This is a genomic window from Arthrobacter sp. Soil763, from assembly GCF_001428365.1.
Taxonomy (GTDB): Bacteria; Actinomycetota; Actinomycetes; order Actinomycetales; family Micrococcaceae; genus Arthrobacter.
The window spans coordinates 57447-104881 of record NZ_LMSH01000005.1 but is presented as its reverse complement, the minus strand read 5'-3'; the positions used below and the strand labels follow the sequence as shown (position 1 = coordinate 104881).

At 69.3% G+C, this 47435-nt stretch carries 42 protein-coding genes and 1 pseudogene; 8 read left to right on the top strand and 35 right to left on the bottom strand.

Annotated elements, in window-relative coordinates; genetic code table 11:
- The 3 genes and pseudogenes from ASG71_RS15570 to ASG71_RS15560 form a co-directional block, all read left to right on the top strand.
- Positions 1–483: pseudogene (locus ASG71_RS15570) on the top strand (lipoyl synthase); the annotation flags it as partial.
- 89 nt (positions 484–572) lie between these two features.
- Positions 573–1334 carry a DUF4191 domain-containing protein gene (locus tag ASG71_RS15565; protein ID WP_056740980.1) on the top strand — a complete coding sequence of 254 codons (762 nt, stop codon included), beginning with the start codon at positions 573–575 and terminating at the stop codon, positions 1332–1334.
- A 172-nt stretch (positions 1335–1506) separates the two neighbouring features.
- Positions 1507–1866, top strand: a complete 360-nt coding sequence (locus ASG71_RS15560; protein ID WP_056740979.1) for a DUF3817 domain-containing protein — start codon at positions 1507–1509, stop codon at positions 1864–1866.
- Positions 1867–1906: 40 nt separating this feature from the next.
- Here the strand turns inward: ASG71_RS15560 and ASG71_RS15555 are convergent, their stop codons facing one another.
- Entirely contained in the window at positions 1907–2344 is a 438-nt protein-coding gene (locus ASG71_RS15555; RefSeq protein ID WP_056740976.1) for an RDD family protein, read from the bottom strand.
- 293 nt (positions 2345–2637) lie between these two features.
- On the opposite strand from ASG71_RS15555, the gene glnA (ASG71_RS15550) reads away from it, so the two are divergent.
- Positions 2638–4062 carry a type I glutamate--ammonia ligase gene (gene glnA, locus ASG71_RS15550; RefSeq protein ID WP_056740975.1) on the top strand — a complete coding sequence of 475 codons (1425 nt, stop codon included), beginning with the start codon at positions 2638–2640 and terminating at the stop codon, positions 4060–4062.
- Positions 4063–4149: 87 nt separating this feature from the next.
- On the opposite strand, the gene ASG71_RS15545 is transcribed toward glnA (ASG71_RS15550), so the two are convergent.
- The 7 genes from ASG71_RS15545 to glnA (ASG71_RS15515) all read right to left on the bottom strand — a co-directional run bounded on the left by ASG71_RS15545 (position 4150) and on the right by glnA (ASG71_RS15515) (position 12800).
- The gene (locus tag ASG71_RS15545) at positions 4150–4770 is read right to left on the bottom strand and encodes an HNH endonuclease family protein (RefSeq protein WP_056740973.1); all 621 of its coding nucleotides are present in this window, start codon (positions 4768–4770) and stop codon (positions 4150–4152) included.
- A gap of 437 nt (positions 4771–5207) precedes the next feature.
- Complete coding sequence (locus ASG71_RS15540) at positions 5208–5432, bottom strand: hypothetical protein (protein WP_157366490.1); 225 nt, start codon at positions 5430–5432, stop codon at positions 5208–5210.
- Positions 5433–5484: 52 nt separating this feature from the next.
- Positions 5485–6000: a GNAT family N-acetyltransferase gene (locus ASG71_RS15535; protein ID WP_056740969.1), complete on the bottom strand. Its 516-nt coding sequence runs from the start codon at positions 5998–6000 to the stop codon at positions 5485–5487.
- Positions 6001–6068: 68 nt separating this feature from the next.
- Entirely contained in the window at positions 6069–6818 is a 750-nt protein-coding gene (locus ASG71_RS15530) for an amino acid ABC transporter ATP-binding protein (protein ID WP_056740967.1), read from the bottom strand.
- Positions 6815–8266: an amino acid ABC transporter substrate-binding protein/permease gene (locus ASG71_RS15525; protein WP_056741001.1), complete on the bottom strand. Its 1452-nt coding sequence runs from the start codon at positions 8264–8266 to the stop codon at positions 6815–6817. Before ASG71_RS15525 ends, ASG71_RS15530 begins: the two co-directional genes overlap by 4 nt.
- Positions 8267–8438: 172 nt before the next feature.
- Entirely contained in the window at positions 8439–11450 is a 3012-nt protein-coding gene (locus tag ASG71_RS15520) for a bifunctional [glutamine synthetase] adenylyltransferase/[glutamine synthetase]-adenylyl-L-tyrosine phosphorylase (RefSeq protein WP_056740965.1), read from the bottom strand.
- 9 nt (positions 11451–11459) lie between these two features.
- Positions 11460–12800, bottom strand: coding sequence for a type I glutamate--ammonia ligase (gene glnA / locus ASG71_RS15515; protein ID WP_056740963.1), 1341 nt, complete (start codon positions 12798–12800; stop codon positions 11460–11462).
- A gap of 252 nt (positions 12801–13052) precedes the next feature.
- On the opposite strand from glnA (ASG71_RS15515), the gene panB reads away from it, so the two are divergent.
- Positions 13053–13979: a 3-methyl-2-oxobutanoate hydroxymethyltransferase gene (gene panB / locus ASG71_RS15510; RefSeq protein WP_056740961.1), complete on the top strand. Its 927-nt coding sequence runs from the start codon at positions 13053–13055 to the stop codon at positions 13977–13979.
- Between the two features lie 82 nt (positions 13980–14061).
- On the opposite strand, the gene ASG71_RS16735 is transcribed toward panB, so the two are convergent.
- Entirely contained in the window at positions 14062–14229 is a 168-nt protein-coding gene (locus tag ASG71_RS16735; RefSeq protein WP_157366488.1) for an SPOR domain-containing protein, read from the bottom strand.
- A gap of 124 nt (positions 14230–14353) precedes the next feature.
- On the opposite strand from ASG71_RS16735, the gene map reads away from it, so the two are divergent.
- A complete protein-coding gene (map, locus tag ASG71_RS15505; protein ID WP_056740958.1) occupies positions 14354–15232 on the top strand; it encodes a type I methionyl aminopeptidase in 879 nt (292 codons plus the stop codon).
- Between the two features lie 64 nt (positions 15233–15296).
- A complete protein-coding gene (gene ppgK, locus ASG71_RS15500) occupies positions 15297–16100 on the top strand; it encodes a polyphosphate--glucose phosphotransferase (RefSeq protein WP_056740956.1) in 804 nt (267 codons plus the stop codon).
- A 113-nt stretch (positions 16101–16213) separates the two neighbouring features.
- On the opposite strand, the gene nrdR is transcribed toward ppgK, so the two are convergent.
- The 3 genes from nrdR to ASG71_RS15485 form a co-directional block, all read right to left on the bottom strand.
- Complete coding sequence (gene nrdR, locus ASG71_RS15495) at positions 16214–16705, bottom strand: transcriptional regulator NrdR (RefSeq protein WP_056740954.1); 492 nt, start codon at positions 16703–16705, stop codon at positions 16214–16216.
- A 128-nt stretch (positions 16706–16833) separates the two neighbouring features.
- Positions 16834–18237 (bottom strand): histidinol dehydrogenase, encoded by a 1404-nt coding sequence (hisD, locus tag ASG71_RS15490; protein ID WP_056740951.1) that lies wholly within the window; start codon positions 18235–18237, stop codon positions 16834–16836.
- A gap of 61 nt (positions 18238–18298) precedes the next feature.
- Positions 18299–18862 carry a hypothetical protein gene (locus tag ASG71_RS15485; RefSeq protein ID WP_056740998.1) on the bottom strand — a complete coding sequence of 188 codons (564 nt, stop codon included), beginning with the start codon at positions 18860–18862 and terminating at the stop codon, positions 18299–18301.
- A 240-nt stretch (positions 18863–19102) separates the two neighbouring features.
- Here ASG71_RS15485 and ASG71_RS15480 point away from each other — a divergent pair, with 240 nt between their 5' ends.
- Positions 19103–19561, top strand: coding sequence for a flavin reductase family protein (locus ASG71_RS15480; RefSeq protein ID WP_056740996.1), 459 nt, complete (start codon positions 19103–19105; stop codon positions 19559–19561).
- Here ASG71_RS15480 and dnaE read toward each other — a convergent pair.
- The 23 genes from dnaE to dinB all read right to left on the bottom strand — a co-directional run bounded on the left by dnaE (position 19558) and on the right by dinB (position 47324).
- Positions 19558–23115 carry a DNA polymerase III subunit alpha gene (gene dnaE / locus ASG71_RS15475; RefSeq protein ID WP_056740950.1) on the bottom strand — a complete coding sequence of 1186 codons (3558 nt, stop codon included), beginning with the start codon at positions 23113–23115 and terminating at the stop codon, positions 19558–19560. The two genes, ASG71_RS15480 and dnaE, sit on opposite strands and share 4 nt — an antisense overlap.
- Positions 23116–23171: 56 nt before the next feature.
- On the bottom strand, positions 23172–24119 hold the full coding sequence (locus ASG71_RS15470) for an RluA family pseudouridine synthase (protein ID WP_200948016.1): 948 nt from the start codon (positions 24117–24119) through the stop codon (positions 23172–23174).
- Positions 24112–24747 carry a signal peptidase II gene (lspA, locus tag ASG71_RS15465; protein ID WP_056740948.1) on the bottom strand — a complete coding sequence of 212 codons (636 nt, stop codon included), beginning with the start codon at positions 24745–24747 and terminating at the stop codon, positions 24112–24114. Before lspA ends, ASG71_RS15470 begins: the two co-directional genes overlap by 8 nt.
- 141 nt (positions 24748–24888) lie before the next feature.
- Positions 24889–25575 (bottom strand): DivIVA domain-containing protein, encoded by a 687-nt coding sequence (locus ASG71_RS15460; protein ID WP_056740946.1) that lies wholly within the window; start codon positions 25573–25575, stop codon positions 24889–24891.
- A gap of 150 nt (positions 25576–25725) precedes the next feature.
- On the bottom strand, positions 25726–26034 hold the full coding sequence (locus tag ASG71_RS15455; protein ID WP_056740944.1) for a YggT family protein: 309 nt from the start codon (positions 26032–26034) through the stop codon (positions 25726–25728).
- Between the two features lie 135 nt (positions 26035–26169).
- Positions 26170–26700, bottom strand: a complete 531-nt coding sequence (locus ASG71_RS15450) for a cell division protein SepF (protein ID WP_056740942.1) — start codon at positions 26698–26700, stop codon at positions 26170–26172.
- A gap of 84 nt (positions 26701–26784) precedes the next feature.
- Positions 26785–27540 (bottom strand): YggS family pyridoxal phosphate-dependent enzyme, encoded by a 756-nt coding sequence (locus tag ASG71_RS15445; RefSeq protein ID WP_056740991.1) that lies wholly within the window; start codon positions 27538–27540, stop codon positions 26785–26787.
- The gene (locus ASG71_RS15440; RefSeq protein WP_056740940.1) at positions 27537–28262 is read right to left on the bottom strand and encodes a polyphenol oxidase family protein; all 726 of its coding nucleotides are present in this window, start codon (positions 28260–28262) and stop codon (positions 27537–27539) included. Before ASG71_RS15440 ends, ASG71_RS15445 begins: the two co-directional genes overlap by 4 nt.
- 136 nt (positions 28263–28398) lie before the next feature.
- Positions 28399–29613, bottom strand: a complete 1215-nt coding sequence (ftsZ, locus tag ASG71_RS15435) for a cell division protein FtsZ (protein ID WP_056740938.1) — start codon at positions 29611–29613, stop codon at positions 28399–28401.
- Positions 29614–29821: 208 nt separating this feature from the next.
- Complete coding sequence (locus tag ASG71_RS15430; protein ID WP_056740936.1) at positions 29822–30712, bottom strand: cell division protein FtsQ/DivIB; 891 nt, start codon at positions 30710–30712, stop codon at positions 29822–29824.
- A complete protein-coding gene (murC, locus tag ASG71_RS15425; RefSeq protein ID WP_082575238.1) occupies positions 30705–32177 on the bottom strand; it encodes a UDP-N-acetylmuramate--L-alanine ligase in 1473 nt (490 codons plus the stop codon). The genes ASG71_RS15430 and murC overlap by 8 nt, the downstream gene beginning before the upstream one ends.
- 76 nt (positions 32178–32253) lie before the next feature.
- Positions 32254–33372: an undecaprenyldiphospho-muramoylpentapeptide beta-N-acetylglucosaminyltransferase gene (murG, locus tag ASG71_RS15420; protein WP_056740934.1), complete on the bottom strand. Its 1119-nt coding sequence runs from the start codon at positions 33370–33372 to the stop codon at positions 32254–32256.
- A 5-nt stretch (positions 33373–33377) separates the two neighbouring features.
- Positions 33378–34850 carry a putative lipid II flippase FtsW gene (gene ftsW, locus ASG71_RS15415; RefSeq protein ID WP_056740933.1) on the bottom strand — a complete coding sequence of 491 codons (1473 nt, stop codon included), beginning with the start codon at positions 34848–34850 and terminating at the stop codon, positions 33378–33380.
- A 2-nt stretch (positions 34851–34852) separates the two neighbouring features.
- Complete coding sequence (murD, locus tag ASG71_RS15410; protein WP_056740931.1) at positions 34853–36448, bottom strand: UDP-N-acetylmuramoyl-L-alanine--D-glutamate ligase; 1596 nt, start codon at positions 36446–36448, stop codon at positions 34853–34855.
- Entirely contained in the window at positions 36430–37539 is a 1110-nt protein-coding gene (mraY, locus tag ASG71_RS15405; protein WP_056740929.1) for a phospho-N-acetylmuramoyl-pentapeptide-transferase, read from the bottom strand. The genes murD and mraY overlap by 19 nt, the downstream gene beginning before the upstream one ends.
- Positions 37536–38990 (bottom strand): UDP-N-acetylmuramoyl-tripeptide--D-alanyl-D-alanine ligase, encoded by a 1455-nt coding sequence (locus ASG71_RS15400; protein WP_056740926.1) that lies wholly within the window; start codon positions 38988–38990, stop codon positions 37536–37538. The genes mraY and ASG71_RS15400 overlap by 4 nt, the downstream gene beginning before the upstream one ends.
- 6 nt (positions 38991–38996) lie before the next feature.
- Positions 38997–40628, bottom strand: a complete 1632-nt coding sequence (locus ASG71_RS15395) for a UDP-N-acetylmuramoyl-L-alanyl-D-glutamate--2,6-diaminopimelate ligase (protein ID WP_056740924.1) — start codon at positions 40626–40628, stop codon at positions 38997–38999.
- A 112-nt stretch (positions 40629–40740) separates the two neighbouring features.
- Positions 40741–42543, bottom strand: a complete 1803-nt coding sequence (locus ASG71_RS15390; protein WP_056740922.1) for a peptidoglycan D,D-transpeptidase FtsI family protein — start codon at positions 42541–42543, stop codon at positions 40741–40743.
- Between the two features lie 44 nt (positions 42544–42587).
- Positions 42588–43250, bottom strand: a complete 663-nt coding sequence (locus tag ASG71_RS15385; RefSeq protein ID WP_056740920.1) for a hypothetical protein — start codon at positions 43248–43250, stop codon at positions 42588–42590.
- A complete protein-coding gene (gene rsmH / locus ASG71_RS15380; protein WP_056740917.1) occupies positions 43247–44248 on the bottom strand; it encodes a 16S rRNA (cytosine(1402)-N(4))-methyltransferase RsmH in 1002 nt (333 codons plus the stop codon). The genes ASG71_RS15385 and rsmH overlap by 4 nt, the downstream gene beginning before the upstream one ends.
- A gap of 221 nt (positions 44249–44469) precedes the next feature.
- On the bottom strand, positions 44470–44898 hold the full coding sequence (gene mraZ, locus ASG71_RS15375) for a division/cell wall cluster transcriptional repressor MraZ (protein WP_056740915.1): 429 nt from the start codon (positions 44896–44898) through the stop codon (positions 44470–44472).
- 550 nt (positions 44899–45448) lie between these two features.
- Positions 45449–45820, bottom strand: a complete 372-nt coding sequence (locus ASG71_RS15370) for a DUF3040 domain-containing protein (protein WP_056740913.1) — start codon at positions 45818–45820, stop codon at positions 45449–45451.
- A 301-nt stretch (positions 45821–46121) separates the two neighbouring features.
- Complete coding sequence (gene dinB, locus ASG71_RS15365; protein ID WP_056740989.1) at positions 46122–47324, bottom strand: DNA polymerase IV; 1203 nt, start codon at positions 47322–47324, stop codon at positions 46122–46124.
- Positions 47325–47435: the final 111 nt, after the last annotated feature.

The window sequence follows — 47435 nt, the reverse complement described above, 5'->3', positions numbered from 1 at the left end:
GTCTTCGCCCACAACGTCGAGACCGTCCCCCGGATCTTCAAACGCATCCGCCCCGCGTTCCGCTACGAACGCTCCCTGGACGTCATCACCCAGGGCCGCAACCTCGGCATGGTCACCAAATCCAACCTCATCCTCGGCATGGGCGAAACCCGCGAAGAGATCTCCGAGGCCCTCCGCGACCTGCACGAAGCCGGCTGCGACCTGATCACCATCACCCAGTACCTGCGCCCCTCCGAACGCCACCTCCCCGTGGACCGCTGGGTCAAGCCGCAGGAATTCGTGGACCTCCAGCAGGAAGCGGACGAGATCGGCTTCCTCGGCGTCATGTCCGGGCCCCTCGTGCGTTCCTCGTACCGCGCCGGCCGGCTCTGGGCCACCGCCATGCGCAAAAAAGGCTGGGAAATCCCCGCCGAACTCGCCCACATCGAATCCTCCGGCAGCACCCGGCAGGAAGCCAGCTCACTGCTCGCCGCACACTCCTAAACCCCCACCACCAGCTTGCCGCCCAGGGCCGGCGCCGGAGCAATCCGGCGTCCGGCCCTGAGCCGTGCATCACGTAGAATTAAGGCACTATGGCGAATTTCCCTGACTCCAGCACGTCCACTCCTTCAGCCGGTGAGCCGAAGCGTGGCCTCTTCTCCCGCAAGCCCAAGGCTGCAAAGGTGAAGAAGCCGAGCCGGCTGAAGCAGATCAGGGAAGTCTTCGAGATGACCCGCCGCCACGATCCGATGGTTCCGTGGCTCATGCTGCTGGCCTTCCTCGGCGTCGTCGCCGTCAGCTTCGCGGTCGGCTTCCTGCTGGACAACTGGATCACCGGCCTGATCATCGGCATCCCGCTGGGCATCCTCGCCGCCACCCTGATCCTGTCCCGCCGCGCCGAACGTGCGGCCTTCGCCCAGATCGAGAACCAGCCGGGCGCCTCGGGTGCCGCGCTGGGCACGCTCCGCCGCGGCTGGATCACCGAGGACCAGCCGGTCGCCGTGAACCCGCGCACGCAGGACGCCGTCTTCCGCGCCGTCGGACGTCCGGGCGTCGTGCTGGTCAGCGAGGGCCCGAGCCACCGGGTCAAGCCGCTGATCGACGGCGAACGCAAGCGCCTCGCGCGCATCCTGCCGAACGTCACGATCCACGTGATCGAGAGCGGCCGCGGCGAGGGCCAGGTCCCGATCAGCCAGGTGGCACGCAAGATGGGCAAGATGAAGAACGAACTGACCAAGATCGAGGTCAGCACCGTTTCCAAGCGCATCTCCTCGCTCGGCAACCGCCTGCCGATCCCGAAGGGCGTCGACCCGTACAAGGCCCGCCCGGACCGCAAGGCGGCCCGCGGGCGCTGACCCGGACGTTTCGTTCCAGCCACGCTTTTGGATCCGCCCCGGATACCGGCACCCGCCGGCCGCCGGGGCGGTCCGTTTTTATCCCGCTGCTTCCCCGCGCCGCTTCACCACCCGGTCCGCGCCCGGCGCCCCGGCGCGGCCCTCACCCCGACACGATCCCGGAGACTGCCCCATGAGACTGCCCTCGAAGACCACCGTCATCCGGATTTTCCGGATCCTCGCCGTCGCCGAAGCCTTCAGCTGGGCGGCGCTGCTGGTGGGGATGTTCCTCAAGTGGGTGCTGCGGACCACCGAGGTGGGCGTTGAACTCGCCGGACCGGTCCACGGGGCTTTCTTCATCGGCTACGGGCTGGCAGCCCTCGCCGTGTGGCGGCTGCAGCGCTGGCCGTTCCGGGTCGCCCTGTTCGCCGGGCTCGCTGCGGTGCTGCCTTTTGCCACGGTGTGGTTCGAGCGCTGGGCCGGACGGCGCGGCTACCTTGCGGCCGCCACCGGCCCGGCCGCGGCGCGGGTCCAGGAGCCAGCGGAAGTCTAGGCTCCCTGCGGCCGCGCCCGACAGGCACGCGCCGCGTCGGCTACATCCGGACGAGGACGGTATTCATCGCCTTGTCGTGCAGGCCGCGGTGGTCCGGATCGAAAATAACGGCGGGGATCACCAGGCAAAGCAGCACGCTGCGGACCAGGCCGGCGAGCGGCCCTGCGGGGCCGCCGCCCAGCCGGATGACGTGGATGCCCATGATCCGGTGGCCGATGCTGTAGCCCAGCGTGCCGACCAGGAGGGCCTGCTCGATGGCGAAAACCGCCAGGGTGGCCCAGGAATCGCCGCCGAAGGCGAAGTTGCTGATCAACAGCGCGATGCCCCAGTCGATGCAGATCGCAAGGATCCGGCGTCCGGCGCGGGCGATGGAACCCCGGCCGGATTCGGGCAGGCCCAGCCGCTCCCCCGGGTACTTGGAAATGCCGGAGGTGTCCGGTCCGCTGAGCCAGGAGCCTATGTCTTTGCGATCAACCACCCTCCAAGCCTATCCGCTTCACGCCCACCCCGAACGTGTTCACGATCCGGACAATTACTAGCCACTGAGCGGACACGGATAGGCCACAGTGTGGACAGCGACTAGCGTTAACACGTCAGCGCATTCTGTAACCTGCCCGAAACAAAGCGGACACCGTCGGGAAATCCCGCGTCCCTAGGGTGGTAACAGTTGCCGGCAGCACCGTTGGCGGGGACGCACTGCGTTCCATCCGCCCGGCTGCGCTGGACCTCACGGCCTGACGGCCAGATCTTTCATATGCGTAAGGAGCATAGATGTTCAAGACTGCGGACGAAGTCCTCAAGTTCATCAAAGACGAAGACATCAAATTCGTTGATATCCGCTTCACCGACCTGCCCGGCGTCCAGCAGCACTTCAATGTTCCGGCCAAGAGCGTCGACGCTGACTTCTTCGTCAACGGCCAGCTCTTCGACGGCTCGTCGATCCGCGGCTTCCAGGGCATCGCCGAGTCGGACATGCAGCTCATCCCGGATGTCACGACCGCGTTCGTCGACACCTTCCGCATCGAGAAGACCCTCGCGCTGAACTTCTCCATCGTCAACCCGCGCACCGGCGACCCGTACCACCGCGACCCCCGCGGCGTGGCCGAGAAGGCCGAGGCCTACCTGGCCTCCACCGGCATCGCCGACACCGCGTTCTTCGCCCCCGAGGCCGAGTTCTTCGTCTTCGACAACATCCAGTACGAGTCCTCCCCGCAGGGCAGCTTTTACAAGATCGACTCCGAGGAAGCACACTGGAACACCGGCCGCAAGGAAGAGGGCGGCAACCTCGGCTACAAGACCCCCGTCAAGGGCGGCTACTTCCCGGTCGCGCCGACCGACAAGCAGGCCGACCTGCGCGACGCCATGTGCGTGGCCCTGGACGAGGCCGGCCTCGAGGTCGAGCGCAGCCACCACGAGGTCGGGTCCGCCGGCCAGGCCGAAATCAACTACAAGTTCACCACCCTGACCCACGCGGCCGATGACCTGCAGAAGTTCAAGTACGTCATCAAGAACACCGCCGACGCCTGGGGCAAGTCCGTCACCTTCATGCCGAAGCCGGTCTTCGGTGACAACGGTTCGGGCATGCACTGCCACCAGTCGCTGTGGAACGGCGGCGAGCCGCTGTTCTACGACGAAAAGGGCTACGCCGGCCTGTCCGACACCGCCCGCTGGTACATCGGCGGCCTGCTCAAGCACGCCTCCGCCGTCCTGGCCTTCACCAACCCGACGGTGAACTCCTACCGCCGCCTGGTGAAGGGCTTCGAAGCCCCGGTCAACATGGTCTACTCGCAGGGCAACCGCTCCGCCGGTATCCGTATCCCGATCACCGGTTCGAACCCGAAGGCCAAGCGCATCGAGTTCCGCGCACCGGACCCGTCCTCCAACCCGTACCTGGCGTTCGCTGCCCAGCTGATGGCCGGCATCGACGGCATCCGCAACCGCATCGAGCCCCCCGCGCCGATCGACAAGGACCTCTACGAGCTCCCCGCCGAGGAAGCCAAGGACATCCCCAAGGCGCCGGGCACCCTCGAGGAAGCCCTGGAAGCCCTGGCCGAGGACAACGAGTTCCTGCAGGCCGGCGGTGTCTTCACCCAGGACCTGATCGACACCTGGATCGAGTACAAGTACGAGAACGAGATCCGTCCGCTCTCGTTGCGCCCGAACCCCTACGAGTTCGAGCTCTACTACGGCGTCTAGCCGTCCGGGCCGCAAGGCCCCGGAGTAAAAAAGCCCGCCCGGGCCGCCAATCACGGCGGCCCGGGCGGGCTTTTTATATCCTGGGCGCTAGGCCCGGTTGACGCGAATGGTCACGTTCGGGCAGGAATTGGCGAGGCGCACCAGCGCCGCCTTTTCAACGGCGTCCACGCGCAGTCCCCAGCGGATCTTCACCGCCACCCATTGGCCGATATACGCGCAGCGGTTGGCGGGCGGCATCCAGGCCTCCGGTCCCTTGGCTTGCTTGGCGGAGTTGAGCGCGGAGGTCTGGGCGCTGAGCGTCCGCGGGTCGCTCAGGTCGTTGTAGTACGCCACCCGCCGGGCCTGCGACCAGTAGCGGGCTCCGGATCCCCAGGCCTCATGGACGGGTACCGTGTGGTCGATCTGCACGGTGGAGGCTGAGGTGTGGACCCGGTTGTCCCATGGGGTGACCCAGCGGCCCCTGCTGACCGTGCAGCCGCGGCTGGTGAAGGCCAGAGCGGCCCGGGCCTCCTGGATGAGGACCTCCTGCCGGGTGTTCTGGCAGTCGCGGTTGGCGTCCTTCCAGGTGCCGAAGTACCGGTCGCGGTCGTAGCCCGTGTTGACCTCCGGGGCGACGAGGAGCGCCCGCACGGCGGTGCGAAGGGGCGCCTGGTAGACCGTGGCGGCCTCGGCGGGAACGGCCAGTCCGGTCAGCAGCAGACCGAGCACGATCCCGGCTACCCCTGCTCGACTCCCGGCGCGGAGGCCCCGCGGAAGCAGCTTTGGCCGGGGCCGGGCCTGGGCTCGCGCAGGCAAGGGCGGTTGGACGTTCATGTTCCCCCAATAGTGACTCTCAGAAAGTGGCGCCGGTGCGTGGCGCGAAGGTCATTCTGGCACACCAAAAGGAGGACATCCGGCACCGGCCCGCCGCCCCACGTTCCTCGCGCCGCGCCGCTTTGCCGGTTCGAGGCTACGCTTGGTCCTAGGAACTTCCTTGAGGAGCGGTAATGTCCCGGTTCCGGACTTTTATCCAGCGGCATCTGGTGGCCGACGACCCGGCGCCGGGCTATTCGCGCCTGGACCGCCTCGGAGGCCTCGGGGAACCGCCGGCCGTGACGGCGGCCCCGGCAGCCAGTCCCACATCAGCTCCGGTAGCCACCGCACCGTCAGTCCCGGCGGCAGTCCCCCGCGCAGCCGCCGGGGACGCGGAGCTGGCCGCGGTCGAGGAAAGACTTCGGGCCGACGAGCAGGAGTTCGCCGGCGGGGTGGCCGACCGGTCCGCCCGGGACCGGCGCTACCTTCTGGCCCTGGTGGAGCAGCAGCGGGCCCGGCTGGAGCAGGTGGAGGAACTGGCGGAGCGCCTTGATGGCCATGACTCCCAGGGCAGGCACTATGCCCGGCTGATCCGCGCTGCCCTCAGGCCGCCCGTGGACGACCCGGGTTTCAGAACGCCCGGTACATGATCCGTTGCGGCCCGGCGTCGCCGCCCAGGTATTGGCCGCGGTCCTCGAAGCCGGCCTTCCGGTACGCCTTCTGCCCGCCCGGGTTGGCTTCGTTGACGGACAGCACAACGCCGCGCTGGGCCCCGCCCTGCCGGAGCGTCAGCCGGGCCGCCTCGCGAACCGCGGCGTCCGCCGCCGCGGTGCCGAACCCCCTGCCCTGGTGGCGCCGGTCGATCAGGAAGCCGCGGAGCAGCCAGGCCGATTCGTCGTCGGCCCAGCCGGCGGCGCGGGCGGCCCCGGCCTGCAGGGTGGCGACGCCGACGGCGCTGCCGCCGGCGTCCAGGACGTAGGGAAAGCGGCTGTCCTCTTCCAGGCCCAGGAGCATCATCCGCAGCGGATCGCCGACGAACCTTTGCTGTCCCTCGCCCAGTTCCAGCCCGGCGGCCTCGCCCAGCTTGATGGCGCGGGCGTCGCCGTCGAGGTCCCTGAGGCTGATCAGCCAGACGTGTGCAGACATACGGAAAAGCCTAACCGGGGCCCGGGCCGCTCCGCTGCCGGAGGGCCCGGGCCTCGCCGGCGGGTCCGCTAGAGGACCTTGGAGAGGAACTCCTGGGTACGCTGCTGCTGCGGGTTGCCGAACAGTTCCTCCGGGACGCCCTGTTCGCAGATGACGCCGTCGGCCATGAACAGCACCCGGTCGGCCACCTCGCGGGCGAAGCCCATCTCGTGGGTGACCAGGACCATCGTCATGCCCTCGCGGGCCAGATCCTTGATCACCTGTAGCACCTCGCCGACCATTTCGGGGTCCAGCGCGGAGGTGGCCTCGTCGAAGAGCATGATGTCCGGGTTCATCGCCAGGGCTCGTGCGATCGCGACGCGCTGCTTCTGGCCGCCGGAGAGCGACGCCGGCCGGGCGTCCGCCTTCTCGGCCAGACCCACCCGTTCCAGCAGTTTCAGGGCATTGGCGCGCGCTTCTGCCTTGCCCTGCTTCTTCAATTCGACCGGCGCGAGCATGATGTTCTCGATCACTGACATGTGCGGGAACAGGTTGAAGTGCTGGAACACCATGCCGATGTGCCGACGGACTTCGTTGATGTCGACCTTCGGATCGGTCACGTCGAAGCCGTCCACCGTGACGTGGCCGGCGGTGATGTCCTCGAGCTTGTTCAGGCACCGCAGGAAGGTGGACTTGCCCGAGCCCGAGGGGCCGATCACACAGACCACCTCCCCCTCGGCGACTTCGGCGTTGATGCCCTTGAGGACCTCATTGGCGCCGAAGGACTTCTTCAGCTCCCGGACGGAGATTTTGCTCGGTGCGGTGGTTGCCGTGCTCATTTGTTGAACCTCTTATCCGCGACGTTGGCCAGCTTGGTCAGGAGCATGATGACGACGAAGTACAGGACCGCGACGATCAGCAGCGTTTCGGTGATCCGGAAGTTGCCGGCGTAAATCTGCTGGCCCTGGTAGAGCAGCTCGGCGAAGCCGATGGCCAGCAGCAGCGAGCTGTCCTTGAGCATGATGATGAGCTGGTTGATCAGGGACGGGGTCATGATCTTGAACGCCTGCGGCACCACGACCTTCTGCATGGACTTGGCGTAGCCCAGGCCCAGGCTGCGGCTGGCCTCAAGCTGGCCCGGGTCCACGGACTGGATGGAGCCGCGTACGATCTCGGTGATGTAGGCGCCGGCATTGAGGCTCAGCGTCAGCACGCCTGCCACCCAGATATCGATCGGCTGGCCGGTCAGCTGCGGGACGCCGAAGTAGAAGAAGAACGCCCACACCAGCAGCGGGGTGCCGCGGAAGATGTTGACGAAGGTGGTGGCGATGCCGCGCAGCAGCACGGACGTGGAGATCTTCAGGAAGCCCATGAGCAGGCCGATCAGCATGGCCAGGGCGAAGGAAATCGCGGTCACGAGGACGGTGTTGCCCAGGCCCTTCATCAGGGCCGGGAAGCTGTTGGCCAGCAGGTCCCAGAAACTGGACTGCGCCGCCTGTGACGGGTCCTTGAGGTACTTGTCCAGGATCTTCTGGTACTCGCCGCTGGACTTCAGGTCCGCGAGGCCGGTGTTGAACGCCTTGAGAAGTTCGGGGTTCTTGCCCTTGTTGACCGCGAAGCCGTAGGAGCCGCCCTTTTCCTTCTCGGAGACGGCCTTCAGTCCGTTGTTCTGGCTGATGCCGTACGCCAGCACCGGGTAGTCGTCGAAAACGGCGACGGCGTTGCCGGACTTCACGAGTTCGTACATGGTCGCGGACTGGTCCAGGGACTTGACCGTGAAGCCGTACTTGCCGGCGATTGACTTGGCGAAGGTTTCGCCCTCACTGCCGGTCTTGGCCGTGACGGTCTTGCCCTTGAGGTCCTCGTAGCCCTTGACGTCAGTGTTCGACTTGGCGACCGCCATCTGGACGCCCGACTCGAAGTACGGGTCGGAGAAGTCATAGATCTGCTTGCGCGGCTCGGTGATGGACATGCCGGCGATCACGCCGTCGACCTGGTTGGAGGACAGCGCCTGCAGCGCCGCGTTGAAGCCGAGCGACTTGATCTCGACGGAGAAACCCTGGTTCTTGGCGATCTGCCGGATGATGTCCATGTCGATGCCGGTCAGCTCGCCGCCGGCATCCCGGAACTCGAACGGGGCGAAGGTCGTGTCGGTGCCGATGACGTATGTTTTCCCGGAGACGCTCGACGCCGCGGCGGCCGGCTGTGGCGCCTCGGCGGCCTGGCGTACGTCCGCCGGGGCGGCGGCTGCGCCGGTAGCTCCGAAAAGCAATGCGGCGAAGGCCAGCAACGCTGCTAGGACCGTGGCCGTCCGCGGCCGGGCGGCGCCGGCCTGCTGGAGTCTGGGCAAGGTAAACAACCCCTCAAGTGGTGTGGCAGCCGGCACCGATGGCCGGCGAAGTACCCCTCGAGGCTACCCGCATTTATCCGGAGGCGGGATAAATGTCGGCCCCGGCGGCCTACTGGCCGTAGAAGACGCGCTCGAAGACCGCCCGGGCCCGCCGGCTCAGCCGCAGGTAGTCCTCCTCCAGTGCCGCGGCGTTGCCGTGGCCGTAGCCGCACCAGCGCGCCACCGCCTCCAGGTCCCGCCGCGAGGACGGCAGCAGGTCCGAGGCGCGGCCGGTCCAGATGACGTTGGCCGATCGGATCCGGCTCGCGAGCCGCCAGGCCCGCAGCAGCAGCACGACTTCCCCGCCGTCCAGCAGTTCCAGCTCCCCGGCCGATTCAAGCGCCTCCACGGTGGAGGTGGTGCGTAGTTCCGGATGCCGTCCGGCGTGGCGCAGCTGCAGCAACTGGGCGAGCCATTCGACGTCGCTGAGGCCGCCGCGGCCCAGTTTCAGGTGCCGGGCAGGGTCCGCGCCGCGGGGCAGCCGTTCGGCCTCCATCCGAGCCTTGACCCGGCGGACCTCGCGGACGTCCTGGTCCGATACCGACTCCGGGTAGCGGATGGGGTCGATCAGCGCTATGAAGTCCGCGGCGAGCTCATCGTCGCCGGCCATCGGGCGGGCCCGCAGCAGCGCCTGGGCCTCCCAGATCAGGGACCAGCGCCGGTAGTACTCGGCGTAGGACTCGAGCGAGCGGACCATCGGGCCGTTTTTGCCCTCGGGCCGCAGGTCCGCGTCGACCGCGAGGACCCGTTCGGCGAGGATGGCGGGCTTCAGCGGCTGGGTCAGCAGGCTTGAGAGCTTCCCGACGATGCGCGCCGCCTGCGCCTGGGCTTCGTCTTCCGGGACACCGGGCAGGCCGCGGTGGACGTAGATGACGTCCGCGTCGGAGCCGTAACCGATCTCCCGGCCGCCCTGGCGCCCCATGGCGACCACCAGGACCCGGGTCTTGAGCGGCTCCCGCGCCGAGACCACGTTCTCGGCCACGCGGAGGGCGCCGAGCATGGCGGCGCGGTCGGTGTCGGCCAGCGCCGCCCCGACCTGATCCTGGTCCAGCAGCCCGGCGCTGTCGGCGATCGCGATCCGCAGGATCTCCCGCCGCCGGATCAGCCGGATCAGCCGCATGGCGCTCTCCGGGTCCGAGTGCCGGGACATCTTCGAGGTGATCTCCAGCCACTGCGCCTCGAAGCCGACCGGCACCAGGTCCTTATCCGAGCCGAGCCAGGCGACGGATTCGGGCGAAACTTCCAGCAGGTCGGAGATCAGCCGCGAGTTCGACAGCACGTGGCAGAGCCGCTCGGCCGCCGCGGTCGAATCCCGCAGCAGGCCGAGGTACCAGTGCGTCGTGCCGAGCGCTTCGCTGACCCGACGGAACGCCAGCAGCCCGGCGTCGGGGTCCACGCCGTCGGCGAGCCAGCCGAGCAGGATCGGCAGCAACTGGCGCTGCAGCGCCGCGCGGCGGCTCACGCCGGCGGTCAGCGCCTCGATGTGCCGCATGGCGCCTGGCGGGTCGAGGTAGCCGAGGGCGGCCAGCCGGCCCTGCGCGGCCTCGGGCGTCAGCCGGGCCTCCTCGCTGCTCAGCGCCGCCGCGGTGTTCAGCAGCGGCCGGTAGAAAATGCGTTCGTGGAGCTCGCGCACGGAACGTTTCGTCTTCCGCCAGGCCGACAACAGCGCGTCGGGGTGCGGGCGTTCGGTGGAAAACGGCCCCAGCACGGCTTTGGCGAGGGAGCGCAGCGACGCTTCCTTGACCGGCATGAGGTGGGTGCGGCGCAGCTGGAACAGCTGGATCCGGTGTTCGAGCAGGCGCAGGTACCGGTAGTCGCGGTCGAATTCCTTCGCGTCGGCGCGGCCGATGTAGCCGCCGGCGGAGAGCGCCGCGATCGCCGAGGTGGTGTCCCGGCAGCGCAGGCTCTCGTCGGACCGGCCGTGCACCAGCTGCAGCAGCTGGACGGTGAACTCCACGTCGCGCAGGCCCCCGCGGCCCAGTTTGAGCTGCCGCTGTTCCTCGTCGGCCGGGATGTGTTCGGTGACCCGGCGGCGCATGGACCGGACGGATTCTACGAAGCCCTCCCGACCGGCGGAGGACCAGATCAGCGGGCCGACGGCGGCCTCGTAGCGGGCGCCGAGGGCGGCGTCACCGGCGATGGTGCGGGCCTTCAGCAGGGCCTGGAATTCCCAGCTCTCGGCCCAGCGGGCGTAGTAGCTCTCATGCGAGGCCAGGGTGCGCACGAGCGGCCCGGACTTGCCCTCGGGGCGGAGGTTGGCGTCGACCTCCCAGAGCCCGGGCTCGCGGGCGGTGGACATGATGGCCCGCGAAATCCCGGAGGCCAGGGCGGTGCCGATGGTGTTCGCCCGGGCGTCATCGAGGCCGCCGGGGTCGATCACGTAGATGACGTCGACGTCGGAGATGTAGTTCAGTTCGCGGGCACCGCACTTGCCCATCCCGATCACGGCCAGCCCGACGTCGGCGACCTCGGCGGCGCTGAACTGCTCCGCCGCCTCGGCCCGGGAGACGGCCAGGGCCGCCTCGATCGCGGCGCCGGCGAGGTCGGCCAGTTCGGCCCCGACGGCCGGCATCGCATCGAGCGGATCGGCGGCGCAGAGGTCCTTGACCGCCAGTTCCACCAGGCCACGCCGGTACGCGGTGCGCAGGGCCGCATAGCCGTCCTGCCCGGCCAGCGCCGCCACCGGCCGGGCCGCCCGGGGATCGGCGCGGACCGCCTGCAGCAGCCGGGTGCGCAGCGCAGCGGCGTCGGCCGGTTGCGGTTCCGGGCTGGCCGTCACCTCGAAGGCGTCCAGGTGTTCGGGGTGCCGGATGAGGAACTCCCCGAGCGCCTCGGACGCGCCCAGGACGCGGTAAAGCGGCTCGCTGCGCTCCGGGTCGGCGGCGGCCAGCTTCCGCAGGTCCGGGTGCTTCTCGATCAGCCGGACCAGGGACTGCAGCGCCGTGTCCGGGTTGGCGGCCAGGGCCAGACCGGCGAACAGGGCATCCTCGTCCAGGCCGGCGAGTTCGGGCGCGGCCAGGAACCGCTCGCCCTTTTCCAGGTCGTTGAAACCCGCGGCGATGAGGCGCCGTGCCAGGCTCACCGCAAACCCCTAGAGGATGGCCAGGTTGCGCTGCAGTTCGTAGGGCGTCACCTGGAGGCGGTAATCCTGCCACTCGGCGCGCTTGTTGCGCAGGAAGTGCTCGAAGACCTGCTCGCCCAGGATCTGCGGCATCAGTTCCGAATCCTCCATGGTCCGGATGGCGTCGTGCAGGCTGGCCGGCAGCGGGTCATGGCCCATCGCCCGGCGCTCGGCCGAGCTCAGCGACCAGATGTCGTCCTCGGCGGCGGCGGGCAGCTGGTAGCCCTCCTCGATCCCCTTGAGACCGGCGCCCAGCAGCACGGCGTAGGCGAGGTATGGGTTGGCGGCGGAGTCGATGCCGCGGTACTCGATTCGCGCCGACTGGCCCTTGCCGGGCTTGTACAGCGGGACCCGGACCAGGGCCGACCGGTTGTTGTGGCCCCAGCTCAGGTAGCTGGGGGCCTCTCCCCCGCCCCAGAGGCGCTTGTAGGAGTTGACGAACTGGTTGGTCACGGCCGTGAACTCGGGGGCGTGTTTGAGGATGCCGGCGATGAACTGCCGCGCGGTCTCGGAGAGCTGGAACTCCGCGCCGGCCTCATAGAAGGCGTTGGTGTCGCCTTCGAAGAGGGAGAAGTGCGTGTGCATGCCGGAACCCGGGTGCGCGGTGAACGGCTTGGGCATGAAGGTCGCGTAGGTCCCCTGCTGCAGGGCGACCTCCTTGATCACGGTGCGGAAGGTCATGATGTTGTCCGCGGTCTGCAACGCGTCGGCATAGCGCAGGTCGATCTCGTTCTGGCCGGGCCCGGCCTCGTGGTGGCTGAACTCGACCGAGATGCCGACCGATTCGAGCATGGTCACAGCCGTGCGGCGGAAGTCCTGCGCGACGCCGCCGGGCACGTGGTCGAAGTAGCCGCCCTCATCCACCGGGACGGGCGCGCCGTCGGGGCCGGGGTGCTGGGACTTCAGCAGGTAGAACTCGATCTCCGGGTGCGTGTAGCAGGTGAAGCCCATGTCCGCGGCCTTGGCCAGGTTGCGCTTGAGCACGTTACGCGGGTCCGCGGCGGAGGGCTCGCCGTCGGGCGTCAGGATGTCGCAGAACATCCGCGACGTCGCCTCGGTCTCGCCGCGCCACGGCAGGATCTGGAAGGTGGCGGGATCGGGCTGGGCCAGCATGTCGGATTCGAACACCCGGGCCAGGCCCTCGATCGAGGAGCCGTCGAAGCCCAGGCCTTCTTCGAAGGCGCCTTCCACTTCGGCCGGCGCCAGCGCCACGGACTTCAGCGAGCCCACGACGTCGGTGAACCACAGGCGCACGAAGCGCACGTCGCGCTCTTCGATCGTCCGCAGGACAAACTCTTGCTGGCGGTCCATGGTGCCTCTTTCCGGGTTCGCATCCGTGCCCGGGCCCGTCCCGACTCCTCGTCACGGCTGGCGCCCGCAGCTACCTTCGACTCACTCTACTAAGCATTTCCGGCGTTTGCTGGCCGGGCCGCGGGGCGTAACACGCCGTTAACACAACGCTCCGCCGGGCGCCCCTCGCGGCCCGCCGCGGCGGTACCCCGGAACCCGCCGCGGGGGGGCGTCCGGTGGCTCGGACCGGGGGTGGCACACTACGCTCAAGGCATGGCCCCCAGCAACAGCCCCGATTCGCCCCTGTCCGCAGAACTCCCCGCCCCCTACGGCGACGGACCCGCCCCGGCCGCGTCCGCGCCGTCGGCCCCGTCCCCCGCCGCCACTCCGGCCGCCGCGAAACCGGCCGGCCGGATCCGGACACATCATCTGCGCCAGGCGAAGCTCAACGGTGAGCGCTTCGCCATGCTGACCGCGTACGACCAGTACGCGGCCGAAATCTTCGATCAGGCCGGCATCGAGGTCCTGCTGGTGGGCGATTCGGCGTCGAACAATGTCTTCGGCAACGAAACCTCCCTGCCGGTCACCGTGGATGAGTTGCTGCCGCTGTGCCGGGCGGTGACCCGTTCAGCCCGCCGCGCCCTTGTGGTGGCGGACCTGCCGTTCGGCAGCTACGAGGTCTCCGCCGGGCAGGCCGTCGCGACGGGCGTGCGTTTCCTCAAGGAGGGCGGTGCCCACGCGGTCAAGATCGAGGGCGGAAAATTCTATGCGGAGACCGTCCGGGCGATGGTACAGGCCGGCATCCCGGTGATGGCCCACATCGGTTTCACCCCGCAGAGCGAGCACGCCCTGGGCGGCTACCGGGTCCAGGGCCGCGGCGACGACGCCCAACGCCTGATCGAGGACGCCGTGGCGCTGGCGGACGCCGGTGCCTTCTGCGTGCTGATGGAAATGGTGCCGGCGCCGACCGCCGCCGCCGTCGACGCCGCCGTCGAGGTTCCCACGATCGGCATCGGCGCCGGCAACGCAACCACCGGCCAGGTGCTCGTCTGGCAGGACATGGCCGGGCTGCGCGGCGGCAAAATGGCGAAGTTCGTCAAGCAATACGCGGACCTGCGGACCACCCTGAGTGAAGCCGCCAGGGCGTACGGCGAGGACGTCCGCTCCGGCCAGTTCCCCGGCCCCGAGCACTCCTTCTAGCAACCGGTCCGGGCCGGGAGCTCAGCCGGGCTGCCGGCCCCGGGCTTCCCGGGCGGCGCCGGGGGCGCGCCCGGGTGCGGCGTTACGCGTCGTCGTCGTCCTTCTCCCAGGCCTCGTTGCGCGCCTTGACCTTCTCGAGGGCGTGTTCGGCTTCCTCGCGAGTCTTGTACGGGCCAATCAGCTGGCTCCAGTCCGACATGGCGTCTTCCTCGATCTCGTGCGTGTTCACGTTGTACCAGTACTCGGCCATCGGATCTCCTTCTGCGCTGAACGTTCGGGCTGCATATTCCGGCCCCATTCTCCAGCTTTGATTTTCCAGTGTATTTACCGCCCCCATTTTCGAGCCTGCGGCCGGGGGCTTATAGAATCAATCTATGCCTTCCCTCACCTCGACTGCACCCATCGGCACCCTTGTCCCGGGGACAGTCAGCCCGCAGCTTGCCGTGCCGGCCTCCATTCCGCGCCCCGAATACGTCGGCAAGCCGGCTCCGGCCAAGTTCACCGGCTCCGAGGTCAAGTCCGCCGAGACGATCGAGAAGATCAGGATCGCGTCCCGTATCGCCGCACAGGCCATCGTGGAGGTGGGCAAGCATATTGAGCCCGGCGTCACCACGGACCAGCTGGACAAGGTGGGGCACGAATTCCTGCTCGACCACCAGGCCTACCCCTCCACGCTCGGCTACCGCGGCTTCCCCAAATCGCTCTGCTCGTCCCTGAACGAGGTCATCTGCCACGGCATCCCGGACAGCACCGTGGTCCAGGACGGGGACATCCTCAACATCGACATCACCGCTTTCATCGGCGGGGTGCACGGCGACACCAACTACACCTTCCTGGTCGGCGAGGTCGACGAGGAATCCCGGCTGCTGGTCAAACGGACGGAGGAGTCCCTGCGCCGTGCCATCCGGGCCGTCGCGCCGGGACGGGAAATCAACGTGATCGGCCGGACCATCGAGTCCTACGCCAAGCGCTTCGGGTACGGCGTCGTCCGCGACTTCACCGGCCACGGCGTCGGCGAGGCCTTCCACACGGGGCTGATCATCCCGCACTACGACGCGGCCCCGGCCTACGACACCGTCATGGAAGCCGGCATGGTCTTCACGATCGAGCCCATGCTGACCCTGGGCACCGTTGAGTGGGATATGTGGGCCGACGACTGGACGGTCGTGACCCGCGACCGGAAGCGGACCGCGCAGTTCGAACACACGCTGCTGGTCACGGACTCCGGCGCCGAGGTCCTGACCCTGCCCTGATCCGGCACCGCTTTCGCATACCCTGAACAAGTCCCACCCTGCCCCTGCCACGAACGGAATCCCATTGGCCAAGAAGGACGAGAAGTCGAAGAAGAACGCCCCGCTGATCGGCATCGATATCGGCGGCACCGGCATTAAGGGCGGCATCGTCGACTTGAAGAAGGGCAAGCTCGTGGGCGACCGGCTCCGCGTGCCCACCCCTCAGCCGTCCACCCCGGAGTCCGTGGCCGAGGTCGTCGCGCAGGTCGTCGCCGAACTCTCCAAGCGTCCCGACGCCCCGGCCGCCGACTCCCCCGTCGGTGTGACCTTCCCCGGCATCATCCAGCACGGCGTGGTCCACTCGGCCGCGAACGTGGACAAGTCCTGGCTGAACCTGGACATCGATGCGTTGCTGACCGCGCGCCTCGGCCGCCCGGTCGAGGTCATCAACGACGCCGACGCCGCAGGCCTGGCCGAGGCCCGCTACGGCGCCGGCGAGGGCATCAACGGCACGGTCCTGGTCATCACGCTCGGCACGGGCATCGGGTCGGCGTTCATTTTCGACGGCAAGCTCGTCCCCAACGCTGAACTGGGCCACCTCGAGGTCGATGGTTTCGACGCCGAGAGCAAGGCCTCCGCCGTTGCCCGGGAGCGTGACGGTCTGAGCTGGGCCGAGTACAGCGTGCTGCTGCAGCGCTACTTCTCGCACGTCGAGTTCCTGTTCTCCCCGGAACTGTTCATCGTCGGCGGCGGGATCTCCAAGCGCGCCGACGAATACCTCCCGCACCTGAAGCTGCGCACCCCGATCGTTCCGGCCGAACTGAAGAACGACGCCGGGATCGTCGGCGCGGCCATCGAGGTCGCGCTGACGCACAAGCTCGCGAAGTAGCCCACAGCGCGTAAAAACCGGCCCGCAGTTATCCAACTGCGGGCCGGTTTTTTGGTGGAGCCGGTGGTGGCCGCGGCTTCCCCTCCGCTGCCACCACCGGAACTTGGCTGAGCCTAGAGCGGGCTCTTCTGCGAGTTCTTGCCTTCCAGCCCCTTGGACTCGGCCTCATGGCGGAGCAGGGCGATGGCGGACTCGAAGTCTTCCAGCGATTCGAAGGCCTGGTACACGCTGGCGAAGCGCAGGTAGGCCACCTCGTCGAGGCGCTGCAGGGGGTTGAGGATCGCCAGGCCCACCTCGTGGGCGTCGATTTCGGCGGCGCCGGACGCGCGGATGGCCTCTTCGACTTCCTGGGCGAGCATCGCCAGGTCGTCCTCCGTGACGGGACGGCCCTGGCAGGCCTTGCGCACGCCGTTGATGACCTTGCTGCGGCTGAACGGTTCGCCGACGCCGGAGCGCTTGATCACCGTCAGGCTGGTCGTTTCCACCGTTGTGAACCGGCGGCCGCATTCGGGACACTGGCGGCGGCGCCGGATGGCGGAGCCGTCGTCGGCGATGCGGCTGTCCACCACACGGGAGTCAGGGTTGCGGCAGAACGGGCAATACACGTCGGTTCCTCCCCTGTCGCAAGCCGTGCCGCCGTCGGCGGTCAGGAGGCACCGCTGGTGGAGCCTCCGGGATCAGTTTACGACTAGATGTTGCTGAATAACAAGCTTGTAATTACTACATGTTGTGGTCAGGCGCCGCGGCTGCCCGCGGACTCCCGGGCCGCGAAGCGGGCGGTGACCGCCTCGCCGTGGGCCGGCAGGTCTTCGGCCCCGGACAGGCTAACGATGTGGTCGCTGACCTCGGCCAGGGCGTCCCGGCTGTAGTTGACCACCTGGATGGCGCGCAGGAAGGTCGTCACGTTCAGGCCCGAGGAGAACGCGGCGGTCCCGCTGGTCGGCAGGACGTGGTTGGAGCCGGCGCAGTAGTCGCCCAGGCTGACCGGGCTGTAGTTGCCCACGAAGATGGCCCCGGCGTTGCGGATCTTCGCCGCAACGGCGGCGGGGTCGGCGGTCATGATTTCGAGGTGCTCGGCGGCGTAGGCGTCGCAGGCCGCTATGCCCTGGGCCAGGTCCTCCACCAGGACGACGCCGGACTGCGGCCCGGAAAGTGCCTCGCGGACCCGGGCGGAGTGCTTGGTGGCGGCGGCCAGGACGCCGAGCTCCCGGCGGACGTCCGCGGCGAGGTCCGCCGAGTCGGTGATCAGCACCGAGGCGGCCTTCGGGTCGTGCTCGGCCTGGCTGATCAGGTCGGCGGCGACGAGGTCGGGGCGCGCCGTCGCGTCGGCCAGGATCGCGATCTCGGTGGTGCCGGCCTCCGAGTCGATGCCCACGACGCCCTTGACGAGCCGCTTGGCGGTGGCCACGAAGATGTTCCCCGGCCCGGTGACGACATCGACGGGGTCGATGCCTTCGGCCCCGTCAGCGCCGGGGATGCCGTAGGCGAAGGCGGCGATCGCCTGGGCCCCGCCGATGGCGTAGACCTCCTCGATCCCCAGCAGGGCCGCGGCCGCGAGGATCGTCGGGTGCGGCAGGCCGCCGAAGTCCTTCTGGGGCGGCGAGGCCAGCGCAATCGACTCGACGCCGGCGGCGAGGGCGGGGACGACGTTCATGATCACGGACGAGGGGTAGACGGCCAGCCCGCCCGGAACGTAGAGGCCCACCCGGGCCACCGGGACCCAGTTCTGGCTCACCACGGCGCCCTCGCCGAGTTCGACGTCGGTGTTGGCCGGCCGCTGCGCGTCGGCGAAGAGCCGTGCCCGGCGGATGGATTCCTCCAGGGCGGCGCGCACGGCCGGATCCAGGCCATCCAGCGCGGCGGCGAGGGCCTCGGCCGGGACGCGCGGGTGGAGCTGGTCGACGCCGTCGAAGTTCCGGGCGAACTCACTGAGCGCCTCGAAGCCCCGGCTGCGGACCGACGTGATGATCGCCTGGACCTTGTCCGCGGCATCGGCGACGGTGCCCTGCTGGGCCCGCGGGACCGCCGCGCGCAGGCCGGCCAGGGACAATCGCTGCCCGCGCACGTCGACGGTGCGGAAATCGAGGTCGGTGGTGGCGGGAACCGTGGGCGCGGGGCTGTCAGCTGTTGGGGTCACCCGACCATTTTACGCGCCGCCGGCCCACGCCCCGGACGCAGCGGCCTGCCGACCGCGGCTGTTACGCGGCCGGGGACGGACCGGCGCCGGCGCCCTCCGGTTCCGAACCGGTGAAGGCGGTGGCCAGGAAGAGCGCCAGGGCGGTGGCGGCGGGCCAGATGAGCAGGACCGGGTAGGCCCGGAGCGAGAACGCGATGCTTGCGCTGGGCGAGGTGTCCTCCGCGGCCCCCCACCAGCCGCCGGCGAGGACCCCGGTCCCCCACGCCAGCAGTGCCCCTGCGCCTGCGGCGGCGACGGCAAGGAATACGGCCGCGGCGCCCAGCCGGGCCGGCCGGTTCCCGGCGACGAGGACGCCGGTCACGCAGCCGGCGAGCAGGAACAGCCCGGCCAGGACCAGGTCACGCGGCAGCCAGGTTTCGGGGTTGGTGCCGGAGCTCAGCGACGCGTCGCGGGTCAGCAGGTTGAGTCCGGCCGGTGCCAGCAGCCACCACAGCAGGCCCAGCGGCAGGCCGACGGCGGTGATGGCGGCCGGGCCACGCCAGCGCCGACGGCGCCCGGACGGGGCGGCGGTGCCGGGGCCGCCGTCGTGGACATGGATCGGCGGGTGCACCGCGGGGTGGGTCATGGAAGCCACCTTAACAAAGGAAGCGGCGGCGCTGCGCATTGCCCTGCCCGGGTCCGCCGTCCTGTGGCGCTACCTGCGCCGCGTCCGCCCGCGCGGATGACGGGAGGGCGACGCCGAATACCGCCGGTGCCGTGCGGCGGAATACGCTGGCAGGGAGCAGCACTCGCAGCACCAGCACCAACAGGGAGATGAACCACAGTGGCCACAGCCGAAGAAGCCTTTGAGGGAACGTTCAAGGAGATGTTCCGCCGGCACGCGGCCGGCGTCGCGATCATCACCGCGAACTACCAGGGCGTGCCGTACGGATTCACCGCCACGTCCGTGGCGTCGCTGTCGGCCCGGCCGCCGCGCTTCACCTTCAACATGGCAAGGACCTCCCGGTCGTGGCCGGCCGTGGCCAACACCAGCTACATCGGCGTGCACATGCTCGGGCTCGAGAACCAGGAACTGGCCGACCGCTTCGCCCGGACCCGGGACCGCTTCGAGGGCGACCATTGGGAACTCGGGCCGCATGAGGTGCCGATCCTCAAGGATGTCTCCGGCTGGCTGATCGGCAAGATCCAGATGCGGCTCTCCTTCGAGAACAACGCCGTGGTCGTCGTCGAGGTCGTCGACGGGGCGGTCGGCGGCGAGTCCCAGCCGCTGCTCTACCACGGCGGCAGCTACAGCCGGCCGGTGCCGCTGGACTACGAGATCTAGCTGTCCAGGCAGGTCGGGCCGAGCAGCACCTTCAGGTCGCCGAACAGCGACGGGCTGGGGTTGACCCGCAGGTGCACGGGCAGGCCCATGACCTCGACCCGGGAGTCGCCGTGCAGGTGCAGCCGCACCTCGGACTTCCCGCGGTGGGTGCGCAGCACCTCGCCGAGTTCGTTCACGACCGCTTCGGTGGCCTTGTGCGTCGGCATGGTGATCACCAGCGGCCCGTCCAGGCCCTCGCTGAGGTCCGGCACCGAAAGCTCCATGCAGTTCAGCGCCACCGCGCCGTCGTCGCGGCGCTGCAGGCGGCCCTTGACGACGACGATCAGGTCCTCGGCCAGGACCGAGGCGATCGGGCCGTAGACCTGCCCGAAGAACATCACCTCGACCGAGCCGCCCAGGTCCTCGATCTCGGCGCGCGCGTAGGCGTTGCCGCTGGCCTTGGCGATCCGCCGGCTGAGCGAGGTGATCATGCCGGCGATGGTGATGATGGCGCCGTCGTGCGGTCCGTCCTCGGCGATGATCGAGGTGATGGACTGGTCGGCGTGCTGGCTCAGCAGCCCTTCGAGGCCCTGCAGCGGGTGGTCCGAGACGTAGAGGCCCAGCATGTCCCGCTCGAAGGAGAGCTTGTCCTTCTTCTCCCACTCGGGCAGGTCGGGGATCTCGATGCTCAGCGAGGACTCCGACTCGGTGTCGTCGATGCCGGCGAACAGGTCGAACTGACCGATCGCCTCGTTGCGCTTGAGGGTGATCACCGAGTCGATGGCTTCCTCATGGATCATGGCCAGGGCCCGGCGGTGGTGGCCGAGTGAATCGAAGGCGCCCGCCTTGATCAGCGATTCGATGGTGCGCTTGTTGCACACCACGGCCGGCACCTTCATGAGGTAGTCCTTGAACGAGGTGTACGCCCCTTCGCGCTCCCGGGCGGCCACCATCGCGTCGACGGCGTTAGCGCCGACGTTGCGGATGGCGCCCATGCCGAAGCGGATGTCGTTGCCGACCGGGGTGAAGTTCAGCGCGGACTCGTTGACGTCGGGCGGCAGCACCGTGATGCCCATCCGGCGGCATTCGTTGAGGTAGATCGCCGACTTGTCCTTGTCGTCGCCGACGCTGGTCAGCAGGGCCGCCATGTACTCGGGGGCGTAGTGCGCCTTCAGGTACGCGGTCCAGTAGGAGATCACGCCGTAGGCGGCGGAGTGGGCCTTGTTGAAGGCGTAGTCGGAGAACGGCAGCAGGATGTCCCAGAGGGTCTTGACCGCCTCCATGGAGTAGCCGTTGTCCTGCATGCCCTGGGAGAAGCCGGCGAACTGCTTGTCCAGCTCGGATTTCTTCTTCTTGCCCATGGCGCGGCGCAGGATGTCGGCCTGGCCGAGCGTGTAGCCGGCTAGCTTCTGCGCCACGGCCATGACCTGCTCCTGGTACACGATCAGGCCGTAGGTGCCGCCCAGGATCTCGGCCAGCGGCTCCTCGAGCTCCGGGTGGATCGGGATGACTTCCTGGATGCCGTTCTTGCGCAGGGCGTAGTCGGTGTGGGCGTTGGCGCCCATCGGGCCGGGCCGGTACAGGGCGAGGACGGCGGAGATGTCCTCGAAGTTGTCAGGCTTCATCAGCTTCAGCAGCGACCGCATGGGTCCGCCGTCGAGCTGGAACACGCCCAGGGTGTCGCCCCGGGCCAGCAGTTCGTAAGAGGCGGCGTCGTCCAGGGCCAGGGATTCCAGGTCCAGGTCGATGCCGCGGTTCATCTTGATGTTTTCCAGGGCGTCGGAAATGATCGTCAGGTTCCGCAGGCCCAGGAAGTCCATCTTGATCAGGCCCAGGCCCTCGGACGTCGGGTAGTCGAACTGCGTGATGACCTGGCCGTCCTGGAAGCGGCGCATGATCGGGATGACGTCGATGATCGGGTCCGAGGACATGATGACGCCGGCGGCGTGCACGCCCCATTGCCGTTTCAGGCCCTCGATGCCGAGGGCGGTCTCGAAGACCTTCGCGGCTTCGGGATCCGTGCTGATCAGCTGGCGAAAGTCCCCCGCCTCGCCGTAACGCTTGGCCTCGGGGTTCTGGATGTCGGCCAGCGGGATGTCCTTGGCCATGACGGCCGGCGGCAGCGCCTTGGTCAGCTGCTCGCCCATGCTGAACGGGTAGCCGAGCACGCGGGAGGAGTCCTTGAGCGCCTGCTTGGTCTTAATCGTGCCGTAGGTGACGATCATGGCCACGCGCTCGTCGCCGTACTTGCGGGTCACGTAGTCGATGACCTCGGACCGGCGCCGGTCATCGAAGTCGACGTCGAAGTCGGGCATGGAGACGCGGTCCGGGTTGAGGAAGCGCTCGAAGATCAGCCCGTGGTGCAGCGGGTCAAGGTCGGTGATGCGCATGGCGTAGGCCACCATGGAGCCCGCGCCCGAGCCACGGCCGGGCCCGACCCGGATGCCGTTGTTCTTGGCCCAGTTGATGAAGTCGGCCACGACCAGGAAGTAGCCGGGGAAGCCCATCGAGGTGATGACGTCGAGTTCGTAGTCGGCCTGGGCGCGGACCTTGTCCGGGATGCCCTGCGGGTACCGGTAGTGCAGGCCCTTGTCCACTTCCTTGACCAGCCAGGAGGTCTCATCCTCGCCTTCCGGGCAGGGGAACCGGGGCATGTAGTTCGCGCCGGTGTTGAAGGACACCTCGCACCGCTCAGCGATCAGCAGGGTGTTGTCGCAGGCGTCCGGGTGGTCGCGGAAGAGTTCGCGCATCTCCTGCGGCGACTTCAGGTAGTAGCCGCTGCCGGAGAAGGCGAACCGCGAGCCGCCGTTGTCGTAGGTGGGTTCGAGCAGCGTCGAGCCGGACTGGATGGCCAGCAGGGCCTCGTGCGCCTTGGCGTCGTGCTCGTGGGTGTAGTGCAGGTCGTTGGTGGCCACCAGCGGCAGGTTCAGTTCCTTGGCCAGCCGGAGCAGATCGCCGGTGACGCGCCGTTCGATGTCCAGGCCGTGGTCCATCAGTTCGCAGAAGTAGTTCTCGGCACCGAAAATGTCGCGGAACTCGGCCGCGGCCTCGAGGGCTTCGCGGTACTGCCCGAGCCGCAGCCGGGTCTGGATTTCCCCGGACGGGCAGCCGGTGGTGGCGATCAGTCCCTCGGAGTAGGTGTTGAGCAGTTCGCGGTCCAGGCGGGGCCACTTGCCGAACACCGAGTCCAGGGAGGCGATCGAGGAGGCGCGGAAGAGGTTGCGCATGCCGGTGTTGTTGTAGCTCAGCAGCGTCATGTGCGTGTAGGCGCCGCCGCCGGAGATGTCGTCCTTGCGCTGGTTTTCCTCGCCCCAGCGCACCCGGCTCTTGTCCGTGCGGGCGGTGCCCGGGGTGACGTAGGCCTCGACGCCGATGATCGGCTTGATTCCCTTGTCCGTGGCCCGCTTCCAGAAGTCGAAGGCGCCGAAGAGGTAACCGTGGTCCGTGGTGGCCAGGGCGGGCATGCCCAGCCGCTCGGTCTCGTCGAAGAGCTCCCCGAGCCTGGCCGCACCGTCCAGCATGGAGTACTCGGTGTGGTTGTGGAGGTGGACGAACGAGTTGTTGCTGGAAGTCACCGAATCATTCTAGTGCCGGGCACGGACAGTTCCGTTCCCGGCACGCGCAGCTCAGCTCAGGCCTGGCCGGACTCCAGGACTTCCAGCGCGTACTTCAGGTCCTGCGGGTACTCGCTGGTCACGGTGACCCGTTCCCCGGTCCGGGGATGGTCGAAGGACAGCTGCCGGGCGTGCAGCCACTGCCGGGTCAGGCCCAGCGTCGCGGCGAGCCTCGGATCGGCGCCGTAGGTCAGGTCCCCGGCGCAGGGGTGGCGCAGCGCGGAGAAATGCACGCGGATCTGGTGGGTGCGGCCGGTCTCCAGATGTACCTCCACCAGCGAGGCCTTGCCGAACGCTTCGAGCACCTCGTAGTGCGTCACGGAGTCCCGGCCGTCCTCGATCACGGCGAAGCGCCAGTCGTGGCCCGGGTGCCGGCCGATCGGCGCGTCGATGGTGCCGGCCAGCGGGTCGGGCAGGCCCTGCACGACGGCGTGGTAGACCTTGTCCACCGTGCGTTCCTTGAAGGCCCGCTTGAGCGCCGTGTAGGCGTTCTCGGTCTTGGCGACCACCATGACGCCGGAGGTGCCGACGTCGAGCCGGTGGACGATCCCGGCGCGTTCGGGCGAACCCGAGGTGGAGATCCGGTAGCCGGCGCCGGCGAGGCCGCCCACCACCGTGGGACCCACCCAGCCCGGAGAGGGGTGCGCGGCCACGCCGACCGGTTTGTCGACGACGACGAACTCGTCGTCGTCGAGCAGGATCAACAGGTCTTCCACGACTTCCTCCACAACTTCGAGCGGGTCCCGGCGCTGCGGGATGACGACGTCGAGCGCGCCGCCGGCGCTGAGCTTCAGGGATTTCCCCACAGCCTGGCCGCCGCTGCGGACATGGCCCTCGGCGATCAGGGCGGCGGCCTGGGACCGCGAGACGCCCATCAGTTTCGCCAGGCCGGCGTCCACCCGGACCCCGGCGAGTTCCTCCGGCACGGTGAAGTGCCGTTCCTGCGGCAGTCCGGGCTCAGACATGGTTCTCCGTCGCCGCGGGCCCGGCGTCCGCCTGGTCCTTGCGCGGGTGCAGGCGGGAGCCGTCGAGGCTGACCCCGCGCAGCGTCAGCAGGCAGATGATGACCACCGAGGACACCACCGCGGAGTCGGCGATGTTGAAGATCGCGAAGTTCGGCAGCTGGATGAAGTCCACGACGTGGCCCATCGCGAACGAGGGCTCGCGGAAGAGCCGGTCCGTGAGGTTGCCCAGCGCCCCGCCGAGCAGCAGGCCGAGGGCCAGCGCCCACCAGGCCGAGCCGAGCCTGCGCAGCTGCAGCAGGATGGCGACGGACACGGCGGTCATGATGATGGTGAAGACCCAGGTGACGTTCTCGCCGATGGAGAATGCCGCGCCGGAGTTGCGGATGTAGTACCAGTGCAGCAGGGGCGGCAGCACCGGGATCCGCTCCCCCTCGGTCATGGTGGACGTGACCCAGAGTTTGGTGAGCTGGTCGAAGGCGTAGGCGAACACTGCGAACCCGGCGAACAGGGACAGCAGCAGCGCGCGGCGCGGCGTGCGCGGCGCGGCGGCTGCGGGCGCGGCCGGCGCGGGTGCGGCCGGCGCGGCGTCCGCCGGCCGGGCGGCGTCAGGGGTTGGTGCGTCAGTCATGGTGCTTTCGTTCCGGTACCGGGAGTGGAGTGCCGCCGGCGGCCGCGGGGTGGGCGGCGGCAGCTGAGGCGGCGGTTAATGCCAAAAGCCGGCGGCCGAGGAGTCCTCAGCCACCGGCTTTCAGAATACGGGTAAAACGTCCTAGCTGGCTTCGACCTCGGGGGCCGCGACCGAACCGCGGGCGTCCAGGTCGCGCAGCTGGCCTTCGATGTAGGCCTTCAGGCGGGAGCGGTAGTCGCGCTCGAAGCCGCGCAGCTGCTCGACCTTGCGCTCCAGCACGGAGCGCTGCTGCTCGAGTGCGCCGAGGATCTTGCGGGACTTCTCCTGCGCGTCGTTGACCAGGCTGCTGGCTTCGATCTGCGCCTCGGCGATGATCTTGTCACGCTGCTGCTCGCCGTCGGCGACGTGCTTGTCGTGCATCTGCTGCGCCATGGCCAGCAGGCCGGCGGCGGATTCGGCGGAAGCGGTGGCGGCCACGGGGGCCGGGGCTGCTGCCGGGGCGGGAGCCTTCTCGGCTTCCTTCTTCTTTGCGGCTTCAGCTGCTTCGGCGGCCTTGGCCTCGGCTTCTGCCTTGGCGCGGTCTTCCTTTTCGGCCTTGACGGGTGCCGGCACCTTTTCGACCACGGGGGCAGCAGCGGCGGAGCTGGCGGCCGTGCCGGAACCGGCTTCGGCGAGCTTCTTGCGCAGCTCGTCGTTCTCCTGGTTCAGGCGTCGCAGTTCGACGACGATCTCGTCCAGGAAGTCATCAACCTCGTCCTGGTCGTAGCCTTCGCGGAACTTGGTCGGCTGAAAGCGCTTGTTGACAACGTCTTCTGGCGTCAAAGCCATCTGGTCACCTCGTTGGTCTAGTTAGTCAGGAGGCCTTCCGGCCGTCAAAACTACGGTACCTAAATTTGGTCTGGTTCCTCTAATTCAACACCGCAGTGTCAAACCGGAGTTTTATATCTTTAGCGAAAAAATGCGGGCCCGCCCGGCCGGTCACCCGGCGATCGACTGGGTCACGGTGAAGTACCGGGCAATGCCCATGGCCACGGAGACGGCCAGGAAGAGCACCAGGAACGCGAGGTCCAGCGAGATGCCGCCCAGGCGCAGCGGCGGCAGCACCCGGCCGAGCAGTTTCAACGGCCGGTCGGTGACCGAGTACACGGCGTGGGCCGTGACCAGCGCTGCGCCCCGGGGGCGCCAGCTGCGGGCGAACATCTGGACCCAGTCGAAGATCAGCCGGATGATCAGCGCCACGAAAAACAGCAGCAGGGCGATATAGGCAAGTCCGAAAACAATTCCCATGAGCTAACTCAAATCTCCATGATCATTCCGGATACCGCGGTGTCCTGACAGTCGTTACGCATCTATTCCAACACGGATCTCCAGCACGGATGCCAGGCGGGTTTCCCCGCCTGGCATCCTGAACCCGGTTCCGGGCTAGCTCTGGTTGAAGAAACTGGCCTGGGTTTCGCTGATCTTCTTGTCATCGCCGATCACTTCGACGTACGAGGGCGAGAGCAGGAACACCTTGTTGGTCACGCGCTCGATGCTGCCGCGCAGGCCGAAGACGAGGCCGGCGGAGAAATCGACCAGCCGCTTGGCGTCGGCCTCCCCCATGTCGGTGACGTTCATGATGACGGGGATCCCGTCACGGAAGCTTTCGCCGATCAGCTTGGCGTCGTTGTAGGACCGCGGGTGGATCGTCGTGATCTGCCGCAGGCCGGTGGTCTCTTCGCGGCCGGCGGCCGCTCGCTTGATGGGTGTCACGGGTGCGCGGTATTCCTCTTCAGCGGCGTAGGACTCTTCCCTGGGGGCTTCACGGACCGGGGCCGGCGCGCGGCGTTCCTCACGGTCGTGCTCCATGGGTTCGTCCTCATCCTTGTGCGGGGCGTGGTGCTCGGACTCGTAGTGTTCGTCGCCGTCAGCGAGCCCAAGATAGATCATTGTCTTGCGCAGAGCGCCAGCCATGGTCGACTCCTAATCGTGTCCGTTTTGCGGGCCGCTCAGTCACTGCTCTTGGAATCCCCGCCATTACCTTCCAATACGTTGAACCTACCGCACGGCCGGGCGGGGACCGAGAATATCCGAGCCAATGCGTAGGTGTGTCGCCCCGGACCGGACGGCCTGCTCCAGGTCCTGGCTCATGCCGGCGGAGATGCCCGTGGCGCCCGGGTGGCCGGCGCGGAGCCGGGCGGAAATTTCCGCGAGCCTTTCGAAGGCCGGCCCCGGGTCCGCCCCGAGCGGCGCCACCGCCATCACGCCGGCCAGCCGCAGCCCGTCCGCGGCGGCAACCCGGTCGGCCAGGTCGGCGACGTCGGCGGGAAGCGCCCCGCCCCGGTGCCCGCCGGCGGCCGTGTCCAGGCTGACCTGGATGAAGCACTCCAAGTCCGTTCGGCCGGTGCGGTCCTGCTCCGCGCGGACCGCTTTGGCCAGCGCGTCGACCAGTTGCGGCCGGTCCACGGAGTGCACGGCGTGGGCGTACCTGACGACCGACTTGGCCTTGTTGCTTTGAAGCTGGCCGATGAAATGCCAGTGCAGCGGCAGCTCCTGCAGTCGGGCGGCCTTGTCGGCGGCCTCCTGGTCGCGGTTTTCGCCGACGTCGGTGACGCCGAGGGAAGCCAGCCGTGCGACGTCCTCGGCCGGATGGAACTTGGTGACCACGATCAGGCGGGGCGCCGCATCCCGGCGACCCGCCGAAGCCATGGCGGCATCGATCCGCTCCCCCACCGCCTGCAGGCGGCCGGCGAGCTGGGCGCGGCGGGGGTCCTCCGCCGGTCCCCCCGGAGCGCTGCCCAACGCGCCGCTCATCCGGCCACCGCCGCGGCGGCCGGGGCGGTGGTCCACGCGAGCCCGGCGAACCGGCCGGTGTGCTGGTTGCGCCGGTAGGAGTAAAGGTCCTCGTCCTCCCTGGTGCAACCTCCGGAGTATTCGACCGTGACGCCCTCGTCGGAGAGCTGGCTGCGGACCCCGGCCGGCAGGTCCAGCCCCGGGGTGCCCTGGGCGGTGGTGCACCAGGCGTCAGGGACGATGGCTGCGACGTCGGCACGCATTCCCTCGGGGACTTCGTAGCACCGGCCGCAGATGGACGGCCCGATCCAGGCGCTGAGGCCGGTGGCGCCGAGGGCACGCATCCGCGCGGCCGCGGCGGGGACCACGCCCGCGGCCAGGCCGGGCCGCCCCGCGTGGACGACGGCGAGGACCGGGCCGGCGCCGTGGGCCCGGTCGCCCACGAGAACCACCGGCACGCAGTCGGCCACCATGACCGCCAACGGTTCCCCGGTGGAGACCAGCGCGTCGGCGGTGGGCGCCTCCTCCGGTGCGTCGTTCTCGGCCAGGACCACGGTGTTGCCGTGGACCTGGTTCATGAACCGGAAGCCGCTGGACCCGAGCCCGGCGGCATCCGCGAGCCGGCCGCGCCGCCGGCGGACCGCCTCGGGGTCGTCGCCGACGTGGAGCGCCAGGTTGCCGGCGGCGGCATTGGTAAAGGCCACCCAGACCCCCGGCCGCACTTCAGACCGCCACGAGAACATTCAGCACACCGTCATTTCAGGAGCCGCCACTTCACAAACTGCCAACAAAGCCATACCGACCACCGTATCCCGCCGCAACGCACGATGGCACCGCCCGGAGGCGGTGCCATCGTGTTCCGGGCCGCTGGGCCGCGGGTTACTTCAGGAAATCGGGCACGTCCAGGTCGTCCGAGTGGCGGCCGGAGAGGTCGGGCTCGACGACGGACGGCAGGTCCACGTCGAAGCCGGAATCCGCCGGAACGGCCGAGGGGCGCTGCTGGCCCCAGCTGCCCAGGCCGGAGGCGCCGACGCCGGCGTGCATCGGCTGGGCCGGTGCCGAGGCGGGAGCCTGGGCCGGAGCCGGGGCGGGGGCCGCGGGGCGTGCCGGGGCGGGCTGGGACTGGTCCATCGACGGCGAGGTGGCCTTGACGTCGTCGAACCCCGCCGCGATCACGGTGACGCGGGCCTCGTCCCCGAGGGCGTCGTCGATCACGGCGCCGAAGATGATGTTCGCCTCCGGGTGGGCGACTTCCTGCACCAGGCGGGCGGCCTCGTTGATCTCGAAGAGGCCGAGGTCCGAACCGCCCTGGATGGACAGCAGGACGCCGTGGGCGCCGTCGATCGAGGCCTCCAGCAGCGGCGATGCGATGGCGAGTTCGGCGGCCTTGACGGCACGGTCCTCGCCGCGGGCCGAGCCGATGCCCATCAGGGCGGAGCCGGCGCCCTGCATGACGGACTTGACGTCCGCGAAGTCGAGGTTGATCAGGCCGGGGGTGGTGATCAGGTCGGTGATGCCCTGGACACCGGAGAGCAGGACCTGGTCCGCGGAGCGGAAGGCGTCCAGCACCGAGACGTTGCGGTCGCTGATGGACAGCAGTCGGTCGTTCGGGATGACGATCAGCGTGTCGACCTCGTCGCGCAGGGCGTCGATGCCGGCTTCGGCGGAGCCGGCACGGCGGCGGCCCTCGAAGGTGAAGGGGCGGGTGACGACGCCGATGGTCAGGGCGCCGAGCGAGCGGGCGATGCGGGCCACGACGGGCGCGCCGCCGGTGCCGGTGCCGCCGCCTTCGCCGGCGGTGACGAAGACCATGTCCGCTCCGCGGAGCACTTCCTCGATCTCGTCGGCGTGGTCCTCCGCGGCCTGCCGGCCGACCTCAGGATTCGCACCGGCCCCCAGGCCACGGGTCAGCTCGCGTCCGACGTCGAGCTTGACGTCCGCGTCGGACATCAGCAGCGCCTGCGCGTCGGTGTTGATGGCGATGAATTCGACGCCGCGGAGACCGACCTCAATCATGCGGTTGACTGCGTTCACGCCACCGCCGCCGATGCCGACGACCTTGATGACGGCCAAGTAATTCTGCGGAGCTGCCACGTTACGTGTCCCTTGTTCGTGTTCTATTGCGAAAACTGATGGAGTCAAGCTTGAAGCCTTGAACCTTAACCTTCCACTTGAAGGTTATAGTTATGTCAAGTAACTCATGCCTGTGACGCTATTTCCTCTGCCGGGGACATTCAATAACCGGCTCCGCGTGTCGCGGGAATACCGGGTAAATGCCGGGTAAATGACCCAGGACCACCGACTACCGGGTCACCGGGTGGCGCGGGACGCTCACGTCGTACACCGCAACCGGGTTCTTGGGGTCCGCCGGTACCTTCAACAGCGCCGCCAGCACCCGGGCCTTGAGTTCCCTCTCCCCCGCGTTGCCCCAGACGACCGTCTGGCCGTCGACGAGCTTGAGCGACACGGCGTCGGCCGACTTCGCCGACGCATCGGAGAGCCGGGCCAGGACGTCCGGCGGAAGGGCGCCCAGGACGGCGGTGATGGCGTGGAACAGGTCTTTCGGCAGCGTGCCGCGGCCGCCGTCAATGACCGGCAGCTTCACCTTGTCCGGCGTCTTGGTGGTGCTGAGCTGGACACCGTCGACGTCGACCAGCTGGTAGGTGGCGGCCTGCTTCACCAGCGCCACGGGCACGCGTTCGGTGATCCGGACCTGGAGGGTGGACGGCGGCCGGGCCTGGGTGCTGACCGCCTTGACCTGGACGAGCGGACGCAGCAGCCGGGTGACTTCCTCGTCGCTGACCTGCGGCAGCGGCTTGCCCTGCAGCGGGGCAAGGGCGGCCTTGACCTGGTCGGGTTTGAGCATCCGGGTGCCCTCCACCGTGACGGAGTGCACCGCCAGCCACGGCGAGTACACCGCGGCCGCGATGATGGCCGCGACCAGGACGGTGAGGGCGGCCAGCGTGCCCAGGATGACCCGGCGCCGCCGCTTGGCGCGGGGCTCCGGGAAGGCCAGAACGTTGCCGCGCGGCTCCGGGGCACCGGATCCCGCTGAGGGCGCGGAGGCGCCGGGCGCGGCGGGGCCGGGGTCGGCCTTGGAGGCGGAAATGACCTCGTCCGCGCTGCCCGCGGGCCGGGCCGGGCCGGACCCGCGCGGGCCGGTCGGGTAGCCGGGCCGGCGTGTGCTAGGCACCGGGAGTCCCTGCTTCCGGCGCGTCGCCGCCGAGCCCGCTGTCGTTGGGCGCGCTGTCGTTGAGCCCGCTCTTGTTGAGCGCGGCGACGATCAGGGGGCCGTAGGCGGTCACGTCGCCGGCGCCGGCCGTGAGCACGATGTCCCCGGCCTCCGCGGCAGCGAGCACGGCCCGAACTGCGTCGTCGCCGGGGCCGACGAGGTGCCCGTGCGGGCCGAGGTGGTCGGCGATCAGCTGGCTGGTGACGCCCGGGATCGGGTCTTCGCGGGCCGGGTAGATCTCCAGCACCAGGGCCGTGTCGGCGGCGTTGAGGGCTTCGGCGAACTCGTGCGCGAACTCGCGGGTGCGGGAGAACAGGTGCGGCTGGAAGAGCACGTGGAGCCGGCGGTCACCGGCGACGGAGCGGGCGGCGGCGAGGGCGGCGCGCACTTCCGTGGGGTGGTGGGCGTAGTCGTCGTAGACCCGCACGCCCCGGCCCTCGCCCTTGTATTCGAAGCGCCGGGAGGCGCCGGAGAAGTGGGCCAGCGCGCCGGCGGCCGTGTCCGGGTCGACGCCGAGTTCCAGGGCGACCGCGAAGGCCGCGGCGGCGTTGAGCGCGTTGTGCCGGCCGGGGACCTGGAGCGCGACGGCGTAGCGTCCCGCCGGCGTCGAGATCCAGACCCCGTCCGGGCCGTCGTCGTGCAGCCGCACGTCGGAGTCCGGGGGGGTGCCGTAGAGCACCACGCGGGTGTTGCCGCGGTCCCGGGTGCGCTTTGCCAGGGCGCGGGCGCCGTCGTCGTCGGCGCAGGCCACCAGCAGACCGTCCGCGGGCAGCAGTTCGGTGAAGCGGTCGAAGGAGGCGTAGACCGCCTCGGCGGTGCCGTAGAAGTCCAGGTGGTCCGGTTCGACGTTGGTGACCACCTCGATCCGCGGGCGGTAATTGAGGAAGGACCCGTCTGATTCGTCGGCCTCCGCGATGAACACCGAGGAGCTTCCGGAGGCGGCGTTGACGCCCAGCGCCGGAACGTTGGCGCCGATCGCGAAGGACGGGTCCAGGCCGGCGCCCTGCAGCAGCACGGTGATCATCGACGTCGTCGTGGTCTTGCCGTGCGTGCCCGCCACTGTCACGGCCGTGTCCTGCGCCATGGCGGCGGCCAGGGCCTCGGAGCGGTGCAGCACCGGCAGGCCGGCGGCGCGGGCCGCGGCCAGCTCGGGGTTGTCCGGCCGGATCGCGGAGCCGGCCACGACGGTCTGGGCGTCGGCCAGGTTGGCGGCATCGTAGCCGACGGCGATCCTTGCGCCGGCGGCGGCCAGGTCGGCCATGACCGGCAGGTCCTTGGCGTCGGAGCCGCTGACCGGGACCCCGCGGGCGGCCATGATCCGGGCCACGGCGGACATGCCGACGCCGCCAATGCCGATGAAGTGCACCCGGCCCAGGGACTCCTGGGTGCGGGCCGCGGTCGGGGTGCCGTGGGGGGCCTGGGTCATTGCTGTTCCGTTTCCTGCCTGCTGGTCGAAGTCTGTGCTGTCCGCGCCGCTGTCCGCGCGGCCGGCGTCCGGGCCGCTAGTGGCCATTGGAACCGCCGCCTGCCGCGTCCAGGACGAGGGCTGCCATCCGCCGGTCGGCGTCCCGGATGCCCTGTTGCCGGGCTGCGGCGGCCATCCGGTCCAGCCGCTCCGGCTCGCGCAGCAGCGGGATGACCTGGGCGCTGATCCAGTCGGCGTCGAACGCGGCGTCATCGACCAGCAGCGCGGCGCCGGCGTCCACGAGGCCGGCGGCGTTCAGGGCCTGCTCGCCGTTGCCGATCGGCAGCGGAACGAAGACGGCCGGCACGCCGACGGCGGCCACCTCGCAGACGGTGGCGGCGCCGGAACGGGCCAGCAGCAGGTCGGCGGCGGCGTAGACCGTTTCCATCCCGTCGACGTATTCGACCTGGCGGTACCCGGGGGCGGCCAGCGGCCGGCCCTCGGCGTCGTGGACGGTCTTGCCGCGGCCGGTGATGTGCAGGGTCTGGATGCCGGCGGCGCCCAGGGCTTCGGCGGCGGCGGCCATGGCACGGTTGATGCTCTGCGCGCCGGAGGAGCCGCCGGTGACGATCAGCGTGGGTTTGTCCTGGTCCAGGCCCAGGGCGGTGCGCGCGGCGTTACGGGCCGCGGCCCGGTCCAGGCCGGAGATCTCCCGCCGCATCGGCATTCCGACGTGCTGGGCGCCGCGGAGCCGGGTGCCCGCGAACGCGACGGCGACGTGGCGGCTCAGCCGGGCGCCGACGCGGTTGGCCAGTCCCGGCCGGGTGTTGGCCTCGTGCACCACGATGGGAATCCGGCGGCGCCGGGCGGCCAGGTAGAGCGGGGTGCAGACGTACCCGCCGACGCCGACCAGCACGTCCGCCCCGGCATCGTCGAGGATGGCGCCGGCCTGGCGGACGGCTCCGGCCAGCTTGCCGGGCAGCCGCAGCAGCTCCAGCGACGGCTTGCGCGGGAACGGGACCTTGCTGACGGTGGCCAGCTCCAGTCCCGCGGCGGGCACCAGGCGCTGCTCCATGCCGCCGGGGGTGCCCACGGCCAGCAGGCGGGCCTCCGGCCGGGCCTCCAGGAGGGCGTTGGCGATGGCCAGCAGCGGGCTGATGTGCCCGGCGGTGCCGCCGCCGGCAAGGACGACGGACAGGGGTGACTCGGTGTTCATGGAGGCTAGCTGCGCTTTCGTGCGGGGTTCTTGGGGGCGGGGGTCCTGGTGCCGGGCTTCCGGGCGGCGGCACCCGGGGCCGTGCCCGGGCCAGCCGTGCCGGCTGCTTTCGCCGGGGCGGCAGCCTTGCCCGGGGCTGGAGCCTTGCCCCGGGCGGGGGTCTTGCGGCCGGCGGGGGCCTTGGCGGCGCGCCTGGCCGCGGCCTGCCGGCGGAGCACCCGGGCGAAACCGGCGGGGCCGAACCGGGTCAGTCCGTTCGGTTGCATGTTCGGGGCCATCTGGGCCCGGGCGAGGGACAGCACGACGCCGACGGCGCACAGCGACATCAGCAGGGCCGAGCCGCCGTACGAGATGAAGGGCAGCGGGACGCCGATCACGGGCGCCAGGCCGGTGACGACGGCCATGTTGACGCTGGCCTGGCCGAGCAGCCACACCATGATGGAGCCGGCCAGCACGCGGTGGAAGACGTCCTGCTGTGCCACGACCACGCGGTAGATGGCCGCGCCCAGGATAGCGAAGAGGACCAGCACGACGAGGGTGCCGACCAGGCCGAGTTCCTCGCCGATGATGGCGAAGATGAAGTCGTTGTGCGCCTCGGGGATCCAGCTGTACTTCTGCCGGCTCTGGCCCAGGCCGACGCCGAACCAGCCGCCGGAGGCGAGGCCGAACAGCCCGTTGGTGGACTGGTAGTTCAGGTCCGAGCCGTCCGCGCAGGTCTGGCCGGTCCAGGACAGGATCCGGCACATCCGGTTGGGGCTGGTGACGGCCAGGACGGTGGCGCCGAGGGCCAGGAAGGCCCCGGCGATGCCGAACAGGTAGAGCCGGACCCCGGCGAAGAACAGCGCCGCGGCGATGATGACCATGACGATCATCGCGGTGCCGAGGTCGTTGCCGGCGAGGATGAGGCCCAGCACGGCCACGGCTCCGGGCAGCACTACGGGCACGAGCGCGTGCCGCCACTGCTGCAGGAGCTTCGCCTTGCGGTCCAGCACCGTCGCCATCCACAGTGCGAGGGCCAGTTTGGCCGCCTCCGAGGGCTGGAAGGTGAACGGGCCGACGTCGATCCAGTTCTGGTTGCCCAGCGCGCTGCGCCCGATCAGGAGGACCAGGCCGAGCAGTGCGACGGCCAGGAGCATCAGCGGCCAGGCGAAGCGCCTGAGCCAGACGACGTTGACCCGGGAAAGGACGAACAGTGCGAAGACGCCGAGCGCGGCGAACCCGCCCTGTTTAAGGGCGGCCGAGTACGGGGATTCCCCGGCCGCGATCGCCTCCACGCTTGAGGCGGAGAGCACCATGAGGATGCCGATCGCGGTCAGCGCGAGGGTGGAGCCGAGGATGAGGTAGTAGGTGGAACCGTTCCGTGAGGTGCCGGTCCCTTCGAGCGCCGCCCAGAAGCGGCGGTACCAGTCCCTGACCCGGGCGGCGGGCGTGGCCGCGGCGGATGGTGCCGCGGCGGGACGGGTGGGCGTGCTGACCATTGCTACTCCTCGGTGGTCTGAGCCTGCCCTTCCACGAGCTCGCGGACAGCTTCGATGAAGGCGTCGCCACGGTGAGCATAGGAAGAGAACTGATCCATGGACGCAGCCGCCGGGGCCAGGAGCACAGTGTCCCCGGAGGTGGCCAGCTGCGCCGCCGCGGCGACGGCCCGTGCCATCACAGTCTCGCCGAAGATCGGCGAGGGGCCTGCGTCGGCATGGGCAGTTCCGGCGTTCTGCACCTCTTCAGTGTCGCCCTTGGCGTGGCCGATCACGGGGACATCCGGCGCGTGTCGCTGGAGCGAGGCCAGCAGGTCCGACGAGTCGGCGCCGATCAGCACCACGGCCTTGAGCCGGGCGGCGTTGTCCCGGACCAGGGCGTCGTAGTTCACGCCCTTGGACAGGCCGCCGGCGATCCACACCACGTTCTGGAACGCGGACAGGGACGCCGCCGCTGCGTGCGGGTTGGTGGCCTTGGAGTCGTTGATCCAAAGCACGCCCTCGTGCCGGGCGACCGGCTGGATGCGGTGGTCCCCGGGCAGGTAGTTCTGCAGGCCGAGGCGGACGGCGCCCGGCTCGACGCCGTAGGCGCGGACGAGGGCCGCGGCAGCGAGGGCGTTGGCGACCATGTGTCGCGGGGCCACGGGCCCCAGGTCGGCCAGTGCCGCCAGCTCGGCGGCGCTGTCCTTGCGTTCGGCGATGAAGGCCCGGTCCACCAGGAGGTCCTCGACCACGCCGAGCATGCTCACAGCCGGGGTGACGGTGGTGAAGCCCACCGCACGGCAGCCCTCCACGACGTCGGCGTCCTCGACCATGCGTTCGGTCTCGATCTGCTCGGCGTTGTAGATGCAGGCCTTCTGCGTGCGTTCGTAGACCTTGGCTTTGTCCGCCAGGTAGGAGTCATAGGAGCCGTGCCAGTCCACGTGGTCCTCGGCGACGTTCAGGCAGACGCTGGCGACGGGCGAGACCGTGTGGCTCCAGTGCAGCTGGAAGCTGGAGAGTTCGACGGCGAAGACGTCGTAGTCCACCGGGTCACGGAGGGCGTCGAGTATGGGCGTGCCGACGTTGCCGACGGCGATCGCCTTGAGGCCGGCGGCCTGCAGCATCGATTCGGTCAGTCCCACGGTGGTGGTCTTGCCGTTGGTTCCGGTGATGGTGACCCAGTCGGCGGTCTTGCGGCCCTGGCGTTCCCGGACGCGCCAGGCGAGTTCGACGTCGCCCCAGACCGGGATGTGCGCCCGCGCGGCGGCGGCGAGCAGGGCCTGGTCGGGCCGCCAGCCCGGCGAGGTGACGATCAATTCGGGGGCCTCGCCGTCGACCTTGGGCACCGAGGCGACGGCGTCCTGGCCGAGCAGGACGTCGGCGGCGCCGACGATCCTGAGCGTGTCCGCCTGTGCCCGGGCCTTGGCGCTGTCCGCGGCGTCGACCACGACCACGCGGGCACCGAGTTCGATCAGCGTGTCGGCGGCGGCGAAGCCGGAGATGCCGATGCCGGTGACGACCACGCGGAGCCCGGCCCAGTCGGAATCCCAGCTGGTGAGGTTCTCCAGCCGCGGCGAGCTGGCCAGCGGTGCGGGGATGTTCACAGCAGTACCACCCATTCGGCGTAGAAAATGCCCAGGCCGGCCGCGACGAAGAGCCCGCACAGGATCCAGAAGCGGACCACCACGGTGACTTCGGCCCAGCCCTTGAGCTCGAAGTGGTGTTGTAGCGGCGCCATCTTGAAGAACCGCTTGCCCTTGGTGATCTTGAAGTAGCCGACCTGGATGATCACCGAGAGGGTGATCAGGACGAAGAGGCCGCCGATGAAGGCCAGCAGCAGCTCGGTCCGGGACAGGATCGCGAAGCCGGCGACGGCGCCGCCGATCGCGAGCGAGCCGGTGTCGCCCATGAAGATCTTCGCCGGCGAGGTGTTCCACCAGAGGAACCCGACCAGTGCGGCGCTGAGGATGGCGGCGAGCAGGGCGAGGTCGAGCGGGTCCCGGACGGTGTAGCAACCGGCGCCGGCCTGGCGCGGGGAACCGCAGGACTGGTTGGACTGCCAGATTCCGATGATCGTGTAGGCGCCGAAAACCATGACCGACGCGCCGGCGGCCAGGCCGTCCAGCCCGTCGGTGAGGTTCACGCCGTTGGTGGCGGCGGTGACGATCAGGTTGGACCAGAGCACGAACAGGATCGCCCCCACCACGGTGCCGCCGAAGGCCAGGTTCAGCCACGGGATGTCCCGGACCAGGGAAATCTGGTAGGACGCCGGGGTGACGTTGTTCTCGTCCGGGAAGTTCAGCGCCAGGACGGCGAAGATGATGCCGACGGCGGCCTGCAGGATCAGTTTTGCCTTGGCGTTCAGGCCCAGGCTGCGCTGGGCCGAGATCTTGATGAAGTCGTCAAGGAACCCGACCAGGCCCATGCCGACCATGAGGAAGAGCAGCAGCAGCGCGGACGCGGACGGCCCGGGCGAGCGGGGGTTCATCATCCACATCACGAGGTGGGTGATGCCGTAGCTGACCAGCACCGCGACCACCACGACGGCGCCGCCCATGGTGGGGGTGCCGCGCTTGGTGTGGTGCGAGGTGGGTCCGTCGTCACGGATGAACTGCCCGTAGCCCTTGCGGACCAGGAAACGGATGAAGAGCGGAGTGCCCAGGAAGGACAGCAGCAGCGCCAGGCCGGAGCCCATCAGGAGTGCGATCACGGCAGCGTGCTCCCTTCGTTCCCCAGTGGGGGTAATGCTATCCGATCACCGAGGTGGCGCAGTCCGACGCTGTTGGAAGATTTGAACAGGACCAGGTCACCGGGCTCGAGCTCGGCGCGCAGGATCCCGTACGCCTCCTCCGGGGTTTCGGCGAAGAGGCATTCATCGCCCCAGGAGCCTTCGTTGACCGCGGAAACGTAGAGTGCCCGGGCCTCGCGGCCGACGACGAGCAGCCGGGAGATGTTGAGCCGGACCACCTGGGTGCCGACGGCGGTGTGCTCGCGGATGGAGTCCTCGCCCAGTTCCAGCATGGCCCCGAGCACGGCCCAGGTGCGGCGGCCGCGGCCGAGGTCCGCGAGGGTCCGCAGGGCGGCGCGCATGGATTCCGGGTTGGCGTTGTAGGCGTCATTGATGATGGTCACGCCGTCCGCCCGCTCGGTGCGTTCCATCCGCCAGCGGCTGGCGGCGGACTGGGCGCTGAGTGAGGCGGCGATCTCGGCGCCGGGGACGCCGGCGGCGTGCGCCGCCGCGGCGGCGGCCAGCAGGTTGCCGATGTGGTGGGCGCCGATCAGCTTGGCGGACACGTGGTGGCGGGCGGCGTCACCGGGCAGCACCAGGTCGAACTCGGGGCTGCCCGCGGCGTTGAGCTCGAGGTTTTCGGCCTGGACGGCGGCGGACGGGTCGGCCTGGGAGGAGAAGCCAAGAACCGTGGCGATGGTCCGTGCTGCCATCGCCGCGACGCGGGCGTCGTCGGCGTTCAGGACGGCGGTGCCGGTGGCGGGCAGGGCTTCGACCAGTTCGCCCTTGGCCAGGGCGATGTTGTCGATGCCGCCGAATTCGCCTGCGTGCGCGGTGCCGACGAAGAGGACAACGCCGATCTCGGGGCGGACCATGTCCGCGAGGTAGCGGATGTGGCCGACGCCGGTGGCGCCCATCTCGATCACGAGGTACCTGGTCTCGTAGACGGCCTTGAAGACGGTCAGCGGGACGCCGACTTCGCCGTTGTAGGAGCCCTGCGGTGAGATGGTCTCGCCCCGTCCTGCGAGGATGCCGGCCAGCAGGTCCTTGGTGGTGGTCTTGCCGGCGGAGCCGGTGATGCCGATGACGGTGAAGTCCTCCCCCGCGGCCGCACGGCGGGCGCGGATCCGGCGGACGGCCTCGGCGGCGAGGGCGCCCATGGCGAGCACGGAGTCCTTGACGACGACGGCGGGGAAAGGCTGGCCGTCGGCGGCCGCGGTGTCCCGTTCCACGAGGGCCAGGACGGCTCCGCGGTCGAAGGCGGCGCCGACGAAATCGTGGCCGTCGGCGGCCTCCCCCGGCTTGGCCACATAGAGGGAACCCGCCGTGGCTTCGCGGGAGTCGGTGACCACGGAGGCGGGCGTGATGCCCGGGTCCGCGGCCAGCCGGCCGTTGGTTATCTCGGCGATTTCCGCCGCAGTAAATGCAATCATCTCGGTTTAGGACTCTATCCGCTGGTCATCGAGAACGGTGAATCCTCGGGCTGTCAAGGCGTTCCGGAGCTCCACCCGGTCATCGAGCGCCAGGTTGACGCCCTTGACCTCCTGCCAGACCTCGTGGCCGCGGCCTGCGACCAGGATGGTGTCCGCCGGGGCGGCCAGTTCCACGGCCTTGGCGATGGCGGCGTCGCGGGGGAAGACTTCCAGGACGGTGCAGCCGAGCCCTTCGGCGGCCTTGGCCTCCAGCGCACCGGCCAGCACGTCGGCGCGGATGGCGGCGGCGTCCTCGTCGTGCGGGTCGTCGTCGCTGACGATCACGGTGTCCGCGAGCCGGGCGGCGATGGCACCCATGGCCGGGCGTTTGCCCTGGTCGCGCTGGCCGGTGGCGCCGAAAACGATGATGACCTTGGCCTCCGGCTCCGGGGAGCGCACGGCCTCCAGGGCACGGGCGAGGGCGTCGGGGTTGTGGGCGAAGTCCACGACGGCGGCCGGCGCCGTCGCGACGAGCTGCATGCGGCCCGGGACCGCGACCGTGAACGGGTCGGCGGCGTCCAGGGCGGACTGCACCTCGGCGGCGGTGCTGCCGCCGGCCAGGACCATGGCGGCGGCCAGGGCCGCGTTGGCGACGTTGAAGCTGCCGGGCAGGCCGGTGTGCAGGCGGAGTTCCGTCCCGTCGCGGTGCCGGAGGCCGAATTCGGTGCCGAGCCCGCGGGGCCGCGGGTCGACCACGGTCCAGTCCGCCGCACCGGTTCCGGGCACGGTGGCCAGGGTGGTCACCGGGATGTCGGTCTGGTCGGCTAACCGGCGGCCCCACTCGTCGTCGACGGTCACGACGGCGGCGCGGGCCCGCTCGGCAGTGAAGAGCCGGGCCTTGGTCTCGAAGTACTCCTCCATGGTCCCATGCAGGTCCAGGTGGTCCTGGGTCAGGTTGGTGAAGCCGGCGACGTCGAAGACGACACCGTCGACGCGGTGGAACGAGATCGCGTGCGAGGAGACCTCCATCGAGGCGGCATCGAGGCCGCGTTCCCGCATGAGGGCCAGCAGGGCGTGGACGTCGGTGGATTCGGGGGTGGTGAGCAGGCTGGGGATCGGCTCCCCGCCGGCGAGGATCTCGATGGTGCCGATCAGCCCGGTCTTCCGGCCGAGGGCCCGGAGCAGGGAGTTGATGAAGTAGGTGGTGGTGGTTTTGCCGTTGGTTCCGGTCACCCCGAACAGGGCCGGGGCCGGGGCATCCTCCGGGCGGCTGCGGTAGATCAGCGAGGCGAGGCGGCCCACCAGGGCGCGGGGTTCGTCGGCCAGCAGGACCGGGACCGGGATGTCGTTGGAGAGCGCCAGCAGGCGGGCACCGGCGTCGTCCGTCAGGACTGCCACGGCACCGGCCTCCACCGCGCCGGAGACGAAGTCCGCTCCGTGGCGGGTAGCGCCCGGCAAGGCGACGTACAGGTCCCCCGGCTGCACGGTCCGTGAGTTCAGCGAGATGCCGGTGACCGGGACCTCGGCGGAGGCGCCCGGGACGACGACGCCGATCCAGCCGCCGATGGTCTCCAGCGGCACTGCGGTGACGGCCGTGGGCCGGAACGCGGAGTCCTGGCCGGACGGCGCGGCCGCTTCCTGGGCATTGAGCTCTGACAAGGCGATCTCCGTTGGTGGTGCCGGGGCAGGGCGGGCCGTGCGCGGGACATCGCCCCGCACGCAGGCCCGTCTGCGTGGAACTGGTGGTGCTGCTGGCTGGTGCTGCGTGGTGCTACTTGGCGTACTGCGGCAGCCTGACCGGCTTGCCGGTGGATGGCTCCACGTTGTAGGTCCGCAGCGTCTGGCTCATTACGGAGCGGAACACCGGCCCGTTGGTGATGCCGTAGATGCTGCCCTTGGGCCGTTGCAGGACCACTTCAACAATAAACCGCGGATCGTCCATCGGTGCCATCCCGACCATGGAGGCGGTGTAGCCGCAGAAGCCCGCCTTGCCGTCGTCGCAGGGTGATTCGGAGGTACCGGTTTTGGCGCCCACCCGGTAGCCGTCGATCGCGGCGTCCTTGATTTCGCCCTCCGTGACGGCGCTTTCCAGGATGTCGCGGACCTGCCGGGCGGTGTTCTTCGACACCACCTGCCGGCTGGGCTTGGCGGGCACCTTCTCCTCGGTGCCGTCGGGGTTGATGTAGCTGTCGATCAGGCGGGGCTGGAGCATGACGCCGTCGTTGGCGATGCTCTGGTAGGCCCGGACGGTCTGCAGGGTAGACTGCGCCACGCCCTGGCCGAACAGCACAGTGTACTGCTGGCGGCCGTCCCACTGGTCCGCGGGCGTCAGGATGCCCTTGGCCTGGGCGGGGAGTCCGATGTCCGGGGCCTCGCCGATGCCGAATTTCCTCAGCCAGTCGTACCGCTTCTGTTTGCTCAGCCGCTGCCCGACCATGACCGTGCCGGTGTTCATCGAGTAGCCGACGATCCCGGCCAGGGTGCGGCGTTCCGTGCCGTGCTCGAACGCGTCGGTGAAGGTCTGCCCGTCCACGGTGTAGGTGGGCGGGATCGTGAAGGTGTCCAGCGGCCGAGCGGTGCCCTCCTCGATCGCCGACGCGGCGGTGATCATTTTCTCCACCGAGCCCGGCTCGTAGGCGGCGGTCACGGCGCGGACGCCGCGGTCCTCGGGGGCAGCCTTACCCGGGTCGTTGGGGTCCGGGGCGTCGGTGTCCGCCATCGCGATGATGTTGCCGTTCTTGGCGTCGGCGACCACGATGATGCCCCATTCGGCGCTGAGCTTGTCCTTCTGGCTCTGGATGGCCTGCTGCGCGAAGTACTGCAGGTCGGAGTTGAGGGTGAGTTTGATGTCCTTGCCGTTGACGGCGGGGGTGAACTGGTCCACGCCGACCGGAATCCGGAGCCCGTCGGCGCCGATTTCGAAGAGCCGCTTGCCGGCCGTGCCCCGGAGCACCTCGTCCTGGGTCTGCTCCAGGCCTGCCTGCCCCGTGGTGCCGTCGCGCAGGAAGCCGACGATCCCGCCGGCGACGGAGCCGTTGGGGTAGACCCGTTTGCTGGTGCCCTCGGTCACGATGCCTGGGATCTGGAGTTTGGAGATGCGGTCTTCGACGTCGGGCCGGATGTCTTTGGCCACGATGTAGTAGCGCTGCTTGCCGGTCAGGGCGTCCTTCAGGTCGTCCCTCTTCATGCCCAGCACGGCCGCGAGTTCCTCGATGCCCTGGTCGCGCGGGATCTCGACGATGGTGTCCTTGCCGTCGACCTTCTCCAGCCGCGGAAAGGATTCGGTGTTGGTGTTGACCGTCTGGTCCACCACAACGTTGTAGCGGATCACGCTGCTGGCGAGCACGGTGCCCTTGGCGTCGAGGATGCTGCCGCGTTCGGCGGGCAGCTCGATCGGTTTGAGCCGGTTCTGCAGCGCGGCCTCGGCCATGCCTCCGACGTCGAGGCCCTGGACGAGGAAGAGTTTGCCGCCGACCACCAGCAGGAGCGAGAGCATGATGCCCAGCCCGAGCCGCAGCCGCCGGGTGGCGCTCGGCGTCGTGCGGGTGCGTGCTTTGCCGGTGTTCTGCGCCACGATGTTTCCTTGCTGCTTGCCTGGCGGGGTGCTGGTCCTGCGGTCTACTTTCCGGGGGTCTTCTGGGCCGGGGCCGGGACGGAGCCGCCGTGCAGGTCCACGGTCGGAGCCTGTGCCTTAGCCTTCGGCGCCTGTGCCTTCGGTTCCTGGGCCTTGGGTGCCTGGGCGGCGCGGCTGTCGGCCGGCTTGCGGTTCAACAGCGGCTCGTTGCCGGAGACGGAGGGGACGACGTTGACCTGCCCGGCCACGGCGGGAGCGGCGATCACCGCGCCGGGGGCGTCACCCTTGACTGCGGCCTTGGCCTTGCCGGTGACGGACAGCGTGGAAAGGTCGATCTGGCCCTTGGCCGTGGACGCCACCATACCGAGCTCGGATGCCTTGGCGGCCAGGTTCTGCGGCGCGTCAAAGTTCTGCACCTGCTGGGTCAGGTCCTGGTTCTGCTTGGTCAGGGTGGACTGCTCGGCCCGGAGCTGGACCAGCTGGTACTGGGCCGAGGACACGGAGATGTTCAGCACCAGGACGGCCATCAGGGCCAGCGCGAGGATGCCGAAGCACATGACGACGAACGGTGCCCGGCGTTTGCGCGGGACGGTGCGGACGATGGAGAGCGGGGTGCGCGACGGGCGGGACGCCGGGTGCGTGCCGGGGAGGGCACGGGCCGTCGCAGCTGTGGCAACGGGGAAGCTGTTGACGGCGGCGGTGCTCATGCGACTCTCCTGGCTTTGATGCGTTCGACGGCGCGCAGCCTGGCGGAGGCGGCACGCGGATTTTCGGCGATTTCTGCGGCGGTGGGGACTTCGGTGCCCTTGGTCAGGGTCTTGAGTTCGGCCTTGTGCTCCTCGAGTTCCACCGGGAAACCGAGCGGGGCCGAGGACTTGGAGCCGGCCTGGAAGACGCCCTTGACGATCTTGTCCTCCAGGGAGTGGTAGGACATGACGACGACACGGCCGCCGAGGGCGATCGAGGCGACAGCCGCGGGGATCGCGCGCTCGAGAACGTCGAGCTCCTCGTTGACCTCGATCCGCAGGGCCTGGAAGGTGCGCTTCGCGGGGTGTCCCCCGGTCTTGGCGGCACCGGCCGGCACCACGGCACGGATGACCTCGACGAGTTCACCGGTGGTGGCGAACGGTTTCGCTTCGCGGGCAGCGACGATCCGGTTGGCGATGCGGCCGGCGAACTTCTCCTCGCCCCACTTCCGGATGATGCGGACCAGGTCCTCTTCGCTGTAGGTGTTGACGACGTCGGCGGCGGTCTGGCCGCGGCTGGTGTCCATCCGCATGTCCAGCGGCGCGTCGAACGAGTACGCGAAGCCCCGTTCGCGCTCGTCGAGCTGCAGGGAAGAGACGCCCAGGTCCATCAGGATCCCGTGGACCTCCGTGAAGCCGAGGTCCACGAGCACGTCCGGGATTTCGTCGTAGACGGCGTGCACCAGGTCGATCCGGTCGGCGAAGGGCTCCAGCCGCTCCCCCGCGAGGGCCAGGGCTTCCTCGTCCCGGTCAATCCCGATCAGGTGAAGGTCGGGGAAGCGCTGCAGCATGGCTTCGGAGTGACCGCCCATGCCCAGCGTCGCGTCGACGGCGACCGGGGTCTCGCCGCGGCTGCGGGCGGCCTCGAAGGCGGGGGCCAACAAATTGATGCACCGGTCCTTGAGGACCGGTACATGGCGTTCGGACGTAGGCTTCGACGGGTTGGAGTCTTCGCTCATGCCTTCGTCCTTTCGCGGGGGTGGATAGCTGCGGCAAAGCCCGGGCCGGTCCCGGGCTCTTGGTGTGGCTTCTTGATCCAGATCCCCATCCGCGCCTACCCCGCGGTCCGCCTGGCTCCGGGGAAGTGAGCCAGGTGAACTGCCGGATGGGCGGCTGGAGATCTCGATCAAGAAACGTGCGCTTACTGGTGGTGCTGCGGTGGTGACGGCGCCTGCGGGCTTCAGAGAATTCCCGGGATGGCATCGTCGGTTTCCGAGAAGGCTGTTTCCTTTTCGGCGAGGTACTCGTTCCAGGCCTGGGCGTCCCAGATCTCCGCGCGGGTGCCGGCGCCGATGACGGCCAGCTCCCTGCCGAGTCCTGCGTACTCCCGGAGCGCCGGCGGAATCGTCACGCGCCCCTGCTTGTCAGGTACCTCGTCGGAGGCTCCAGAGAGGAAAACGCGGATGTAGTCACGGGCCTGCTTGGAGGAGATGGGAGCCTCCCGCATTTGCTCGTGAACCCGGCCGAATTCCGCCTCACTGAAGACGTAGATGCAACGTTCCTGGCCCCGTGTGAGAACCAGGCCGGCGGCGAGCTCCTCGCGGAACTTAGCCGGCAGGATGATTCGACCCTTTTCGTCCAGACGCGGTGAATGAGTGCCGAGAAACACGGCCCACCGCCTGTCTGTTGTAGGAAGTCCAACGTCCCCTGTGCTGCCACTACCCTCTTACGTCCTCCACATTACTCCACTTCGCTCCCCCGTCAACGACATTCGGGGTTTTTGCGCGCCATTTCGATTTAATTTCTCCGCGCGTGTCCCGCGCCAGTAAAGGGCGACGAGGAAAGTGGGGCGCAGTGGAGGGATTTGGCCGCCCCGGGCGCGGGAAGCAGCGCGCGCCAGGCGGCGAGGCGGGCGGGTTGGCGGCGGCTGCCGGGCCGCAACGAGACTTAAAAGGCAAAAGACCCGCCGGAGCGGGTCCTTGCGGGGAACGTGGTGGGGCAGAGCGGTGGTGGAAAGTGGAGGCCGGACTTGGTGGGGCTGTCGGCGGGTCGGTTTGTCAGCGGCGCGGCCTGCCGGCGGCGCCGGGAACCGCTACGGGGCGCACGAACGTGCGGCAGGGCGCCGGCGGCGTCAGTCAGGCGGTACCGGTCAGGCTGTACTGGTACCGGAGTGGCCGTCAGACAGCAGAAGTCAGGCAGTGGCCGTCAGGTCGATGCGGTCAGGACTCTCCGCGGTGCCGTTCGTCCCAGCGTTCTTCGAGGTTGCTCATGAACGAGCTGCGCTGCTTGCCCGGTTTCCGTCCGGCTGTCCCCGGCTTCGAGGTGCCGGTTGAGCTGCGCATGGTCGCGTAGTAAACGCCGCCGCCCATGACGAGGAAACCGAGCACGCCCACAACGATGTTCTGCAGCGTGACACCCAACAACAGCAACAGGATCCCGGCGACGGCGCCGAGGACCCCGATGACCAGGTGACGGGTGGACCAGGAACGACCCGGATCCGAGCCCATCGAGCTGGCAAACTTGGGATCGTCCTCGTGCAGCTGCTTCTCAAGTTGCTCCAGCAACTTCTGTTCGTGCTCCGAGAGCGGCATCACGACCTCCTTCAGTCGGCCAACGTCCAGACTTGGCGCGGCACTTTGTCCCTAAACGCCCAACGTCCGGGATCCCCGGCCGGTTCCCCTTCGCCGTCATTGGCTGGAGGTGGAGGCACGCCTCCTGTGAAGGTGTTCAGTTGCAGGGCCGAACGCCTGATCCAGTCGTTCGTAAATACGTATATCTAGGATAGTTTGTCGGGCCCCGTTCTGAAAGACGCCCGCCCGGCGCCCGGCGGCTCCGGCCCCGTGCCGTCACCGGCGGTGATCCCGCGGCCGCGAAGCCGGCGGCAGACGCCGGTCAGCGCGGTCCGTTGCCCGGGTCCAGCAAGCGGGCCGGCAGGACGGACTTGTTTCCGTATTTGCGGGTGACGCGGTCCAGCGCCTGCTCGGCGGCGCGCCAGTTGTCGTCCCGGCGGTCCAGGCTGAGCTGCAGCGGAGCCTGCGCCGCTTCCTCCAGCTGCTCCGCCCGGATGCCCACGAGGCGCACCGTCATGGGACGCGGGCCGACGGATTCCAGCAACTGCACGGCGACGCCGTAGAGCAGCTGTGCGCTGTCGATGGGCGTGCTGACGGTGCGGCTGCGGGTGATCGTGGAAAAGTCGGCGTAGCGCAGCTTCAGCGCAACGGTCCTGGCGTGCATGCCGGCGGTCCGGAGCCGCTCGGCCGTGCGGTGGGAGAGGCGCAGGAGTTCCCGGTGCAGCAGGGCGTCGTCGCCGGTATCCACTGCGAAGGTTTCCTCCGCGCCGATGCTCTTCTCCGCCCGGACCGGCGTCACCGGCCGGGGATCGATCCCCCACGACAGGCGGTGGACGTGCTCGCCTGTGGCGCCCAGGATCTTCCTTAGCGACGGCAGCGGCGTCGCCGCGACGTCGGCGACCGTCCGGATGCCCATCCGGGCGAGGACCTCGACGGTTTTGGCGCCCACGCCCCACAGCGCGCTGACCGGCAGCGTGTGCAGATAGGGCACCGTCTCATCCGGTCCGATCAGCAGCAGCCCGTCCGGTTTGCACCGGGTGGACGCGATCTTCGCCACGAACTTGCTGGCCGCGATGCCGACCGACGCGGTAATGCCCAGCTCGCTCTGGACCCGGCGTCGGATCAGCTCGCCGATCTCGCGGGGCGGCCCCAGCCTCCGGATCGCCCCGCCTACGTCGAGGAAGGCTTCATCCACGCTCAGCGGCTCCACCAGGTCCGTGATGGATCCGAAGATCGCCATGATCTGGCCGGATACCTCGTAATAGAGCTTGTGCCGGGGTTCGATGACGACGGCGGAGGGGCACATGCGGACCGCCACCGCCATGGGCATCGCGGACCTCACCCCGAATTTCCGGGCCTCGTAGGAAGCCGAGAGGACGACCGAGCGGTCCGCCGGATAGCCGACGATCACGGGCCGGCCCTTGAGCTCAGGCCGGCTGCGCAGCTCCACCGAGACGAAGAAGGCATCCATGTCGACGTGCAGGATGCTGCTGCGGCGCAGCTCGCGCAGGGTCTCCTCGTCCAGGCGGTTCCCGCCGGGCCGGGCGTTGCCGAGCTGGGCGGTGCCGGGCTGGGCGGTGCCGGGCTGGGCGGTGCCGGGCTGGTTTTTCGCGTGCCGGCTTGCGCTGTCCCGCTC

Excerpts from the sequence above, each read along its gene's own strand:
- ASG71_RS15485 (WP_056740998.1), bottom strand. The coding sequence starts at position 18,862 with ATGACCCACCCCGCGGTGCACCCGCCGATCCATGTCCACGACGGCGGC.
- ASG71_RS15400 (WP_056740926.1), bottom strand. The coding sequence starts at position 38,990 with ATGATTGCATTTACTGCGGCGGAAATCGCCGAGATAACCAACGGCCGG.
- ASG71_RS15470 (WP_200948016.1), bottom strand. The coding sequence starts at position 24,119 with ATGTCTGAGCCCGGACTGCCGCAGGAACGGCACTTCACCGTGCCGGAG.
- ASG71_RS15445 (WP_056740991.1), bottom strand. The coding sequence starts at position 27,540 with ATGAGCGGCGCGTTGGGCAGCGCTCCGGGGGGACCGGCGGAGGACCCC.
- glnA (WP_056740975.1), top strand. The coding sequence starts at position 2,638 with ATGTTCAAGACTGCGGACGAAGTCCTCAAGTTCATCAAAGACGAAGAC.
- ASG71_RS15535 (WP_056740969.1), bottom strand. The coding sequence starts at position 6,000 with ATGTCTGCACACGTCTGGCTGATCAGCCTCAGGGACCTCGACGGCGAC.
- panB (WP_056740961.1), top strand. The coding sequence starts at position 13,053 with ATGGCCCCCAGCAACAGCCCCGATTCGCCCCTGTCCGCAGAACTCCCC.
- ASG71_RS15370 (WP_056740913.1), bottom strand. The coding sequence starts at position 45,820 with ATGCCGCTCTCGGAGCACGAACAGAAGTTGCTGGAGCAACTTGAGAAG.
- ASG71_RS15560 (WP_056740979.1), top strand. The coding sequence starts at position 1,507 with ATGAGACTGCCCTCGAAGACCACCGTCATCCGGATTTTCCGGATCCTC.
- murC (WP_082575238.1), bottom strand. The coding sequence starts at position 32,177 with ATGACCCAGGCCCCCCACGGCACCCCGACCGCGGCCCGCACCCAGGAG.
- ASG71_RS16735 (WP_157366488.1), bottom strand. The coding sequence starts at position 14,229 with ATGGCCGAGTACTGGTACAACGTGAACACGCACGAGATCGAGGAAGAC.
- rsmH (WP_056740917.1), bottom strand. The coding sequence starts at position 44,248 with ATGAGCGAAGACTCCAACCCGTCGAAGCCTACGTCCGAACGCCATGTA.
- murD (WP_056740931.1), bottom strand. The coding sequence starts at position 36,448 with ATGGGTGGTACTGCTGTGAACATCCCCGCACCGCTGGCCAGCTCGCCG.
- ASG71_RS15480 (WP_056740996.1), top strand. The coding sequence starts at position 19,103 with ATGTTCCGCCGGCACGCGGCCGGCGTCGCGATCATCACCGCGAACTAC.
- ASG71_RS15565 (WP_056740980.1), top strand. The coding sequence starts at position 573 with ATGGCGAATTTCCCTGACTCCAGCACGTCCACTCCTTCAGCCGGTGAG.
- ASG71_RS15440 (WP_056740940.1), bottom strand. The coding sequence starts at position 28,262 with ATGTTCTCGTGGCGGTCTGAAGTGCGGCCGGGGGTCTGGGTGGCCTTT.
- ASG71_RS15450 (WP_056740942.1), bottom strand. The coding sequence starts at position 26,700 with ATGGCTGGCGCTCTGCGCAAGACAATGATCTATCTTGGGCTCGCTGAC.
- ftsW (WP_056740933.1), bottom strand. The coding sequence starts at position 34,850 with ATGGTCAGCACGCCCACCCGTCCCGCCGCGGCACCATCCGCCGCGGCC.
- ASG71_RS15385 (WP_056740920.1), bottom strand. The coding sequence starts at position 43,250 with ATGAGCACCGCCGCCGTCAACAGCTTCCCCGTTGCCACAGCTGCGACG.
- ASG71_RS15460 (WP_056740946.1), bottom strand. The coding sequence starts at position 25,575 with ATGGCTTTGACGCCAGAAGACGTTGTCAACAAGCGCTTTCAGCCGACC.
- ASG71_RS15530 (WP_056740967.1), bottom strand. The coding sequence starts at position 6,818 with ATGAGCACGGCAACCACCGCACCGAGCAAAATCTCCGTCCGGGAGCTG.
- glnA (WP_056740963.1), bottom strand. The coding sequence starts at position 12,800 with ATGGACCGCCAGCAAGAGTTTGTCCTGCGGACGATCGAAGAGCGCGAC.
- lspA (WP_056740948.1), bottom strand. The coding sequence starts at position 24,747 with ATGACTGACGCACCAACCCCTGACGCCGCCCGGCCGGCGGACGCCGCG.
- ASG71_RS15455 (WP_056740944.1), bottom strand. The coding sequence starts at position 26,034 with ATGGGAATTGTTTTCGGACTTGCCTATATCGCCCTGCTGCTGTTTTTC.
- murG (WP_056740934.1), bottom strand. The coding sequence starts at position 33,372 with ATGAACACCGAGTCACCCCTGTCCGTCGTCCTTGCCGGCGGCGGCACC.
- map (WP_056740958.1), top strand. The coding sequence starts at position 14,354 with ATGCCTTCCCTCACCTCGACTGCACCCATCGGCACCCTTGTCCCGGGG.